This window comes from Vreelandella lionensis (assembly GCF_002087295.1).
GTDB classification, from domain to species: domain Bacteria; phylum Pseudomonadota; class Gammaproteobacteria; order Pseudomonadales; family Halomonadaceae; genus Vreelandella; species Vreelandella lionensis.
Genome location: NZ_MWVI01000013.1, coordinates 1 through 57,671, shown reverse-complemented (window position 1 = coordinate 57,671; position 57,671 = coordinate 1). Strand labels below are relative to the sequence as shown.

Sequence of the window (57,671 nt, the reverse complement as noted above, 5' to 3'; positions counted from 1 at the left end):
TGGATATCGAGGCGCTGGAGGCGGCCATTACCCCGCAAACCCGGCTACTGCTCTGGTGCCACCCTCATAACCCGACCGGGCGCGTGTGGACGCTGAGCGAGCTTGAGCAGTTAGCCGCCTTGGTCGAGCGCCATGATTTATGGGTAGTCTCCGATGAGCTGCACTGTGATTTGCTGCTGGATGAAGGAGCACGCCATCGCCCCCTGGCGGCGCTGTTCCCTGAACTGGCCAAACGCACGATTACTCTATGGGCGCCCTCAAAAACATTTAACGTGGCCGGGTTAACCAGTGCCTGCGCGGTCATTCCCGACGCCACGCTACGAAAGCGCTTTGCCGCAGCCACAAAAGGGTTTTTACCGGATGGTAACGTGCTGGGCTTAGTGGCCGCCGAGGCAGCGTATCAAGAGGGCGAGCCTTGGCGACAAGCACTGCTGGACGTTCTACGCAGCCATCGCGCAGCGTTAGAAGCACGTGTGGCAACGTGGCCTGGGGTGTCGCTGAGTGCGCCAGAATCGACTTATTTGGCGTGGCTAGATATGCGTGAAGCGGGCCTGGGGGCATCTCCCGCACAAACGCTGTTGGAGCAGGCGGGTGTGGCGTTGTCAGACGGCGCGGCTTTTGGCTGCCCAGGGTTTGTGAGGCTTAACTTTGGAACCACCGCTTCCCAATTGGAAGCGGCGTTATCGCGGATGGATACGCTGTTAAAAGCGTAACGTTGCCTTCGTCAGGCGCTATCAATAGAGCAGGGCGAACAGCTTGCGGCGGTAGATGACCGTTAGAGGGTGGTCGGCTCCCAGCGCGTCAAAGACCTGTAGCAGAGTTTTGCGGGCCGCGTCGTCGTTATAGGCGCGGTCCTGATTCATCAGCGCCAGCAGAGCTTCCAGGCCTGCGTCGTACTGGCCATCGGCCACTTGGCGTAGCGCCCGCTGGTACTGCGCTTCGCTGTCAGCGCGATCACCCAGCGCGGCGATCTCTTCTGTTGAGAGTGCCTGCTCGCTGAACTCGATGCTGGCGCGAACGCCACGGGCGGGTGCTGCATCGCGCTCCTCTGGCGGCAGGTTATCCAGCACGCTACGGGCTTCGTCACCACGCCCTTCCGCCACCAGCGCTTTGGCAAGGCCAAATTTGGTAGGCGTAATGTTCCGGGTATTGGCCAATCAGCGTTTGGTAAATCTCCCGCGCGCCTGCGGCATCGCCAGTGCTCAAGGCTTCCTCTGCCTGCTCTTCAGGGCTGGGCGGTGCGTCACTGGGGGAAGGGAAGTAGCGGTTGAGCCACTCGCGCACTTCTTTCTCTGGCAGGGCCCCTTGGAAGCTGTCTACTAAGCCGCCTTGGCTAATGAGCTTCACGTCAGGCACCGAGCGCACGCCCAATATTGCCCAGCGATCTCTGGATTGGCTTCCACATCCAGCGTTGCCAGCAAGAAGGCACCGGCGTACTCCACCGCCAGTTTTTCAAGTACAGGCATCAGGTTCTTGCAAGGCTCACACCAGGGAGCCCAGCAGTCCATCAGCACTGGCACCTGCATAGAGGCTTCCAGTACTTGCTGAATGTTACCTGCGTTGAGCTCAATGATGACCTCTTCGCGAGTCACGCTAGGGCGCTCGCCACTGGTGGGCGCATTATTGCTCGCGACAGGGTCGGCAGTCATCGGGTTGCCGGTACGGGGATCAATAATCGACCTGGGTAAACTCTGCATCGCATTAAAAAGGTTACTCCATGATATGCAGGCAGCCGCCCAGGGATTCAAGGAAGTGAAAGGAAATAAAGCGCTGAGCCGGAAGAGCGCACACAAAAAAGCCGATCCCCTAAAGAATCGGCTTTGCTATGTTTGGTAGCGGGGGCCGGACTTGAACCGTTGACCTTCCTGGGGTGATAAAGAGCTGAGCCCGACGAGCTGCTTCCCCAAGCATTGCTTACCGTACACGCACAAAAAAGCCGATTCCCTAAAGAATCGGCTTTTTCTATGTTTGGTAGCGGGGACCGGACTTGAGCCGTTGACCTTCCTGGGGTGATAAAGAGCTGAGCCCGACGAGCTGCTTCCCCAAGCATTGCTTACCGTACACGCACAAAAAAGCCGATTCCCTAAAGAATCGGCTTTTTCTATGTTTGGCAGCGGGGACCGGATTGTGAACCGATGGCCTGCGGGTTATGAGCCCGACGAGCTACCAGACTGCTCCACCCCGCATCAATGTGTGGCGTATTCTACGCATTTTTGACGCTAAGTCAACCCCTCATATAAATCGCTTTCTTGCTGGCAGTCATCTTCATCGTGCTGCAACATTGAGAGAGTAAAGCTATGCTTTCAATCAGCATAACAAAAAGCTTACTGTCGGTGTGTCGCCCAATAGAACAAGCGGCGTGCTGTGAGTGAAAGAGGCGCGAATGCGCTTATTCAGAGTGGCTTGCGACGCCATAACAGTGATTAAGGTCCAAGCCATTTGTCTTATCAGGGAGGTAGTCAATGGCCAATCAAGCCCCCGTCGCCTGGGTAACTGGTGGAACTGGTGGAATCGGAACGGCAATTTGTCGTTCGTTGGCAGATGCGGGTTATCTGGTGGTGGCGGGGTACCATAACCCCGACAAAGCCAAAACCTGGCTGGAAACCCAGCAAGCCGACGGCTATAACAACATCGTATTATCGGGTGTTGATTTGTCCGACCATAACGCCTGTCTCGAAGGCGCCCGCGAAATCCATGAAAAACATGGGCCGATCAGCGTGCTGGTCAACTGCGCAGGCATTACCCGCGATGGCACCATGAAAAAGATGTCCTATGAGCAGTGGTATCAAGTGATTGATACTAACCTTAATAGCGTCTTCAACACTTGCCGTAGCGTCATTGAGGGAATGCTGGAGAATGGCTATGGGCGCATTATTAACATCTCATCCATCAACGGTCGTAAAGGCCAGTTTGGTCAGGTGAACTACGCAGCGGCCAAAGCGGGGATGCACGGGTTAACCATGTCGTTGGCGCAGGAAACGGCCACGAAGGGTATTACCGTGAATACCGTCTCCCCCGGCTATATCGCCACCGACATGATTATGAAAATTCCGGAGCAGGTTCGTGAAGCGATTCGCGAGACGATTCCGGTAAAACGCTACGGCACCCCAGAAGAGATTGGTCGTTTGGTGACGTTCCTGGCCGACAAAGAGTCCGGCTTTATCACAGGTGCCAACATTGATATTAACGGCGGCCAGTTTATGGGCTAAGCCCTACCATTAAGCACCAGCGATCTTTTCACAAGAAAGAAAGCGAAAAACGGGGGGCGATGCGCCTCCCGTTTGCTTTGTGTGCTAGCGCTATGTGTAAGCGAGTTATGGCTGGGGCGGGCGGGCCAAACGGCTCAGTAGGTTATCCAGCTCATTGACTTCTTGCAGCCATAAGTTGTGAGGCATTGGCCCTAGCGCCAACAGCGCCACCAGTACCTCGTCCAGCTCATCCGCTTTACTGCGCTCAGTATGAATGCCGCTGTTTAAGCGCTCAACTTGAATGGCGAGTCGCAGTGGTTCATCACGCTGTTTGACGCTGCCTAAGGCGAGCAATGAAAGATGGACTCTTAGGCGTGCCAACTGCTCTTCTAACGCACTCTGTTGCTCACTTGAAAGTGGCAGTGGGGTAGAAAGGCGAGCGTGATTGCGCTGCTGGTGTGCTTCGCTGAAGGCCTCTGTTAGCTCAATGGATATCTCGCTGGTAGCCTCCACGGCCTGTGCGCCCTCACCATTGAGCGCTTGCTGGTCAGCATGTAAGTGCGCATTCACTAGCGGTAGTAAGGCATGCCACTGCTGCACCTTGCCAACAATTTCTAGGCGGCTTAAACGCTCTCGTTTGGCTCGCACAATGCCGCTGAGGCGGCGCTGCATCCCTTCGCTACGGCGATTGCGGGGCATAGGCTCTAGCTGGCTGATACTGGCAAGGTAGGTATCTAGCCGCTCCGATTCATCTGCCTGGGTAGGTTGCCAGCCATCCATTTCATCAATAATGGCCTGCAGTTGGTCAAGCGTTTGCTGCTGGCGGTTGGCTTGTTCGTGCTTATGCGCGTCGCGCTGTGCAAACAGCTGGTCGCAGGCGCTGCGGAAGGTCTTCCATAGTGCTTGCTCCTCCCCTTTTTGCGCGCGGCCTAACGAGCGCCATTGCTGCTGTAGCTGCTTGGTGCGCGCAATGCGCGTTGCCAGTGGCTGTTCACTATCGTTTTGCAGTGCTTGCACTTGCTCAATCAGCTCACGCTTTTGTGCGGCGATCTGCTCAGCACGCTGGTCAATGACCGCCTGCAGGCGGTGACGGATTGCCCCAAAACGGCGGCCAATGGCCTCGGAGCGCTCCCGGGGCACCGGAGAGTAGTGGCGCCATTGGTGGCGCGCTTTATCACGAATCTCCCGCAGCATATCGGGGTCGGCATCTTCAGCGGGTTGAGCAAGCAGCGTTTCCAGCTGCTCGCACAGCGCTTCGCGGCCGTGCAGGTTGGCCTCTCGTTCCTGGTCAAGCTGTGCACGCCATGGCGCTAGGCGCTCATGGATCCGGTCAGAGGCCGCTCGAAAGCGGGCTGACTGCTCACGGTTCGCCGCCGCATCACCAAGCGCTTTCCACTCTTTCCCCAGTTGTCGGTGGTGCCGGTCAAGCGCAGACTCCGCCATATGCGGGTCGTCTGCCAATGCCTCAATGCTGGCGCAGAGCTGCTCACGTTTAGGGCCTGCTACAAAGCCGCGCCAGTCGCGCAGTTCGGCAAGCCGCGCACCCAGGTGCTTTAAGCGGCTTTTTAGCGGTTTGGCATCGCCGCTTGTCAGCGCTTCAATGGCGGGCTTTAAACGCTGATGTAAACGGCTGGCACTTTTAAATGCTCCACGCCCTAACAGGGGTTCAAAGTTATCCAACTCAGCGCTAAGCGCATTAAGGGAGAGGCCTGGCTGCTGGGGCGGAGCATGTTGTGTGGCAAGCTGCTTTTGCGCCTGAGCGAGCAACGATGGGGCCGTCAGCGTCGCTGGCCAGCGGCACTGGGCGACGTGCTCTGCTAGCCCATCGTGATCGCTTTTGGCCAAGGCTTGCTCTACTGCAAGGCTCACGGTTTGCCAACGCTGCCAGGCTTCCATGCTCTGCTCATACTGCTTGAGCGCTTGGCTGTAGCGCTGCTGGGTGGCCTCATTCGGCGGGTGAAGGTCCGAGAGCGACTGCCAGCGCTGGCCCAAGAGCTGGCGCTGAGCGCGCAGGCTGTCAATGTCCTGAGCGGTCAGCTCGTTGGCGTGGGTGAGCCCCTCTAGCGTCTCTTCTAGCCCTTCCAACAGCTGATCGCGGGTGTTTTCTGCTTCAGCGCGGCGGCAAGGCTTTGCTGGCGGGCCTGCTCTTGAGTTTCATGGTCGTGGAGCGTTTTGCGGCAGCTCAGCACCGCTTGATGAAAGCGCTGCTCCTGGCTAACGCTGGGCGGATGACTGAGGTGTTGCCACTCTCTGTCTAAATGGCGGAAGCGGCCACCGTCAAGCGGTTCCCAGGGGGCGCGGGCATGCTGCTCTAACTGGGTGAGCAGGTGCTCCCGCTGGGCCTGCTGTTCTGCAAGCCATTCAGCATCGTTACGCAGCTGGGTGAGCTTCTCTTTAGCGAAGCGAACCACCTGGCGGTCACGGCGCGCCTCTTTAAGCAGCCTCTTGAGGTTCTCTTCGTCGTTGACCCGCTCTGCTGCTTGATGACGCACCGCCGCGACGCTGTTATGACACGCCTGCTGCACCCAGTCTTCTTCACTCGTCAGCTGCTTTAGTGCGGTGAGACGTAGCCCCAGGTTATCGCCCTGCATGGCAATCGTATTCAGCACTCGTTGATCGGTCAGGCTCTCCACGTGAGCTTGGCGTTGCTGCAAGTCTACATGGCCCTCAGCCCCGGTGAGCCGCTGGCAAACGGCGTTGAACCATGCTTCGTCCTGGCTGTGCTGCTCATAGGAGACAAGCAGGCCATTGAGATCGTCAAGCGCGAGCAGCGCCGCTAACTGAATAGTGCTGTCGCTATCGTTGGCGAGAGCGTGTAGGGCCTCCCGCTGCTCTGTTTGCTGAGGGTCAAGCTGATGGAGTACCTTGCGGCGCACCTCGGGATCGGGGTGTTGCCACCGAGGAGCGAACAGGCGTCGTAACAGTCCGTGCATGGATCATCCTGCTAAGAGGTGCGTAACGTGAAAAAAATAAGACATCGATGAGCAGGCGGTTGCAGTCCTCGTCGCCGTCCCCTAGCTTTGCCGTAGCGCTGTGGGTTTTCCAGCGATTCACAACGCAAAGCGCGAGATTGCGCTACCCTTATCTTACCTGAACATGACATGGAGTTCGGCCATGAGCCTCAACGCCAACAGCGCCGACGTAGCCTTTACCTTCAAGGGCGGCATGCTGCCGATGACCGTCATGGAGTTAACGAGCGCTGACCCGGAGCGTATCCGGCGGCAGCTTGCTGGCAAACTGTCGCAATCTCCCGCTTTCTTTCAGCATACACCCGTTGTGCTTAGCGTGGAAAAACTCGATGAGCCCCACCTTGCGTTAGAGCGGATTTGCGCCGTATGCCGCGACCACAAGCTGTTACCCGTGGCCGTACGTGGTGGTGCTGAGCCGATTCGCCAATCGGCATGGGCGCTGGGGCTCGGCTGGTTCGCGCCAGTTGAAGAGGGGCGCGCACGAGCGTTGGAAACTGTCGCTCCGTTGAACGAGCCAGAAGATGATGACATTAAGCCCGCTACTGCCGTTTCCGTAACCACTCGGCTTTACCGGGGGACAGTGCGTTCCGGCCAGCAGCTCAGCGCTGCAGGTAGTGACCTGATTGTAATCGGTGCGGTTAATGCCGGTGCTGAAGTGCTCGCCGCTGGCAGTATTCATGTTTATGGTGCCCTGCGCGGGCGCGCACTGGCGGGTATTCATGGCAATACCCAGGCGGGCATTTACTGCCGCGAACTTGAAGCAGAGCTTTTATCTGTAGCGGGTAACTATAAGCGGCTGGAAGATATCGACTCGCAGCTTTTAGGGCGCTCTGCAGAAGTCCATTTCATAAAAGAGCAGCTGGAAATTAAGCCATTGGGGTAAGCCGCTTGGCTGAGAGGCGGTTAATGCTTCATGCCTAGCGACGCCACGGCCGCTATCCGTTAAGTGTGCTGTTTTGATGACATTGATGTTCCCGTTATGCGCGTAGCGCAACGTAATCGTGCTCGCAATGAACGACTTCCAAGAAGGAAGTGACTCTTGGCCAAAATTATTGTTGTGACCTCAGGTAAAGGGGGGGTCGGTAAAACCACTAGCGCCGCAGCGATTTCGACGGGGCTTGCGCTACGTGGCAAAAAGACGGTCGTCATTGATTTCGACGTAGGCCTGCGCAACCTGGATTTGATTATGGGCTGCGAACGCCGGGTGGTGTACGACCTCGTCAACGTGATTCAAGGAGAGGCCGGGCTAAACCAGGCGCGGATCCGTGATAAACGTGTCGAAAATCTGTTTATTCTCCCCGCCTCGCAAACCCGGGATAAAGACGCCTTAACCCAAGAGGGCGTCGAGAAGATTCTTGAACAGCTTAAAGGTGATTTTGACTATATTTTATGCGATTCGCCCGCGGGGATTGAGCGTGGCGCGCAGCTGGCTATGTACTACGCCGACGAAGCGATTGTCGTGACTAACCCGGAAGTCTCTTCCGTGCGTGACTCTGATCGTATTCTGGGGCGGCTAGGTTCGAAAACCCAGCGTGCTGAGCAGGGGCTTGACCCGGTGAAAGAGCACCTGCTGATTACTCGCTACAAACCTGCTCGAGTGACCTCTGGGGATATGCTGACCCTGGACGATATCCGCGAGATTCTGGCGATTGATCTGCTCGGCCTGATCCCCGAATCAGAAGCGGTGTTGCGTGCGTCTAACCAGGGTGTTCCGGTCACTCACGATGCTTCAAGTGACGCGGGCCAAGCCTACACTGATACCGTTTCGCGCCTGCTAGGTGAAGAGATGCCGCTGCGCTTCCATGAAATGCAGCGTAAAAGTCTGCTGAGCAGGATGTTTGGGGGTAGTCGTCGATGAAACTGCTGGAGTTCTTGAAGCGTGAGCGCAAGAAATCCGCCTCGGTGGCCAAAGAACGGTTACAAATCATCGTGGCGCATCAGCGTAGCCAACGTGGTCAGCCTGACTACATGCCGCTGCTTGAGCGCGAACTGCTCGAAGTGATCCGTCGTTATGTGCATGTGGATGACGACGCCATTCAAATTTCGCTGGATAGCGAAGATAACTGTTCGGTGCTGGAGCTTAACGTCACGCTGCCTAAAAGCTAAACGTTAAGGAGCGCTCAGAGGGGCGGCGGGAAGCGTCGCGAGTGTGCTAGGCTTGAGCTTTTGTTCCCATCCAGCGGAAGATGTCACGGCGCATGGGTGGGCTGTCACGCTCAAGGGAGTTTGCATCCATGGCGCCACCGAATGCCGCCCCTGCCAGTTTTCTCTGGCACGATTATGAGACCTTTGGTGCCGATCCGCGTCGCGATCGGCCCGCTCAGTTTGCTGCATTACGCACCGATGCCGACCTCAATGAAATCGGCGACCCTATCGAGCTGTACGTAACCCCGCCGATGATTACCTGCCGCACCCCGCCGCCTGCCTGATTACCGGCATCACGCCTCAAAAAGCGCAGCGTCGTGGGCTTCCCGAAGCCGAGTTTGCCCGTCAGGTGCAGAGCGCCATGAGCGAGCCCGGCACCTGCGTGGCAGGCTACAACAGCCTGCGTTTTGATGATGAAGTCTCCCGCCATCTGTTTTATCGCAACCTGCTTGATCCCTATGCCCGCGAGTGGCAAAACGTCAACTCCCGCTGGGATTTGATCGACGTGGTACGGGCGTTCTATGCGCTGCGCCCAGAGGGTATTGAGTGGCCGCTGCGGGAAGATGGTGCTCCCAGCTTTAAACTGGAACACCTCACCGCTGCGAACGGCATTGCCCATGAGGGCGCCCACGACGCGGTGGCAGATGTGCGCCCTACCATCGCGCTGGCGCGGCTGTTGAAAGCGCGAAACCCTAAACTGTTCGATTCCTGCTTGGCCTGCGCGGCAAGCGCGCGGTGGCCAAGCAGCTGGACCTGCCCAGCGCCAAGCCGCTGCTGCATATTCCCCGCCGCTATCCTGCCAGCCGAGGCTGCAGCGCGCTGGTGATGCCGCTGGCGGAGCACCCCACGAACCCTAACGGGGTGATCGTTTACGATTTAAGCGTCGACCCCGGCGATTTACTGTCGCTCAGCGCCGAGCAGATTCGTGAGCGGGTGTTCGTCAGCCAGCAGGATCTTTCTGAAGGAGAAGCGCGCATTCCGCTCAAAGTCATTCATATCAACCGCTGCCCGGTAATCTTTCCAGCCACGGTGTTGAAAGATGTTGAGGGCGAGCAGAAAGCTGAGTACGGCGCGATTGTCGCGCGTCTGGGCATCGATATTGCCGCCTGCCGAGGGCACTGGAAAACCCTACGTGAGGCTAGCGGTGTAGCGCAGAAGGTGGCCGAGGTGTTCAGTGGCGGCTACGAAGAGTCGCCTCAAGACCCTGACTTAATGCTCTACTCCGGCAGTTTTTTCTCTGCCGCTGACCGTCAGCAGATGGAGCGAGTGCTGGCCATGGACCCCTGGGACTTAGTGGGGCAGCGCTTCGCCTTTCAAGACCCACGCCTGGAAGAGATGCTGTTTCGCTTTCGCGCCCGCAGCTACCCCGACACCTTAGAGGGCGAGGAGCGAGAGCAGTGGGAGGCGTTTCGTTGGATGCGCATGAATGACCCGGCACTATCAGGCTTTACGCTCAAGGCATTTGCTCGGGAAATCGAGCGTTATAATCAGCAAACGCTAACAGACCGAGAGCGCCAGATACTCGAAGAGTTGGTGATGTTTGTTGAGGCTATGATGCCAGCCCAGGCATTTGATGCCTGAGCTGGCGATGGGGCTAGCGCGCGTCGAACGGCGTGCGCGCCTCACGGTAGACGGCGATATCGCTGGGCGAGTCGCCGGGGTTGAAGCGAATATCTAACTGGTGTGAAAGCAGCGCAGGCCACAGCGCCTGCAACTCTTCAACGCTGACATCCAGCGCCAGCTCAGCGATCTGCTCGCGACGGTCAAAGCGTACCTCATCTAGCGCGGTGGCCTGCCAATAGCGGTTGGCCATGCTCGGCAGGCTAGTGTCCCGCTGGTTCAGGCGGTCATGGACTGCTTGGCGATGGGCCGCTAGTTCCTCATCGCTCAGCGCATTAAGACGCGTTTTCGCGTCGTTCATAAAGGCATCTATGCGCTCGGCAATCGTACCGCTGTCCACGTCCGGCGACTGCACGATCAGACCAATACCGGGGGCTTCCAGCAGCGGCGAATAACCCGCATTAACGATGTAGCCAAGCTGCTCTTCGGTGCGTAGCTGCTGGTAAAACGTTGTGTCCAGCCACTGGGCCAGCACGCTCAAGCGAGCTTGCTCCTCAACGCTGGTATCGCGCCCCTGCAGATAACGCAGCACCAGCGACTCTTCGCGGGTACTGTGAGGATGCAGTATTTCTGACTCATCACTGACTTCCAGCGGTGTCAGCGGCGGAATGTCGTTGCGTGTCAAACGTGGCGTAAGCGCACCGCGAATCAGATTGGCCTGTTCCTGCGCCTGCTCGGCGTTCAGGTTGCCCACCGCCATGGCGTCGATGTACAAATCATCCAAGAAGCGCTGACGGAAATTCTCCAAATGGCGCTTCTCTAGCCGCTGGCTCGCTTCCAGTAGTTCAGCAGTGGACCACTGCGGCGTCAGTAGCGCTTCACCTAGTGCGCGGCTTGCCTGACCCGTCAACGACGCTTGAGGGGCGTTGCGCCACTCCCGCTGTAGCTGATAGCGCACCCGCTCAAACGCACCGGTAGAGATATCCGCCTGCTGAAGCTGTTCAAGGGCTTGCTCGATCAGCGGTGTTTGGCCATCACGCCAGCCAGAAAACGACAGCGTCATACCGCGCGCATGGGCGTAAGCGCTAAACGACTGCCCGGCGATCCACGCGGGGTAGAGCGACTCATTAAGGCTGTCGTTTAGCCAGCCTGCCAGCAAGCGCGTGAGTACCGCTTCTTCCACCGAGTAGCTGGCGCTGGGATGCTGCAAGCTCACCCGCCACTCGACGCTGGGCGTATTAAAACGGCTGTCCGGCATGTGCCAAGCGGTAAACGTAGGCGTCTCGATCAAGGCAGTAGGCTGCTCATCCTGGCCTCCCTGAAGGGTGAGGTCGCTGGCAATAAAGGGGTTAGGTTCTGGTAAGGCTAAGCCGCTCAGCGCCTGACCGGTGGTGGTCGGCGACTGCTCTTTCCACTGGGTGTTAAACCACGCGGCGATATGGTGTCGCTTTCGACATCCGGGGCAGAGTAAAAACGTAGCATGTTGTCCTGAGTCAGCGCGTCCAAGTAGCGCTGCTGGCGCTCACTGTCCATGCCGTCCATCCGGTACGCGGCGTACTGCACGTCCTCGACCGGGTAGCGGGAGAGGCTCATGGCTAGGCGGGTGGCCTCTTGCTGAGGAGCGCCGTGCTGCTGAAAGCGAAATGCCTGCTCGCTAAGGCTTTTCTGCTCGTCATAGCGCCATTCGGCTAGGCCTGTGTCGCGTATTTGCTCAATGGCGGCAAACAGCGACGCTTCGATATCGTCCAGGCGTTCGGCGCCCGCCGGAGTGAGGCTGATGGAAATGGTAAACAGCGCTTCGTTACCATCGCCACGGCCCACACCTGCGGAGAGCCCGTCGGCCAAGCCTGACTCACGCAGTACCGACAGCAAGCTGCCATCACCCTCATCGCCCAGTAAATGCGCGATGAGCTGAGTTGGCTTGGTGCGATACTCGTCGGTAGGGTCAGGAACAGGGAAATAGAAACGCAGTGTTGGCGACGATCCTGCAGCGATTGTCGCTCTACGTAGCGCGGCAGCGTGTCGGGGTCGATCAGCGGCGCATCAATGGTGGGGGCGCTTAGGTCATTATCAGGAATGTCGGCAAAGCGCTCGATTACTAGCTCTTCCAAGGTGTCCAGCGGTTGCGGAGCCACAATCGTCAGGTTCATGACGTTGGCATCGTAGTAGCGGTGGTAGAACTCGATCACCCGCTCGCGCAGCGTTGCCTCGCCTTCTGGGTTGGCCAGCGTGTCTCGGCTGCCCACCGCAAACCCTGTAGTGGGATTGTCAGGGTTGAGCAACTGGTTTAGCACATCGTTCTCGCGGCGTGATTCATCGCGAATACGCGCCATATACTCGGAATGAACGATATTGCGCTCGCTCTCTAGGTGATCAGCATTAAACAGCGGCGAGAGGAAAAACTCGCTAAAGCGATCTAATGCGCCAGGCAGCGCTGAAGGCTCAATATCGAAAAAGTAGTTGGTGTCCTGCTGGGCAGTAAAGGCGTTGTGGGAGCCTGCATTGTCGGAAATATATTGCTGGTAAGCATCCGATTGTGGATAGGGCTCGGTGACCAAGAACAGCATATGTTCCAAAAAGTGCGCCAGCCCCTGTAGGTCGTCTGGGTCCTGGGCGCTGCCGACCCGCACGTTCATGGAAGCAGCGGCCTTGTCGGCATCGGGGTCGCTGACCAGCAGCGCCTGTAGGCCATTATCGAGCGTTACCACGCGGTAGTCGCGATCATCGAAGGGGCTGATTGTGGGTGTGATGACCTCGGCAACCGGGCTCTCTTCCGCCCAAAGGCTAGGGGCAGGGGCCAAGAGCAGGCCGATGGTTAGGCCAAAAACGGCGCGCCGCGCCTGAAGGCGAGGCGGAATAGCAGACATGGTTGGCAACATTACGGGCTCCTGTGACACGGTCCAGCGCAGCATTGGCCCTGTGGGGTGCGCGCAAGAGGGTGACTGGTAGGCAGGGTTATTCACATGCTTTGATACCGGAAAAGCGCCCAACAGTTCCAGCGGTGCCGGCATCAATAGTGGTGTTAGCGACGTAAGCTCAGTGCTGGGGTCTAACCATTGATGTAGCGCTTCCGGGGGAATAATCACCGGTAAACGGTCAGTCAGTGGTGACAGGCAGGCATTGGCAGGCACGCTGATCAGCGCCGTCGAATCGGTAAAAGTGGTGAGAGTTGTGTGGTAACGGCACCAGAGCGCGCCGAGCAGCAGCGGGCCGCGATTCACTTGGGTGACTAGAAACGGCTGCTTACTGCGCGCCTGCGGCTTCCAGATATAAAAGCCGCTGACAGGAATTACGCACCGTCGAGCGCTAAACGCCTCATGAAACATGGCCCGCTTGCTAAGCGTTTCCGCTCGCGCGCAGTGAGGAGCGTGGTCGAGCACTTTGAGCCACGGCGGCGTCAGCCCCCAAAAAAGAGGGGTGGTCGTTAATCGCCCCTGCTCAAGGCGGAAGGCCGACACTGGTTGACGCGGGGCTAGATTGGGCGACTCAATTAGTGGCTCGGTGCTCTTTAGGTCTGGCGCAAGGCGGGCGAGCGATAGGCGCTGTACGTGTAGGCGTCCCGTCATGCCGATCTCCTTAATGCGCGATGCCTGCGGCGCTGATACAAAATGGCGAGGGGGAGTAGTAATACGTTAAATGTCGCGTTTTAGTGTCGAAAACAGTGTTCGATGTAAGGTATCCTATCGTATACCTTGCTCACGCTAAAGCGCGATGAGGCAGTCTTCCCTGTTTGCCGTTGACCTGAAGAGATCGCCATGGCCCGTCCTAGACAGCATGCGCCCGATGCCCTCCACGCGCAGGTCATGCACGCTTGTGATGAGTGGTTGGCTAAGCAGCCAGTCTATGGTTTATCACTACGTGCACTGGCCAGAGAGGTGGGCTGTGCGCCCAGTACGCTGCTAAAACTATACGGCAGCTTTAATAATTTATTGCAGCACGTCAACGTCGAAACCCTCGCACGTTTGCAGCATACCATTACCAGCCTGGCTGAGGATGCCCCGGGGCCGTGGCTGCGTTCCCTGGCACACGCCTATTGGCGGTTTGCGGAGGAAGACTGCTACCGGTGGCAGCTGCTGTTTGACTACCCGCTCGCCCAGGAAGGGGAGTTGGACCAGCGCCAGAGCGACCTGATTGAAGCCCTGTTTACCCAGGTGGAGACATCGTTAAAGCAGTATCAACCTGCGCTGGATGACCTAGAAGCACGCCGCCTTGGCCGTACCTTGTGGGGCAGCGTTCACGGCTTGGTGCAGCTTGGCTTGAACGAGCGGCTAGGCTACTGGCAGGGGCAGCAACTCAAAGTCGATGAGCTATTGGATCAACTCATGAGCACCGTGCTGGCCGGGTTGCGACACCGGGGGGCGGTGACGTGACATGGGGGATCAAAACCACCCGCTGCTTGCTGCGCCGCGTGATCTATGTGGCCATGCGCGGTTGCTACCGGCTGTCGGTGCATGGCCAAGGGCACGTACCCAAACGGGGCGCTGCGTTGGTCGTCTGTAACCACGTTAGCTTTATGGATGCACTGGTGCTGGGCGGTGGAAGCCCTAGGCCGCTACGGTTTGTGATGGATCAGCCCATCTTCGGATCCCGCTGGCTGAAGTGGTGGTTTCAACTGGTCGGAGCGATTCCGATCGAATCGGAACGCCATAGCCCGGGAGCGCTGCGGCGCACCCTGGATGAAGTGAGCAAGGCGCTGCGTGAGGGCGATATCGTGATGGTGTTTCCGGAAGGGCGCTTAACCCCAGATGGCGACATTCATACCTTTCGCCGTGGGCTCGAAACCATTCTCGCCCGAGACAACGTGCCGGTAATTCCGGCAGGCTTGGCGGGGCTCTGGGGGTCGCGGACCTCCCACTACGGCGGCAAAGCACTAAAGAAGTGGCCTTCGCGGTTTAGAGCGCCAGTGAGCCTACACTTTGGTCCGCCCATTTTAGTGCATGAAGTCGAGGGTGTGGCGTTAAGGCGCTTCTTGGAGCAGCGGGTTAGGGCATTGAAGGCCGCGGGCGATAGCGAGATCACCCGTTGCCAACCGCGACAGCAGGATTAGCGACGGGCCAGGCGCAGCTTTTGCCAGCAGCGCGCTGAGGTGATCAGGTTATCGCGAATTTCCAGAATCTCCATCCGTGTGTTGCCGATCTGCAGGCAGGCTGGACCTTCTGGGAAAGCTTCTAAGTGCTCAAGAATTAACCCGTTTAACGTCTTTGGGCCGTCGGTCGGCAGTTCCCACCCCAGCATCTTATTGATCTCACGAATGTTAGCCGTGCCTTCAATGACATGGCTACCATCATCCTGCTGGTGAATCTCGTCATCTTCAGAAACGTCGGTGGTCAACTCGCCGACGATCTCTTCGCGAATATCCTCAAGTGTCACCAGCCCCTCTACATCGCCGTACTCATCCACCTCGATGCCTATCCGCCGCTTCTGCTTCTGGAAATTCAGCAGCTGGGTATGCAGCGGTGTGGATTCGGGAATGAAGTAGGGCTCGCGTGCCTCTTGCACAATCGACGCTTTAGTGACTTCGCTGCGGGATAAAAAGCGCGCCGCGTTGCGCAGGTGGAGCATACCAATAATGTGTTGATATCGCCCTTATAGACCGGCAGGCGTGTGTGCTGGCTGGTGCGGATCTGGGTCAGAATATCTTCCAGTGAGTCGTCCAGGTCGATGCCCAACACTTCGTGGCGGGGCACCATGATGTCGTTCACCCGCACGTTCTCAAGATCCAGAATCGACAGCAGCATGGCTCGGTGGCGATAGGGAATCAGCGTACCCGCTTCATGTACCACGGTGCGCAGCTCATCACGGATCAGGCTATCGCCGCCGTTATCCACGCTTTTCACGCCAATCAGTCGCAGCAGCCCGTTAGACATCACATTGACCAGCCACGCCAAGGGGTAAAGCAGCTTTAGCAGCGGCTCCAGGGCGTAGGAGGTGGGGTAAGCAATGCGCTCAGGCTTAATAGCGGCGTAGGTTTTGGGCGTCACTTCCGCAAAAATCAGAATGGTAATGGTGAGCAGCGCGGTGGAAATAGCCGGGCCGGACACATCGCCAAAAAAGTGGATGGCAATAATCGTGGCAATGGAGGCTGCCAAGTTATTGACGAAGTTATTGCCAATCAGAATACGCCAATGAGTCGATCGGGGCGGGTAAGCAAGCGCATCACGCGCTTGGCGCTACGGTCGCCGCTGTTGGCTTGGTGGCTAAGTCGATAGCGGTTGATCGACATCATGCCCGTTTCAGAACTAGAGAAGAAGGCAGACAGCAGGATGAGTAAGGCTAGCAGGCCGAACAGTAACCCCAGGGGGAAGTCGTCGCTCAAGTCGAAAGTTCCTTTATGGCGTATTAAGCTCGATTTTTAGAAGCATGGCAGTGGCGTGTCAAGCGCGCGTTTACTGACGCGATCACCACTAAGCCCGCAGGCTTAGCGGTTAAGCAGAATTTCCAGCACGAATTTACTACCAAAGTAGGCCAACAGAAGAAGGGCGCAGCCACCGAGGGTCCAGCGCACGGCTCGCATGCCGCGCCAGCCAAAACGGTAGCGGCCCACCAGTAGCGTGGTGAAAATGATCCATGCGCCCAGTGAGAGAACAGTTTTATGAACCAAATGCTGAGCAAATAGATTATCGAGGAAAATTAAGCCGCTAATAATTGACAAGGTCAGCAGCACAATACCCGCCCATACCAGCTCAAACAGCACACGCTCCATGGTGGTGAGCGGCGGTAAAGACTGGACGATGCCGCGAATATGGTGATGACGCAGCGCCTGATTCTGTAATCCCACCAGCACCGCCTGCACCGCGGCAATGGCCAGCACGGCAAAGGCCAGCGCTGAGCTCACGGCATGCAGCAAAATACCCGGTGTTAAGCCGCTATGGCTGCCCTGGCTAGGCAGCCAAGTGGCCACAATCAGGGCAATGCCAGCAAGTGGAAACAGCGCGATGCCCGCATTAAGCACTGGCTTGAATAGGCTGGCCACCAGTACCACATTCACCGCCACCGCCATCAATAACGTGGCACTGGTGGTAAAGCCGGGCAGCAGCCCCGGTGATTCCCCCACCAACTGCACGACCACAGGAATATGCAACAGCAGGCCCAGCGCGCCTAGCAGACGTACCATGCCTTGGCGGGGAGGCACCCGGCGAAACAGCGTCATGCCCTGCCAAATAGCAGCGGCGACATAGAGAATAAAAGCGATCGTGGCGAACGGGAGCGCCTGCATGATGCTATCCATGCGCCTTGCAGCGCGTTGTTGAGAAAAATAGGGTCAGAACAGCGCCTGTATCCGAGTGGCAATACCTCCCAGTCAGGACGCCTCAATGTATTTTCCGGTCAATCTAGATCGGCTCGCCTACTATAACCAATCAAGGCGGCGTCGCACAGCCATCGAGCGCCAACGCTGACGCCCATGGAGACTCAGGCCGCGAGCGCGTATAATCGCGGCCACATTCGTCCGGTGAATACGCCCGGCGACAGCGACGGAGGCAGAGGCCCCATGTTTCAGAATCTGAGCGAGCGTCTTTCCCAGACGCTGAAGTCGATCAAAGGCCAAGCACGGCTAACCGACGACAATATCAAAGATACCCTACGTGAAGTACGCAAAGCGCTGCTTGAGGCAGACGTAGCGCTACCGGTAGTTAAAGCCTTTATTGAGCGGGTGCGCGAGCGTGCGGTCGGCCAAGAGGTGTCGAAAAGCCTCTCGCCGGGCCAACAGTTCGTCAAAATCGTCCAGCAAGAGCTGGAAGCGATTATGGGCGAGGCCAATGAAGGCCTTAGCCTAAAAGGCTCTCCCGCTGTCGTGCTGATGGCCGGTTTGCAGGGGGCGGGTAAAACCACCTCCGTCGCCAAGCTGGCCCGCTATCTGCGTGAGCGCGAGAAGAAAAAGGTGCTGGTGGTCTCGGCGGACGTCTACCGTCCGGCGGCCATCGACCAGCTTGAAACCCTGGCGAAAGAGGTTCAGGTCGACTTCTTCCCCTCCCGCTCTGACCAGAAGCCGGTCGACATCGCCAACGCGGCCATCAAGCACGCTAAAATTCAGTTCCACGACGTAGTGCTAGTCGATACTGCAGGCCGCCTTGCCATCGATGAAGCGATGATGGCGGAAATTCAGGCACTGCATAAGGCGGTTTCTCCCCAAGAAACGCTGTTTGTCGTCGATGCCATGACTGGCCAGGATGCGGTAAATACCGCCAAGGCGTTCAATGAAGCGCTGCCCTTGACCGGTGTGATCCTGACCAAGGCTGATGGTGATGCAAGGGGTGGTGCTGCACTGTCTGTCCGTCATGTCACGGGTAAGCCGATCAAGTTTATGGGGGTTGGTGAAAAGGTCGATGCGCTAGAGCCTTTCCACCCCGACCGGGTCGCGTCTCGAATTCTTGGCATGGGCGACATGCTGTCGCTGATCGAAGAGGCCGAGCGCACCGTCGATAAGGACAAAGCTGCCCAGCTTGCCAGCAAGGTGAAGAAAGGTGACGGCTTTGATCTGGAAGACTTTCGCGACCAGCTTCAGCAGCTCAAAAAAATGGGCGGCATGGGCGGCCTGCTCGGCAAGCTGCCGGGTATGGGCCAAATGGCCGAACTGGCGCAAGGCCCCGGCCCTGAGAAGGAGCTAGGCAAGCTAGAAGCGCTGATCAACTCCATGACGCCCAAAGAGCGCCGCAAGCCCGACATCATTAACGGTTCGCGCAAGCGCCGCATAGCAGCGGGGGCGGGCCTGCAGGTGCCTGACTTGAACCGCCTGCTAAAGCAGCACAAGCAGATGCAGAAGATGATGAAGAAAGCGGGCAAGAAAGGTGGCATGCAGAAAATGATGCGCGGTATGTCGGGCATGATGGGTGGCGGCGGCGGCCCGGGTGGTCCCGGTGGTATGGGGCGGCATGGGTGGTCCTGGCGGCTTACCCTGGCGCTAAATGGTACCTGTCGTCGCGTTCTGATGCGCTTGGTAAGGTTGACGGCCTGTGAGTTTTCTGGCTGTCAGGCTTTCCAAGCCGAGCGCATTTGCGTAGAATGCGGCCTCTTCATGCGTGGGTGTTGGCAAAATGTGCGTTAGCACGGCCCCAATACTTGCCAGTGAAGGTCCTGATGGTGTGTCGCCTTGGCTTATATAAGCAGGTGGTGCGCCAAGAAAACAGTATGACGAGTGTTCTGATAGCGGTTTGCGCTATGCCCCACTCTCGTAACCTCAACCGAAGGATAGTTATCGTATGGTTACCATTCGTTTGGCACGTGGTGGCGCCAAAAAGCGTCCCTTTTATCACCTGACTGTTACCGATTCTCGCAACGCCCGTGACGGCCGTTTCATCGAGCGTATCGGCTTCTTCAATCCGGTTGCCCGTGGTCAAGAAGAGCGTCTGCGTGTTGATCTGGATCGCGTTACTCACTGGCAGAGCCAAGGCGCCCAGCTGTCTGGTCGTGTTGCTGAGCTGGTTAAAGAAGCGCGCAAGCAGGCCTAAGCCTGTTGCCCGTCGCAAGTCATAGCAATAGATGCTGTTGTAGCTGGAGTGGTCGTCAATGACGCGTTTTAACACTAGCCATACTGACGACACACATGTGGTGCTTGGTAAGCTAACTAGCCCTCACGGGATTAAAGGTTGGCTGAAGGTGTACTCCTATACCAACCCCATGGACAGCATTCTAGAGTACCCTGAGTGGTGGGTGCGCCAACGGGAAAACCTAACGCGCATGAACGTTGTTCAGGGAAGTCGGCAAGGTAAAGGGCTTGTCGTGCAGCTGAAAGGTGTGGGTGACCGAACGGCAGCCGAAGCGGTGGCGCAAGCGGACATCCTGATGCCGAAAGAAGCACTGCCTGAGCTTTCCGACGATGAGTACTACTGGCATGAGCTTGAGGGCCTTACTGTCTTCACTCAGTCAGGCGAGCGGTTAGGGCAGGTCAGCTACCTGTTTGAACCCGGCGCGAACGATGTCATGGTGGTACGCGGTGATAACGACGCAATCGATAAGCGCGAGCGGCTGTTACCCTTCCTGCCCGATGATGTGATCGTTGAGATCAGCCTGGAATACGGCCGTATGGTGGTTGACTGCGGCCCTGAGTTTTGATGAGCCAAGACGCTTTGAACGAACTTACGGCGACGGATGCAACGGTGGCAGCAGAGGAGTCTGCAGGCAGCCAAACAGACGCACCAGCGATGTGGATTGGTGTGGTATCGCTGTTTCCTGAGATGTTCGATGCGATTACCCAGCAGGGCGTGATCGGTCGGGCGGTAGAGAAACAGCGCATTGCCCTAGAGTTTTGGAATCCGCGGGATTATGCCACCGACCGCCACCGCAGCGTGGACGATCGCCCCTATGGCGGCGGCCCCGGTATGCTAATGAAGGTAGACACCCTCCGGGCGGCTATCTTTGATGCTCGCCAACGTGCCGAGCAGGCAACCGGTCTCACGCCGACGGTGATCTACCTATCGCCCCAAGGGCGCCGGTTAGATCAGCAGGGCGTTCAAGTGCTCGCCTCGGCAGGCCCTCTTGTAGTGGTTGCCGGGCGCTATGAAGGCATCGACGAGCGCGTGGTGGAGAGTGACATCGATGAAGAATGGTCGATTGGCGACTATGTGCTGAGTGGCGGTGAGCTGCCCGCGATGGGGCTGATCGACGCAGCGGCAAGGCTGGTACCCCGCGTGCTGGGCCACCCGGCTTCCGCTATCGAAGACTCGTTTAATGACGGCTTGTTAGACTGCCCGCACTATACCCGTCCTGAAGTCATCGACGGGCGCCAAGTGCCTGAGGTGCTGCTAAGCGGAAATCATGCAGCCATCAAGCGCTGGCGGTTAAAGCAGTCGCTGGGGCGTACCTGGGAGCGTCGTCCCTGTCTGTTAGCAGGGCGAACCCTTAACGCCGAGCAGCAAGGGCTGCTAGACGAGTTTATCGAGGAACACGCTCTGTCCGCTACGTTGGGTAACGCGGAGTAGGCAGAGCGGCGGTGCAGGACGGGTACAGTAGTAAGCTTACGTACCTGCGTCACCCATAACGACTCCCGCGTAGCTCGCTTCGAGCGCCGGGATCACGGTTTGCCCCTTCCACGACTGCGTGGCAAGCCATTACGTTATTTAGGAGTATGAAGATGAGCAGCAAGAACAAGGTGATCCAGGCGATCGAAGCCGAGCAAATGAGCAAAGAGATTACTGATTTTGCACCGGGCGACACCATCGTCGTTCAGGTTAAAGTAAAAGAAGGTACTCGTGAGCGTCTGCAGGCGTTTGAAGGTGTGGTCATCGGTAAGCGTAACCGCGGCCTGAACTCCGCTTTAACCGTACGCAAAATCTCCCACGGTGTTGGCGTTGCGCGTACCTTCCAGACCTACAGCCCGCTGGTTGACTCCGATAGAGTCAAGCGTCGTGGTGACGTTCGTCAAGCCAAACTGTACTACCTGCGTGAGCGCAGCGGTAAGTCGGCGCGTATCAAGGAAAAACTGGCTTAATCGCCACTTTTTTCACGGGCGCACGGCGCTCGGATACGGAAAACCCCGTCACCGCTTTGCGGGGCGGGGTTTTTGTTTGTCGCCTTGCAGTGAGACCGTTAGCCTATGAGCGGGATTGATGCCTATCTGGATGCACTGTGGTTAGAGCAGGGAGCCAGCGACCATACGCTAGCGGCCTATCGGCGCGATTTAACCGCTTGGCAGCAGCAGCTTGAACGCGATGATGAAACGCTGCTCACAGCCTCGCCAACGCGTTTTAGCACTTGGATGGAGCAGCGTCGCGAGCAAGGCTACCAACTGCGCAGCAACGCCAGAATGCTTTCGTCACTGCGCAGTTTTTATCGCTGGGCACGGCTCTATGGACATATAGACAGCGACCCGCTTGCCAATGTATCGCTTCCCAAGGTACGCCCTAGCCTGCCCAATACGCTTGAGGAAGACGAGGTTGAGCGCCTGCTGCTGGCCCCGGATGTGGGCACGCCGCTTGGCGTGCGTGACCGCACCATGCTGGAGCTGCTCTACGCCTGCGGGCTGCGGGTGTCTGAGCTTGTTGGCCTGACCGGCGATGCAGTCAACTTGCGCCAGGGGGTGGTGCGAGTGAGCGGCAAAGGGGATAAAGACCGCCTAGTGCCCATGGGGGAGGAGGCCGCCGAGTGGCTGGCGCAATACTTAAAAACAGCGCGCCCGGGGTTAATGCAGGACCCAACGCGCCCAGCGCTGTTCCCCGGGCGAGGCGATAACTCAATGACGCGGCGACATTTTGGCACCGTATTAAAGCCCACGCCATCACGGCAGGAATATCGCGGCCGCTGTCGCCTCACACGTTGCGCCACGCATTCGCGACTCATTTATTGAATCATGGGGCTAATTTACGGGTCGTACAGCTGCTGTTAGGTCATAGCGACCTATCCACCACACAAATTTATACTCACGTTGCCCAGGCGCGCCTGGAGCAACTGCATGCTGAACACCATCCACGAGGTTAATCAAAGAATGCGCCAACGTATGCCCTCAGCTGCGAAATCCTGTGCCCCCTGGCTGGTGCTGGCGGGCAGTTTACTGCCTGCTTTTGCCTACGCCGTTGATGTTGCCGAGCGCTTGGCTGAAAATTTACAGGTCAATGGGCAGGCGATGCCGGTCGAGCAGGTGAATGCCACGCCGATGGAAGGGGTTTATCACGTTCGCCTGGAGAGCGGTGAATCGTTTTATTCAAATGCGGACGGGCAGCCACTTTTTGGTAGGGGACCTCTACCAAAATGCGGATAATGGGCTGGTAAATTTGACTGAGCAGTCCCGCAACCAAGAACGCGCGTCGGCGCTGGCGGCGATTCCTGAGAGCGAGCGCGTGGTGTTTAGAGGGGTGGATGAGCCGAAGGCTACGGTGGTGGTGTTTACCGACCCCACCTGCCCCTATTGCGAACGCCTCCATGAGACCGTACCCGAGCTCAACGAGCGGGGCATTGCGGTACACTACCTAGCCTTTCCAAGGGCCGGTATGGGCAGCGGTGCAGCCAACACCCTGCAGCAAGTCTGGTGCTCTGATAACCGCAGTGAAGCGATGAATCAGGCCAAAGAGGGACAAACGATTGCCGCAGAGGCCAGCTGCGATAACCCGGTGGCAGATCAGTACGCCCTGGGACAAGCGCTAGGGGTTCAAGGTACGCCAGCCATCATCCTGCCCGACGGGCAAATGGTGCCTGGATTTGTACCCCCCGACCGGCTCGTTGCCATGTTAGGCTTGAAAGATGAATAACATCACTTAAGTAACGAACGAACACGCTGAGACACTGATTTAAGAAGCGGCACCTGCGGGTGCCCAACACGAAAGGGGAAGTATTTTGAAACCGGTAAGAGTAGGCATTTGTGGGTTAGGTACTGTGGGTGGCGGCACCTTCAACGTATTAACGCGCAACGCGGACGATATTAGCCGCCGCGCAGGCCGCCCGATTGTGATTGAACAGGTTGCCCACCGCAGTATTCATCCTGACTGCGATATTACCGGCATTAACGCGACGACCGATGTGTTTGAAGTCGCGAACAACCCCAACGTGGATGTGCTGGTAGAGCTGATCGGCGGCTACGATATTGCCCGCGAGCTGGTGCTCACCGCAATTGCCAACGGCAAGCATGTAGTCACCGCCAACAAGGCGCTGATCGCCGTTCACGGTAACGAGATTTTCCGTGCGGCCCATGAAAAGGGCGTGATCGTTGCCTTTGAAGCCGCCGTCGCGGGGGGGATTCCCGTCATCAAATCGCTGCGTGAAGGCCTGGGGGCCAACCGGATCGAGTGGGTCGCGGGCATTATCAACGGCACCGGTAACTTCATTCTGACCCACATGCGCGACGAAGGCCGTGCCTTTGAAGACGTATTGGCCGAGGCCCAGGCGCTTGGCTATGCCGAAGCCGACCCGACGTTCGACGTGGAAGGCATCGATGCCGCCCACAAGCTGACCATTCTGGCTTCCATTGCTTACGGCGTGCCGCTGCAGTTTGAAAAAGCCTTCACCGAAGGCATTTCGCGTATCACCGCCGAAGACGTGGAACAGGCCGACAACCTCGGTTACGTCATCAAGCATCTGGGTATCTCCAAGCGCACCGATCAAGGGCTGGAGCTGCGGGTTCATCCCACGCTGATCCCCAAAGAGCGCCTGCTGGCCAATGTGCATGGTGTGAAAAACGCCATTGCGGTGATGGGTGATGCGGTTGGTCCCACGCTGTACTACGGAGCGGGTGCCGGTGCCGAGCCAACGGCGTCAGCCGTGGTGGCGGATCTGCTGGACGTGGCGCGCGACATCGCCACCGACCACCACTACCGCGTGCCTTACCCGGCGTTTAGCGGCATCGATGAAGATGTTAGCCAACTGCCGATTATGCCGATGGAAGAGATCACCACGGCTTACTACCTGCGCCTGCTGGCGGTGGACCGCCCCGGCGTACTGGCCCGTGTAGCGACCATTCTGGCCGACAGGGCATCTCCATTGAAGCGCTGATTCAGAAAGAGGCCACCGAAGGCGAGCTGGTACCGATCATTCTGCTGACGCATCGCACCAAAGAGAAGCAGATGAACGAAGCGATCCGCGAGATCGAAGCCATGGCCGATATCGCAGGCCCAGTCACGCGTATTCGCGTGGAAAGCCTGGACGAAGGAGAGTAACCGATGCGCTATATCAGCACGCGTGGGCAAGCGCCCGCCCTCTCGTTTGAAGAGGTGGTGCTCACCGGTATGGCCAGCGATGGCGGTCTTTACGTCCCGGAAACGCTGCCTGAGTTCTCCAAAGAGGAGCTGGCCGACATGGCCGGGCTCTCCTACGCCGAGATCGCTTTTCGGGTGATGAAGCCGTTCGTCAACGGCGAGATCGACGACGAGACCTTCCGCCGTTTGGTGACCGAGGCGTACGCCACGTTCAACCACGACGCGGTGGTGCCGTTAAAACAGTTGGATGCCAGCCACTTCCTGTTAGAGCAATTCCACGGCCCGACGCTGGCGTTTAAAGACGTGGCGCTGCAGTTGCTGGGGCGACTGCTGGATACTTCCTGAAAAAGCGCAACGAGCGTGCGGTGATCATGGGCGCCACCTCTGGTGACACCGGCTCGGCGGCCATCGAAGGCTGCCGCCACTGCGACAACCTCGATATTTTCATACTGCACCCCCACAACCGCGTCTCCGAAGTGCAGCGCCGTCAGATGACCTCGGTGCTCGCCGACAACGTCTTCAACATCGCCATCGAGGGCAACTTCGATGATGCCCAGGCGATGGTGAAAGCCAGCTTTGCCAATCAAGACTTCTTGAACGGTACGCGGCTCGTGGCGGTGAACTCGATCAACTGGGCGCGTATCATGGCCCAGATCGTCTACTACGTGGCCGCAGGCGTGGCGTTGGGCGCTCCCCAGCGGGAAGTAAGCTTCTGCGTGCCATCGGCTAACTTCGGCAATGTCTTTGCGGGCTACATGGCTTACAAGATGGGCCTGCCGGTGAAGCAGTTCACATCGCCACCAATGCCAACGATATTCTGCACCGCACGTTGGCGGCTAACGACTTCTCCAAGAAAGAGCTGGCGGCCACGTTAGCGCCCTCGATGGATATCGTCGTGTCGTCCAATTTCGAGCGCCTGCTGTTCGATGCCTACGACCGTGACGGTGCCGCCGTGGCTGCCCTGCTGGAACGCTTCCAGCAAGAGCCTACTGCGCTTGCCGGTGCGCCGCTGGCTAAGCTGCGCGAGAAGTTCGCCAGCTACAGCGTCGATGACGAGACGATTCTGGAAGTGATTCGGGAAGCGCATCATCGTACCGGCGAGATTCTCGATCCGCATACGGCGACCGGCTACCGAGCGGCCGAGCGGGCACGTGTAGACACCTCCACGCCGATGATCACCCTGGCCACCGCCCACCCGGCGAAGTTCGCCGAAGCCGTGGTAAAAGCGGGCTTCCAGGGCGTGCCGCTGCCGACCCACATGGACGACCTGCTGGAGCGTAAAGAGCGCTATACGGTGTTGCCCGCAGAATTGAGCGCGGTACAGCAGTTCGTCGCTGACAACGGTCGCTGAGGTGATATGACCCAGGTGTCACCCCTTTCTCAGCAGAGTAACCAGCCCCGCCTAGAGCCTCGTCCCCTGGACGAGGCTGTTTATTTGCGTGCGCAATCCGAAGGGCTGAGCGAGCTTCAGGCAAGGCTTTTGGCATCGCGGCTGCCCGGCTATACCGGGGAGCTTGCGCCGCTGGTGTCGCCCAGCCTGCGCTATCTCGTGCATCCTGAAAAACCTCGCCGATGGTCGCCGCGCGGCGGAGCGAATTGCCCAGGCAGTCGCTGAAGGCGAGTCCATTGGTATTCTGACCGACTACGATGTGGACGGCATCTCCTCACACGTGGTCATTCGGCGCACGGTGGTGGAGCTGTTTGGTGTGCCTGAGCACAAGCTGCACAGTCTGATTGGACACCGTATTCACGACGGCTACGCCATCAGCCTGCCGTTAGTGGAGCGAACGCTCAGTTTAAAGCCGCTGCCCACACTGGTGATTACCGCCGACTGCGGCAGTTCTGACGAGCCGCGCATTGCGCGGCTGAAAGCAGCCGGTATCGATGTGGTGGTCAGCGATCACCACGCGCTGCCCCTGGAAGGTCCGCCGCCCTCCGCGTATGCCTGTGTGAACCCGACTCGTAGCGATTGCGACTATCCGGATAAAACCATTGCGGGCTGTATGGTGGCCTGGCTGCTGATGTCGCTCGCCCACGGCGTACTGGTGGAGTGGGGAGCGTTGCTGGAGGCCACGCCGAAGCTCTCGCCGTGGCTCTCCTATGTGGCGTTAGGCACCGTGGCGGACTGCGTCTCGCTGGGTGGAAGCCCGCCAACCGTGCGGTGGTGAGCTACGGCTTAACGCTGATCAATCGTATGGATGCCGCCTGCTGGCGGGCCATGGCAGCGCGGTTAGGGGCTGACAGCGTGCCCTTCAACGCCGAAACACTGGCGTTTCAGATGGGCCCGAGGATCAACGCCCGTTCGCGGCTAGATGACCCCTACGCGGCGCTGCACTTTATGCTGGCAGAGAGCGACGGTGTCGCGAACCGTCAGCTTGAAGTGCTTGACCAGGATAACCAGTCCCGCAAGGCGATTGAGGCGGATATGACCGAGGAGGCGCGGGCGCTAGCCGTTCCCGCCTTGGAGGCCAACGAGCCTGCCGTCGTGGTGCTGTTGGAAGATGGTCACCCCGGCGGGCAGGGCATCGTCGCCTCGCGGCTGGTGCAGGCCTACGGACGTCCAGCCGTAGTGCTTACGCGGGCAGCCGCGCCCAATATGCTCACCGGCTCTGGCCGCTCCATTGAGGGGCTGCACCTAAGAGATGCCCTGCAGCGTACTTTTGAGCTTGCTCCTGAGTCGCTGCCGCGCTTTGGGGGGCACAGTGGTGCCGCAGGTGTAGGCGTGCCACGGGAGCAGCTAGCGGCCTTTAAAGCCGCGTTTTTGCAAGCGGTTGGCGAGCAACTTGGCGATACACCGCTCTACCCGCGTCTATGGACCGATGGCGAGCTCTCGACCGCCCAGCTCTCGCTGGCGACGCTGGTGGAAATCGAGACGTTAGGCCCCTATGGGGGGGAGTCGACCCGCCGCTATTTGAAGGGCGCTTTATTGTGGAAGCGCTGCGCCCGGTGGGTGCAGAAGGTTCGCACTTGATGATGGAGCTCTCCATGGGGGCCGTCACCAGCAAAGCGATTTGGTTTCGCGCGCTCACACCGGGGGAACTGCCCTCGTTTAGCGTGGGCGATACGCTGCACTGCGCTTACAAGCTCAATCGCAACCGCTGGCGCGGTCGCGAGTCATTGCAGCTTATGGTGCACCACGCTAGCCCCGTTTAATACTCTCCGCTATCCTCGCGTCCTTGGCCGCTTAAGCGGCCGCTCTAATAATCCTAAAAAGGACGCACTCATGCGCATGGAAGACCTGCCTAAAGACCCTCACAAGCCCTATGAAGACATCATGGCGATGCTGTTGGGCACGCTGTTTGTGGCGCTGGGGGTGACGTTTTACCCCCACGCGGTGCTGCTCACCGGCAGTACTGCAGGGCTTGCACTGTTGCTGAACGATGTAACGGGGTGGGGGTTTGGCATCTGGTTTTTTGCTATCAACCTGCCGTTTTACTATCTGGCGATCAAACGCATGGGGTGGAGCTTTACGCTGCGCACTTTTGCGGCCATCGGCCTGGTATCGCTGTTCTCCGAACTCACCCAAGGGTGGGTCGAGTTTGCCAACGTGCCTTCGCTCTACGCGGCGCTGATGGGCGGCGCATTAATGGGAATTGGCATGCTGATGCTGTTTCGCCACCGCACCAGCCTCGGCGGTATCAACATTCTCGCCCTCTACCTCCAGGATAAGCACGGCCTGCGGGCGGGCTATGTGCAGCTCGGCATCGATGGCGTGATCCTGCTGGTGGCACTCACCCAGCTAGCCCTAGACCGCGTAGGCTACTCGGTGCTGGGGGCGCTGACGCTCAACTTGATTATCGCCCTAAACCACAAGCCAGGGCGTTATATCGGGGTTAGCTAAACGGTTGCTAGTTAAGCCAAAACCACCAGACGACCAAGCCAATGACTGCGATACCCGCAAGATTGATCAGTAAACTCATACGGCCTCCTGCTGGGTGGGCTTCCATAACCGCAGGCGGTTGGCGTTGCTGACCACGGTGATGGAGGAGAGCGACATGGCCGCGCCGGCAATGATCGGTGACAGCAACATGCCGGTTACGGGGTAGAGCACGCCGGCGGCAATCGGGATACAAAGTACGTTATAGCCAAATGCGCCTACTAGATTCTGCTTGATGTTGGTGAGCGTGGCCCGGCTAAGCTCAATCGCCGTGGCCACGCCGTGTAGTGAGCCGCGCATCAGCGTAATACCGGCGCTCTCCATGGCGATATCGGTACCCTGGCCAATGGCAAAACCCACGTTGGCGCGGGCCAGCGCGGGGGCGTCGTTAATACCGTCGCCCACCATGCCGACCACTTCGCCTGCCGCTTGGCGGCGCTCAATTTCTGCGTGCTTGTCGTCGGGCGTCATGCCTGCCTTGAACTCGCTAATGCCTACCTCGCGGGCCACCGCAGCGGCGGTATGTTCGTTATCGCCCGTCAACATCACCACGGTTAATCCGTCATCCTGCAAGCGCTTCACGGCGGCGGCGGCATCTTTGCGCAGCGGGTCGCTAACGCCGAAGAGGGCGGCCAGCTTGCCATTCACCGCTAAATAAACCAGCGAGGGCGCCTTGGGTTCCAGCTGGCGAATGCTCTCGTCTGCTGGGGAAAGGGTCGACGCCAGACGCTTCCAATAAGCGCGCATTGCCTAGCAGCAGCGTGTCATTAGCTTGGCTGGTGCCTTTAACACCGCCGCCGGTCACGCTATCAAAGCTAGCCAGCGCATCGGGGCGGGCGTTGTGCTCTTCGGCGTAGGCCGTCAGCGCTTTGGCAAGGGGGTGCTCCGAGCGGCTCTCTAGGGCGGCCACCCAGGCCAGCACTTGGGCGCTATCATCGTGCAGCACCGTTGCCTCGGTGACGCGCGGTTTGCCTTCGGTCAGCGTTCCCGTTTTATCGACGACCAGCGTGTTCAGGCGGCTCGCGGTTTGCAGCGCTTCGCCGCTACGCACCAGCACGCCATGCTCGGCGGCTTTGCCCACGCCAATCATGGTGGAAATGGGAGTGGCCAAGCCCAGCGCGCAGGGGCAGGCGATAGTCAGTACGGTGGTGGCAGTGACCAGCATATGAATAACCACTGGAGCGGGTCCGAGGTTGTACCAGGCAAGGGCCGTTAGCACCGCAATAATCATCACGGCGGGTACAAATATGCCTGAGATCGTATCGGCCAGCTCGCCAATCGGTGGGCGGGAGTTTTGTGCGCTGGCCACCTGCTCGGTGATACGTCCCAGGCGGGTATCGGGGCCGATTCGGGTGGCGCGGTACACCAAGCTGCCGCTGCCATTCACCGTGCCTGCGCCTACCTCTTCATCCGCTGCTTTGTGCACCGGCACGGGTTCGCCGGTGAGCATCGACTCATCGATATAGCTCTGGCCGTCGAGCACTACGCCATCTACCGGCAGCCGCTCACCGGGGCGCACGCGAATATGGTCATCCAGCGCTACATCCTCCACCGCGACCTCCTGCTCCACACCGTTGCGTATTACTCGGGCAGTTTTTTCCTGTAGGTCGAGCAGCCGTTTAGGGGCGCTGCTGGTGCGGCCTCGGGCGCGTAGCTCCATGGCGTTGCCGAGCAGGATTAACCCCACCACCATCGCAGAGGCTTCAAAGTAGCTGCCCTGGGCCACTTCGGGTAGCCAGGGGGCGAAGAGCACTACCATCATCGAGTAGAGCCAGGCGGTGCCGGTGCCCATGGCCACCAGGGTGTCCATGTTGGCTTGGTGGTGCTTGAGTTGTTTCCAAGCGTTGGTGAAAAAGTGCCGCCCAGGAAAGGCCAAAATAGCCAGGGTCAGCAGGCCTATTACTAGCCAATAGAGGCGGCCCAGGCCCATTGGGTGCGGATGGTAAACGAACATGCTCAGCATCAGTGGAATCGCAAGGGCAAGCGATAGAATGCTGCCCTTGAGGCGCTGACGGTAGGTTGCCGCTTCCTGGGCTTCACGGGTGCGCTCCGCTTCGCGCATATCCACGATGGGTTCAGCGTGGTAGCCCGCTGCGGCGACGGCTTCAATCAGCGCATCGCGCTTGGCACTGCCCGTTACCTGGGCGGTGTGGGTGCCAAAGTTCACAGACGCGGCACTCACCCCGGGGGTATTCGCCAGCGCTTTCTCAACGCTTTTCGCACAGCCCGCACAGGTCATACCGCTAATCAATAGCCGCTGTTGGGGGGCGTCAGTGGGCACATTTTGGCCTTCGGCCACCTCGGAAGTTGGGGCCGACTCGGCAGGTAAAGGATCTTCACTCGGCGCTTCATCGGGTGGGTAGCCTGCCTCGCTAAGCGCACTATCTAGCGCGTTGCCATCTAGCGAGCTTGTGACCTCTAGGCGCTTCTCGGCGGGAAATCCCTCCACACTGGCCGACGGATCTTTGGTGTGAATAGCCTCGCGCATACGCTTGACGCAGCCCTGGCAGTTCATGCCGGGCACGGTGCGCGTTAGCGTTTGTGACTGCAGGGTGTGTGACTGCATGGTGCCTCCTCGGGAAAACTTTCGATTAAGCGGCACAGGCTATGGCCATCGGGGGTGCCGTCAGGCATGTCGCGCCAGCTCTCCAGTGCCTGCTCCATTCGCTGGGCAAGTGCCTCTAGCTCGGCAATCCCGCGCGCGTATTTGCGGCAGCCGGTGGGCAAGCAGATCGCGCACTAGCGGGCAGGGGGAGTCGCCCTGGTCGGCATGGGCTAGGATGTCGCGGATTTCCGCCACGCTAAACCCCAGCTTGCGCGCCCGCTGAATAAAGTGCAGACGCTCCAAGTCGGTGGCGGAGTAGAGCTGGTAACCGTTGTCGGGATGGCGTTGGGGAGATAGCAACCCTTCTCGGGTGTAATGGCGGACGGTTTCAGCAGTGACGTGACCGAGTTTGGCAAGCTCGCCAACTTTTAAATCGCTTAACGACATAACCTCCCCCCGATTGGTGGTAAATGTTCAAACTGTAGTGTAAAACCTTTGGGTAACCCATAGGTCAAGCAGGCGTGATCGACTCAGTCGAAATACTAAAACACTGATTTAAAACGAGCGTGCGACTAATGTATAAGCGGAAAATAAAATAAAACGCTCGTTTGCACTTGAACCGGACCAAGCATTGGGCGAAAACTGAGGTGTAGGAACAACGCGGATGGATGGCACAGTCCGCCGGATCATCGGGAGAGAGGCCCACAATGCATAATAACTTCAAGAAATTAACCCTAGCGGCCGCGGTTGCAGCAGTTACCTTTGCAAGCCAAGCCAACGCAGGCGGATATCAGATTAACGAGCAGAGCGTCAGTGGGCAGGGGTATGGCCATGCGGGACGTAGCTCAAACGTACACGATGCTACCATTGTGTATGGCAACCCGGCGGGTATGTCGTTCCTCGACCGCGCTCAGATTACGGCGGGTGGTACTTTTTTTTGCGTCGATACGGATATTAGTAATGTCACGGCGAACCGCACCTTGGATGCCGGTGTTGCCCAAGGCGGCGCTCCGGCGGGTGTTCAGGTGCCGGTAGGCACGATTCCTGGCACTAACGATGGCGATATGGTGCCGGGTACGCTGATACCTTTTGCGTTTTATGCCCAACCCGTGAATGAACGTCTGGCATTTGGTTTCGGTGTTTATGCACCTTTCGGTTCTCAGACAGAGTATGAAGATACCTTCCAAGGCCGCTATTTCGGTGACTATACCGAGCTGCGAGTAGTGAGTGCCCAGCCAACCGTGTCTTACCGCTTTAACGACCAATGGTCAGCCGGTATCGGTGTCACGTACAACCAAGTGGAAGGCGAGCTACGTCGTCAACTGCCTACTAGCGCTGCCTTTAATGCGGCCGGAGATGTGGATTCACGGGTAGAGGGTGACGACGACGGCTGGGGCTATAACTTGGGCGTGATTTATCAGCCGGTGCCAGAAACAATGCTGGGCCTGACCTATCGTTCTGCAGTGGATTATGAGTTGGAAGGCACCTTCAAAGCCACAGACCCGCTGGGCAACGTGGTGCGTGCGGATACCGCTAACCTGGATTTGACCACCCCTGAAACGGTTAACTTCTCGCTGACCCAGCAGATGACTGACCGTTTGAAGTTGATGTTTGGCGCCTCCTGGGTTCGTTGGAGCCAGTTTGAGGAAATTTCGATCTTAGGTAGCCAGGGCAACGAGATTACCAACGAGCAGCAAAACTACTCAAACGCCTGGGCCTTTGCCTCTGGTGGTGAGTATCAGCTAACGCCGACCTTAGCACTGCGCGCAGGCGTGACGTTAGACTTCACCCCCACCAATGACCAAGACCGCAGCGTGCGTATTCCGTCCGATGAGCGTCGTATCTTCTCTATCGGCGCTGGCTGGAGCCCGACTCCGGACCTAACGCTGGACTTCGCTTACTCCTATCTCTCCGAGCGCAGCACCTTTATTGAGCAGGATCGCCAAGACCTGCTCGCTAGTGCTCAAACAGGAGGAGTACCCGTCGGTGGTGCTACTTACGCCGCTGACTACAAAAACCAAGCCCACGGCTTCGGTGCCCAGCTGACCTATCGGTTCTGATCGACTGCTCGCGCTTACTGATCGGTCTTCGACCTACTGACCCGGCTTCGGCCGGGTTTTTTACGTTAGCAACGAAGGGGGGGGTGGATGCGGTATGCGCTGGGTTTCGTTACAATGCGTGCCAGAATGCCGCCGCTGGGGTGGCTCGCGAAGGTGTTAAACGCCAAGCGGTGAGTCACCTCAGCGGCGCCGGTCTCTTTTAAGCCGCGTTTTAGCGCGCATGAGACCCCGCTATTTACTGACCAAGGCTAGGGCGATCCATGTTGGAAACCAACCCGATTCATAACCAGATCAAGGACCTGTCTGAGCGGACAGACGTTCTTAGGGGGTATCTTTGACTATGCCGAGCGTAAAGATCGGCTAGAAGAAGTATCCCGCGAACTCGAAGACCCCAACGTCTGGAATGATCCAGACTACGCTCAAAAGCTAGGCAAAGAGCGTGCCTCCCTCGAAGCCATTGTGGCCACCATTGACGAGTTGGATCAGGGCCTGGCCGATAGCCGCGACCTGTTGGAACTCGCCGAGATGGAAGAGGATGAAGGCACCGTCGAGGAAGTACGCAAAGAACTCGATGGCCTGCAGGGCGCCCTGGAAAAACTCGAGTTTCGCCGCATGTTCTCGGGAGAAATGGACGAAAACAACGCCTACCTGGATATTCAATCGGGTTCCGGGGGCACCGAAGCACAGGATTGGGGCAACATTTTGCTGCGCATGTACCTACGCTGGGCCGAGAGCCACGGTTTTAAAACCGAGATCATCGAGATTTCTGCTGGGGAAGTAGCGGGCATTAAATCGGCGTCGCTGCATATCCAGGGCGACCACGCTTTTGGCTGGCTGCGCACGGAAACCGGTGTTCACCGCTTAGTGCGCAAAAGCCCGTTCGACTCCGGTGGCCGCCGTCACACCTCGTTTGCGTCGGTGTTCTTGTCTCCTGAAATCGACGATAGCTTCGAGGTTGAGATTAACCCATCCGACCTGCGTGTCGATACGTACCGCTCCAGCGGCGCCGGTGGTCAGCACGTTAACACCACCGACTCGGCGGTGCGGATCACTCACGAGCCGACCGGCATTGTGGTGGCGTGCCAGAGCCAGCGTAGCCAGCATGCCAACCGCGACTTCGCCATGAAGCAGTTGAAGGCGAAGCTGTGGGAACACGAAATGCAAAAGCGCAATGCGGCCAAGCAGGAAGCGGAAGACTCCAAAGCCGATATCGGTTGGGGCAGCCAAATTCGCTCTTACGTACTGGATGATCAGCGCATTAAAGACCTGCGTACCGGCGTTCAGTCCAGCAACTGCGACAAGGTGCTCGACGGGGATTTAGATCAGTTTATCGTCGCCAGCCTGAAGCAGGGTTTGTAATCTTTTTAGCGTTTGAACATGAATAGGGTGCCCGATGGCTAACCAAGACGCGTCTTCTCTCGATAACGAAAATCACCTGACCTCCGAGCGCCGTGCCAAGCTGGCGGCCCGCCGTGAGCGGGCGGCCGAGCAGGGCAAAAGCGCTTTCCCGAACGATTTCCGCCGCGACAGCCTCACCGTTGAGCTACATAACCTGCTGGGCGAGAAACACAAAGCCGAGCTGGAAGCGCTGGACCACCAAGCGTCGGTGGCCGGGCGCGTGATGCGCAAACGCGGCCCTTTTATCGTGATTCAGGACGTGGCGGGCCAGATCCAGCTCTACGTGGATAAAAAGGGGCTGCCGGAAGACGTTCTGGAAGACATCAAGGGCTGGGATATCGGCGATATCGTCGCCGCCCGTGGCCCGGTGCACAAGTCTGGCAAAGGCGACCTGTACGTGATGATGGTCGAGGCGCAGCTGCTGACCAAGAGCTTGCGCCCGCTGCCGGATAAGTTCCACGGCCTGACCGATCAAGAAGCCCGCTATCGTCAGCGTTACGTGGATCTGATCATGAACCCGCAGTCGCGTAAGGTGTTCGAGACCCGCGCGGCGGTGATCAGCTCCATGCGCCGTTTCTTCGAAGCCCGTGGCTTTATGGAAGTGGAAACGCCGATGCTGCAGCCGATCCCCGGCGGCGCGGCGGCGCGCCCCTTTATCACTCACCACAATGCGCTGGATATCGATATGTACCTGCGTATTGCGCCGGAGCTTTACCTGAAGCGCCTGGTGGTGGGTGGTTTCGAGAAAGTGTTCGAGATCAACCGCAATTTCCGTAACGAAGGGCTGTCCACTCGGCACAACCCGGAGTTCACCATGGTGGAGTTCTACTGGGCCTACGCGGATTACCGCGACCTTTTAGACATGAGCGAAGCCATGCTGCGCACGGCAGCTCAGGAAGTGCTGGGCACCACCACGATTACTTACCAGGGGGCCAGCTACGATTTTGGTCAGCCCTTCAAGCGTCTCACCCTGCGCCAAGCGATTCTGGATCACGGCGACGGCATCACCGATGCCGACCTGGATACCCTAGATGCTGCCCGCGCTGCGGCGGAAAAACTGGGCATCAAGGTCAAAGAGAGCTGGGGCCTGGGTAAAGTTCAAACCGAGATCTTTGAAGAAGTGGCGGAACACAAACTGGACCAGCCCACGTTCATCACTGAATACCCGGCAGAAGTTAGCCCGCTGGCGCGTCGTAACGATGCCAACCCCTTCGTGACCGACCGCTTTGAGTTCTTCGTCGGTGGTCGCGAGATCGCCAACGGCTTCTCGGAGCTGAACGACGCCGAAGATCAGGCAGAGCGTTTCCGTGAACAGGCCGCCGCGAAAGACGCCGGTGATCTGGAAGCCATGTACTATGACGCCGACTACGTGCGCGCGCTGGAGTACGGCCTGCCGCCCACGGCGGGCGAGGGCCTCGGCATTGACCGCTTGGTGATGCTGTTCACCGACAGCCCCTCCATTCGGGATGGGCTGCTATTTCCGGCCATGCGCCCCGAGGTGGATTAACGCTCAACCAGGCGGTAGCGGACGAAAAGTTGGTAAGGGCGCGATTTAGCGCCCATAATGGTCAACGTTTCGACGGCGAGGAGAATCCCATGTAACTGCTAAATCGCTCTGCCCTGAGCGTCAGGCCGACCCAGACCTTCGTGGACTGGATCAATGCGCTCGAACCCACCATGGGAGACGACGACCTGACCCTGGACGACGTCGAACGTGAAAGTACGGTATACCTGATCCCCGAGATGGATACCCCTGAGGCGTTAGAGACGTTTGTCCGCGAGCGTCACGTAGAAATCCTGGAGACCGAGCTACGCGCCTGGGAAGAGGATGAGCGCCAGTGGCCAGAAAAATTAGATTGGTCGCTGGTTCAGGAATTCCTGCGCGTTGAGCACAGCTACTTAGCCATTGACCTGGACGACGAAACCGCCCTGGAAATCTCGGATGTTGACGACGCGCTGCTGCTCGACAACGAACAAGATTAGCGTGCTACTATTTTAGCGTAAGCGCACAGTGAAACCGGCTTCGGCCGGTTTCGCCGTTTGTAAGGGGTCTGTTTAGGAATTCACTACCATGCGACTGTTTGAAACTCGCCCTGGCGACGATGGGCTGCCGGGGCCTGAGCGCCTGCTCGCCGTGCTGGCGCTGGTCACCGGTACGTTGATGGCGGTGGTCGATACCACCATGATCAACCTCGCCCTGCCCACCATTGCTGCCGATCTGAATGTGCCGGCCTCCAGGGCAGTATGGATTACTAACCTGTTCCAGGTCGTGTGTGCTGCGTTCTTACTGGTATTTGCGGGCATCAGCGAGCTCATTACTCGCAGGCGGCTCTACTTGTTTGGCCTTGGGACGTTTGTGGTAGCAGCACTAGGGGCGGCACTGTCGCGTAATTTAGAAACATTGCTAGTGTTTCGCGCCTTCCAAGGCCTTGGGGCAGCCGCGACCCTTTCTATTGGGCCGGCCCTCTATCGAGCTATTTTTCCATCCCGCTTGTTAGGCAGCGCGCTCGGTCTAAGTGCTCTAGTGGTAGCGGGTGGTTATGCCGCAGGCCCCACGCTCAGCGGGGTTATTCTCTCGTTTGTGGATTGGCCGTGGTTGTTTGCGCTCAACGTGCCCCTCGGGGTGTGCTCGCTCTGGCTAGCCAGCCGGGCGTTGCCGCGGGATACGCCTCGCCAGGGTAGTTTTGATACGCTGGGGGCACTCTACTCGATGTTGATGCTGGCGAGCTTCTTTGTCGCTATGGACGCCGTTGGTCACGCTGCGCCTATCTGGCAAAGCGGCGGTTGGGCCATGTTGGCAGGGGCCGCGTGTACTCTATTTATCCGGCGCCAGCAGCGCGCTCCTTATCCACTGCTGCCGCTGAGCGTGTTTGCTGAAAAGCGCTTCACGCTGGCGGTTTCCGCCTCGGGATTAGCGTTTATTGGGCAGGGACTCACCTTTGTAGCGCTATCGTTTTTCTATCAAGAACAGATGGGCTTTTCGCCACTAGAAACCGCTTGGCTATTCACGCCGTGGCCCCTGGCGATCATGCTAGTGGGGCCGTTGGCGGGGCGGTTGGCGGATCGAGTTAATCCCAGCCTGCTATCTAGTGCCGGGCTGGTGCTACTGATTATTGGCCTAGTCGCGCTGGCGCTGGTGGATGAGAGCACCGGCGTGGCGGGAGCCTGTGGCGCACGGCGCTGTGTGGTATTGGGTTTGGACTTTTCCAGCCGCCGAATAACCGTGAAATGATGGGCAGCCTGCCACCTGAGCGCAGTGCCAACGTTTCAGGGGTGATGAGCACCACGCGTACGGTGGGGCAGTCATTCGGAGTGGCTCTCGTTGGGGCAGCGCTGGCGCTGGGGTCGCCAATTCAGGTCACGCTCTGGTTGGGAGCGGGGACCACCCTGTTAGCGTTGCTGGCGAGCCTTTCGCGGGTGTCGCTTGCCCAGAGGGCGCTGGTTGAGCGGCGGGCATCGTCTGTTGGAAAGTAAGGGCGTACAATAAACCAGTTGCTGACTGAAGGAGAGTCCCATGGCGATACAGACACAAATTGAGCAGAAGTTGGCGGCCTTAACCCCTGACGTGCTGCAGGTCGAAAACGAAAGCCATATGCATAACGTGCCGGCCAACTCTGAAACTCACTTCAAAGTGACGCTGGTAAGCGATAGCTTCGATGGCATGATGCCGGTCAAGCGCCACCAACAAATATTGCCCTGTTGGCGGATGAGCTCTCTGGTCCGGTGCACGCCCTGGCGCTGCACCTCTACACACCCAAAGAGTGGCAGGCACGGGGCAGCGAGCGCCCGAACTCCCCCAATGCCGTGGCGGCGGCCAGTGACCCCGGAGGTTGTTCGTCGGCACTACCTGGATGCTATGGGTATTACCGCCTGGGCATGCCGCTACCAGCTGCCCAACGCCCGCCCGACGGAAGCCTGCGAGTGGGAAGAAACACCGACCAAAACACCACCACGGGAGCGGTTGCATGCGCTGCTGGATGATGCACCAGCACCGCGAACACGTAGCCAGCCTGCCGCTGTCGAGCAAGGAAACACTTCCCCAGTGGCATCGCCCTCGGCGGTCAAGGCGCTCTTAGGTCATTCGCCTGCTGCGGCACCCACCTCGGAGGCGAGCCCGGTACCAGAACCCAGAGTACCGCCTGCGCAACCCGCCAAGCCGCTGAACTTTAGTCTCTCCTGTGCTTGTGTGGGAGGACGCTGGCTTAGCGTATGTGAAGGGGAAATGTCTCCGGTTGAACAGCAGTTGCTTGCCAATATGCTGCGGGCGGCTGGTGTGTTGCGCGGCGAACTGCCAACAGTGACCCACTTCAAATGGCCGCCCATGGCCACAGCCTTTGCGCCGGAAGAGCCGCTTGAGGAAGCTCAGGAGGGTGTGGCAGCGTTTGTTGCTGGGGCCGCGAGCCGACAAGGCTGGCAGTTAGAGCAAGTGCTCTGGTGGGGCGCAGAGGAGACGGCTACTGACCTTGCTCGAGTCATGGCGCTTACCGACGGGCAGAGCCAAACGCTCGCACTTCCTGTGTGGCAAGGCCCGTCGCTGGCCGCGCTCACTCAGCAGGCCAGTGCTAAACGCGCGCTATGGCCGCGTTTGGTGGCCTTAGGACAGCAGTGGAGTGCTGAGTGATCTGCCGGTTAAACGCTGCGCATCGAGTGCCGCTACATACTTTAGAAGCCGCCGCACACAGCGGGGCAAGCCCCCAGCAGTTAGATGAAGCGCTGGCCGATGAGCAGGCCTGGGTAGTGGGCTATTGGCAGGACGACGTGCTAATGGGTTATGCGTTGTTGGCGAAGTTGCCGTTTGACGCTGAGCTACAGGCGATTGGTGTACTGCCCGCTTGCCAAGGGCAAGGCATAGGCCAGCGGCTGCTTAACAAAGTGGTCGCGGTGGCGAAGCAGTGGCAAGCTGAGCGGCTGCTGTTGGAAGGGCGGGCTGGAAACCAGCGAGCGATTGCGCTGTATCAGCAGGCGGGGTTTGGCGAAGATGGTCGTCGGAAGGAGTACTACCCGGCCGTGAAAGGCACGACCGGGCGGGAGGATGCGCTGTTAATGTCGCTGCCGTTGGCTTAGGACGCGTTGCTATCACTCATGCCATCGAATTTGCTAAGCACACCTTGTAAGCGGCTTTCCCACTCTTCACGCTCTTGTTTTAACTGAGCATTTTCGTTACGCAGCTCTTCGTTTTCCAGCTTCATCATCTCCAACGCCTCAACAGTGTCGGTGATTTTCTGTTCTAACTGATTAAAAAGCTCAAGGCTCATGCCTACCTCCAGTAACGGACGACAGGCGGCTGCCTATCGTCATGAAATAAAATGGGCCATCAATGTGTGACTCAATCGAGCGAGCGTAACGCTGCTGTCAGTTGGCGGCAAGCGCTTTACGAGGGCAAGCGTTGATAGAGCCTGGCAATACTCTCACCTGCCTGAGTTTCACGGTGTAAATGCCAGTTAGCCGGTACCGCTGGCGTTAGGCTCTGTTCGGTTTCCAGGTAGATCATCGCATCGCTTGCCAGCCATCCGCCCGCTTCCAGCGCGGCACAGCAAGACGCGGCTAACCCTTGGTGGAACGGCGGGTCGAGAAACACCAGATCAGCAGGTTGGCTAGGCTTTTCAAGAAACGCCTGGGCATCAGCAGTCACTACCTGCCCCTGCGTTGCACCGAGGGTGGCAAGATTGTCGCGAATCAGCGCGGCAACGTGTGTATCGCGCTCGACAAAGGTGACCTGCGCAGCCCCCCGAGAGAGCGACTCGATGCCAAGCGCGCCGGTACCGGCAAATAGGTCCAGCACCTGCTTGCCATGCAGCGCTTGGCCCAGCCAGTTAAACAGCGTTTCACGTACGCGATCCGGCGTAGGGCGTAGGCCCGGGTGGTCGAGCACAGGCAGCATGCGGCGGCGAAAATCGCCGCCGATAATGCGCAGTTTCCCCGGCGGATTGGCAGTTCCGCGGCGGGGAGTCGACATGCGAGATGATGAGCGAGAGGAGCGTTGTCGTTTCATAACGCGGATTGTAGCGGGCTACTTATCCAAAGTCTTGGTCTGCGGTGGTAGGATAATGGCAATGTTCACCTATTTAGTCGGATGACACCTATGTTCGGTTTTTTCAAACGTAAGAAAAAGCACGACTCCCAGCAGGAGCCTCAAGACGCCCAAGAGCAGCCAGCGCTGCCAGACGAGCCCGAAGGCGCACCTGATAAGGAGCCTGCTGCTGATGTATCAGCGCCTTCGGAGACGCCGGCTGAGCCCAAAGAGCCGCCTTCCGAATCGCTGGCAGAAGAGCCGCCCAAGCCCGCGCCGGAGCGCGAAAACGAACCCACTGAGGTGCTCGCTCAGGAGCAGTCGCCTGAGCCGGTGACCAAAGAGGACGTTCAGCCAACGGGCGTTGACGAGGAAGTCACCCCCGCGCCAATCATGGACACTGTGCCAGAGCCAGAGCCAGAGCCAGAGCCAGAGCCAGCCGCGAAGCCCGCTCTGCAAGAGAAGCCAGTATCCGAAAAAGGCGAGAAGAAAGGCTGGTTTGCGCGCATCAAATCTGGCCTGGGGAAAACCCGCGCCAATCTTACTGACGGCTTGGCCGACCTGTTCCTTGGCAAAAAGCATATCGATGACGAGCTGCTGGAGGATCTGGAAACTCAGCTGCTCATGGCCGATGTGGGCATCGAAGCGACGAGCGAAATCATCGAGCGCCTTGAGGCACGGGTCTCCCGCAAAGAGCTGAACAACCCCGAGGCACTCTACCGAGGCCTACAGGAGGAGCTGGCCGCGCTGCTGGCACCCGTATCTGAGCCGCTCAGCTTCGAGAAAGAGAGCGACGGCCCCTTCGTTATTCTGGTGGTGGGGGTCAACGGCGTGGGTAAAACCACCACCATCGGCAAGCTCACCCAGCGTTTCCAGCGCGAAGGCAAGAGCGTCATGCTGGCAGCCGGGGATACCTTCCGTGCGGCGGCGGTGGAACAGCTTAAAGTGTGGGGCGAACGCAACAGTGTACCGGTGATTGCTCGCACACCGGGGCTGACAGCGCCTCGGTGATTTACGACGCAGTGGCGGCTGCCAAAGCCCGCGGCGTGGGCGCGCTGATCGCCGACACCGCCGGGCGGTTGCACAACAAGAGCCACCTGATGGAAGAGCTGAAAAAGGTGCACCGTGTGATGCAGAAGCTCGATGACACGGCGCCCCATGAGGTCATGCTCGTGCTGGCTGCAGGCACGGGGCAGAACGCAATTTCCCAGGCCACTACTTTTAATGAGGCGGTGCCGATTAGCGGCATTACTTTAACCAAGCTGGATGGCACCGCCAAAGGCGGGATTATCTTTGCCCTGGCGAAACAGCTAGAAACGCCGATTCGCTTTATCGGGGTGGGTGAGGGCCTGGACGGCTTGCGCCCCTTCAACGCTAACGACTTCGTCAACGCGCTGTTTGACCGACAAGGGGATGATGGTCGCGCATGATTGCTTTTGAGCATGTGGGGAAGCGCTATGGAGGGCGCTTTGACGCGCTGGCGCACCTGAACTTTCGCGTGGCGAGAGGCGAAATGGTGTTTCTGACTGGCCACTCCGGGGCGGGAAAAAGCTCGCTACTGCGGCTGATTATGCGCCTAGAAAAGCCCAGCCGTGGGCGAGTGGTGGTAGCCGGGCATGACATTGCCCAGCTCCACGCCAGCCCGGTGCCGTTTTATCGTCGCCAGATTGGCGTGGTATTTCAGGACCACCAGCTGCTATTTGATCGCAGCGTGTTCCATAACGTTTCGCTGCCGCTAGAAATTCAGGGTGTAGAGCCCCGAGAGGCGGCGAGGCGGGTGCGGGCAGCACTGGATAAAGTCGGCCTGTTGCACCGCGAAAAAGCCCTGCCCATCGAGCTTTCCGGCGGTGAGCAGCAGCGGGTGGGCATCGCCCCCGCCGTGGTCAATAAGCCCGCGCTGCTGCTTGCCGATGAGCCCACCGGTAACCTAGACCCACAGCTCTCTGCCGATATCATGGCCCTGTTCGAAGACTTCAACCGTATCGGCACTACGGTCTTGATCGCTAGCCACGATTTGGCGCTGATTGCCCGCCTGCCCCACCGCATCCTGCGTCTGCAGGACGGTCGTTTAGTCGCCGATGAGGGGGCTGCATGAAGCGCTCAGCCAATACTCGCCAAAGCGGTGCCGCCCCTCGGGGTAGGCGCCAACCACCCAAGCCCGCCGCGCCTGCCTCGGAAACAGCCCCTCGCAGTGGGGCGCGCGCTCAGCAAACGCGTTTTAGCAGCCGCTTGCGTGCCTGGGGGCGGCACCACCGCGCCATGGCGCTGGATAGCCTCTACCGGCTGGTGCGCCATCCGCTGGGTAACTTGCTCACGATGCTGGCGATTGCCATTGCCCTAGTGCTCCCCGCCGCGCTGTGGCTTACCCTGGATAGCGCCAAACTGCTGGATGCGGAGCTGGATGAAAGCGCCACGCTTACCGTTTATTTGGAAATGAGTATTGATGAGGCACAGGCGGCTCGGATTGAGGAAGCCGTTGCCGCTGATGACGGCGTTGCCAAGACGCGATTGATTAGCCCGGCGCAGGGCATGCCGGATTTTCAACAGGCGCTGAGTGTCGATGATACTCTCGCAGGACTGGACGATAACCCTCTTCCTACGAGCATCGTCATTTCCCCGCAAAATGTGGACCCCGCCGCCATGGCTGGGCTAGCCCAGCGGTTAGAGGGTTTGTCCGGTATTGACGAAGTGCGCGTTGATTTAGCCTGGGTAGAGCGGCTGCGCCATTTAGCGGATCTAGGTCGCCGCATGGCGCTTGCCCTGGGCGTGCTGTTCGGTTTTGGCGTGCTGCTGGTGGTGGGAAACACCCTTTGCTTGGCGGTGGAGAGCCGTCGCCGCGAAATTGAGGTGGTAATGCTGATTGGCGCCACTCACGCCTTCGTGCGTCGGCCTTTCCTGTATAGCGGTGCCTGGTACGGCGTTGGCGGCGGGCTGCTGGCCTTGGGCCTGTTAGGGTTGGGTAATCACTGGCTCTCACTGCCGGTAGCGGCGCTGGCGGCCAGCTACGGTGCCATCTTCACCTTGCCGCAGCTAGATGTGACAGGCTCTACAATTCTGCTATCTTGCAGTACACTACTTGGCTGGCTGGGCGCATGGCTTGCCGTAACACGCCATCTCTCCAGCATTCGCCCGCGTTAACGCATGTAGGCAGCATTTATGTCATCATAGGTTTACATGTGAGTCATATATTTAGCAGTATGCTGTGTTATGCGGTCGATAACGGGAATTTCTACCCCCGTTTTGCGACTTATGCAGTGAATGCATCGGTCGTTTGAACCTTAAGCTTCTACTAAGGTCTTATAAGTTAATTCAGGACGTTTGGCAGCACGTTTTATAATGTTAGGCCGACACGTCAACCACGATAGGTTTTAAGGGAGACCACCTGCACATGAGCACTAGTCTTCTACCGGTGGGACAGCTTTCACCAGGCAACGACCTGGGGGGCTATATTCAAGCGGTGAATGGCATCGCCTAGCTGAGCGTCGAGGAAGAGCGCGAGCTGGCGTTTCGTCTTTATGATGAAGGCGACCTGGAAGCGGCGCGCCGCTTGGTGCTTTCGCACCTGCGTTTTGTGGTGCATATTGCCCGTAGCTATTCAGGCTACGGCCTGCCGCAGGCAGATCTGATTCAGGAAGGTAATGTTGGCCTGATGAAGGCGGTCAAGCGTTTCGACCCTAACCAGGGCGTGCGCCTAGTGTCGTTTGCCGTGCATTGGATCAAGGCAGAGATTCATGAGTTTGGCTGCGTAACTGGCGCATTGTTAAAATCGCCACCACCAAAGCCCAGCGCAAGCTGTTCTTCAACCTGCGCAGCGCGAAAAAGCGTTTGGCATGGCTGAATAATGACGAAGTGGATGCCATCGCCAAAGACCTTGATGTGAAGCCTGAAATCGTGCGCGATATGGAAGGCCGCCTCTCAGCGTTTGATGCAGGTTATGATGCCTCGCCAAGCGACGATGAAGAGAGCACCTACCAAGCGCCGGCTTACTTCCTCGACGATGCGTCCGCCGACCCTGCGACGCAGCTCGAAGACAGCGATTTTGAAGAAGACTCTACTCCGTCGCTTGCAGCTGGCGCTGAAGGGATTGGATGATCGTTCGCGGGATATCCTGCAGCGCCGTTGGCTCACCGATGATAAAGCAACGCTGCACGATTTGGCCGATGTGTACGGCGTCAGCGCCGAGCGTATTCGCCAGCTCGAGAAGAACGCCATGAAGAAACTGCGCCAGAAAATGGGCGACGCCGCTATCGCTGCGTAATGCTATTTTGTCGCGCAACAAAACGCCCCGAAGGTGCCGTACCTTCGGGGCGTTTTCGTTTTTCTCTATTAAGCTGGCTGTACAGTGGTTCTTAACAGCTGGCCAGAGAGTAGTGTCCACTGGTCGTCCCAATATTCGGTGGGCAAGCGTTTGAAGTCGCTACGTACATATTGAGAAATACGCCCCTCGGCTTGGGCGATCAGTAAGTTGGCTGCGGCCGAGGCGGAAATGTTGGTGCGTAGCCCTTCGCGCAGCTCGGCTTCCCGCAGCACCTGCTTGAGCTGGGTTTCCAGGCGCTCGAAGAGCTGGTGTACCCGCTGGCGCAGCCGTGCGGTTTCACCGGTGAGCACATCGCCCCCTAGCACCCTGGCAAGCCCGGGGTTCTTCTCGGCAAACCCGAGCAGGAGCGAGAGAATCGTCCCGCAGCGGGTCGTGGCGTCGGGGATGTCATCCAGAATGCGGGTAATGCGTGCGAAAATGCTCTCTTCGATGAAGTCGATCAGTCCCTCGAACATGCGCGCCTTGCTGGGGAAGTGGCGATACAGCGCCGCTTCGGAAACGCCCACTTGGCGCGCCAGTGCGGCCGTGGTGATCCGCTTGCCACTGTCCTCTTCCAGCATGATGGCTAACGCCTGCAGAATTTGCTCGCGGCGGCGAGGTTTGCGATCGTCACTCATGACTCTTGCCCTCCGTCGCGATTAACCTGCGTCAGTGATCAGGGTGCCTACCCCGGCGTTGGTAAAGATTTCCAGTAGCACCGCATGAGGAACGCGGCCATCAATAATATGGGCGCTGTTCACACCGCCTTTCACGGCATCCAGCGCGCAGCGGATTTTGGGTAGCATCCCGCCGTAAATGGTGCCATCGGCAATCAGGCCGTCTACCGGGGCGGTGGTGAGCCCCGTTAGCACCTTGCCTTCGCTGTTCATCAAGCCCGCCACGTTGGTCAGCAGCATCAGCTTCTCGGCGTTCAGCGCTTCGGCCAGCTTGCCTGCTACCAGATCGGCATTGATGTTGTAGCTGTTACCTTTGTCATCCACGCCGATGGGAGCGATGACCGGAATAAAGTCCCGGGCGGCCAGCATCTCGATCAGGTCAGTGGAGATCGACTCCACTTCGCCGACATGGCCGATATCGATGATTTCCGGCGCGGTCATCTCCGGGCTCTGGTGCTCCACCTTCAGCTGCCGGGCGCGAATCTGGGCGCCATCTTTGCCGGTCAGGCCAATCGCCTTGCCGCCGCTTTGATTGATCAGGTTGACGATGCTCTTGTTCACCAAGCCGCCCAGCACCATCTCCACGACATCCATGGTTTGCGAGTCAGTGACTCGCATGCCATTCACGAAGCGGGATTCGATATTGAGCTTCTCCAACAGGCTGCCAATTTGCGGGCCCCCGCCGTGAACCACCACCGGATTAATGCCAACTTCCTTCATCAGCACGATGTTGCGAGCAAATGAGTCGATCAGCGTGTCTTCGGTCATGGCATTGCCGCCATATTTCACGACGACAGTTTTGCCGGAAAATTGCTGAATATAGGGAAGCGCTTCTGACAGCACCTCCACAACGACCTGGGGGTCGCGGCTAGCTGAACTCATGACGTTGTCCCTTTGCTCTTTTTAATGTCTGTTGCGTTGCTAGGCGCTTACGCGCCTGGATGACAGCATTTTTTAACACGTCGCGCGTTCTAAGGGCGCGATCATGCTGTTGTTGTGGCTGGTATGGTCAGTGTAGGCGCGACGCCGTGTAGCGCTTTTTCAAAGCGCTCGCGGATTCGAGCGAGCGCGGCGCTATCTTTTCCCTCAAAACGAAGCACCAGTGCGGGCGTCGTATTAGAGGCGCGACATAATCCCCAGCCGTCGGTGTAATCAACGCGAATGCCATCCAGCGTGGTTTTGATACCTTCGCCGAAGTCGCTCTCTCTGGCAAGTGGCTCGATAATGGCAAATTTTTCTTCATCGGCAACGCTGACGTTAATTTCTGGCGTACTGACATCTTGGGGGAATTGGTCAAAGAAAGCGTCCGCGTCGCCGGGGAACTGGGCAAGAATCTCCAGCAGTCGGGCGGCTGCGTAGAGGCCGTCATCAAAGCCGTACCAGCGCTCTTTAAAGAAGATATGTCCGCTCATTTCGCCGCCCAGCAGCGCCTCGGTCTCTTTCATACGCGCTTTGATCAGTGAGTGGCCGGTGCGCCACATCTCAGGCTCGCCGCCAGCCTCGCTAATCACCCGGGCAAGATTGCCGGTGCACTTGATATCGAAGACCACTTTCGCTCCAGGATTGCGCGACAGCATATCGGTGGCAAACAGCATCAGCAGGTGGTCAGGGTAAATCATACGCCCACGGGGCGTGACGACGCCTAGCCGGTCACCGTCGCCGTCGAAGGCAAGGCCGATGTCGGCACCGCTCTGCTGGACGTGGTGGATCAGATCCTGCAGGTTTTCCGGCTTGCCGGGGTCGGGGTGATGGTTGGGGAAACGGCCATCGATCTCGTCAAACAGTGGTGTGGTGGTGACCCCAAGCCGCTGAATAAGCTGCGGGCCAAGCTCTCCGGCCACACCGTTGCCGCAATCCACCACGGCGCTGAGCGGGCGTTCCACCTTTACATCGCTCAAGATGCGCTCCAGGTAGCTGGCGCGCAGATCTTGGCTGCTCACGCTGCCTTGGCCCTGGGTGAAATTGCCCGCTTGAATGCGCTCAAAGAGCGCAGTAATCGCGTCCCCCGATAATGTTTCGCCCGCCAGGACGATTTTAAAGCCATTGTAGTCCGGCGGGTTGTGGCTGCCGGTGAGCATCACCCCTGAGCGACTCTCTGGCAGCGTGTGGGTGGCGAAGTAGAGCACCGGCGTGGGCACCATGCCGATATCGATAACGTCCCGCCCGGCGGCCTGCAGGCCGCGTATGAGCGCCGCCTGCAGGCGCGGCCCAGAGGTGCGGCCGTCTCGCGCCACAATACCGTCTGCTCGCCACGAGCGGCGGCTTCAGAGCCGACGGCGCGGCCAATCAGCTCGGGGGTGGTTTCGCTAAACGTGTCATCCACGATGCCGCGAATATCGTAAGCGCGAAATATCGAGCGGGTACGGTCATCATCGATCCTTGAAAAACGCTGAAAGGGAGTGGGCTGGCGAACGGGGTTACTGACGGCCGGTGCTGCCGAACCCGCCGCTGCCGCGAGTAGAGTCGGTAAAGCTATCGACGATATCGAGTTCAGCTTGCACCACGGGGACCAGAACGTACTGGGCGAGCCGCTCGAAGGGCGCAATCGTGAAGCTGTCCTGGCCGCGATTCCATACCGAGATCATTAGCTCGCCCTGGTAGTCGGAGTCGATGAGCCCAACCAGGTTACCCAGCACGATGCCGTGTTTATGGCCGAGGCCAGAGCGCGGCAGAATCATGCCCGCCAAGCCTGGATCTTCAATATAGATGGCAAGGCCGGTGCGTACGAGTTGGCATTCGCCGGGGGCAAGGGTGAGGGGGGCATCCAGCAGGGCCCGTAAATCCATGCCCGCAGAGCCTGCCGTGGCGTAGGAGGGGAGGTAATCGTGCAGGCGCTCATCCAACACATTGCACTGCAGGCGAGGGCGGGGGCTGCTCATGGTCAGGCTCCAGAAGAGATCAAAGAGAGTTGCTTGAGTGCATGCTGAATAATCAGCGCTGCCAGTTGAGTTTTGGGTTGCGGCGGGGCAACAAGCTGCTCGGTATGGGTAGGCGTTCGCCATAGCAGCAGCGCCGCGTTGTCGTCGCTGCCAAAGCCTAGGCCCTGCTGGGAAAAATCGTTGGCGACGATCATATCCAGCCCTTTTCGGGCCAGTTTGTCCTGGGCGTAGCGCTCGATGTCCTGGGTCTCGGCGGCAAAGCCCACCACAAAGGGGCGCTGACCTTTAGGCAGCGCCGCTACGTCGGCAATGATGTCTGGATTTTTCACCAGCGTGAGCGTCAGCGTATCCCGGTCATCGCTTTTTTTAAGCTTGTGCTCGGCAGCGCTTTCCGCGCGGTAGTCGGCTACCGCCGCGCAGCCGATAAACAGCGCCGCTTGGGGGGCCTGCTTAAGCGATGCTTCGTGCATCTGTACGGCGGTTTTACGTTGAGCCGCTCGACTCCTTGGGGAGTAGGCAGGTTCACCGGGCCGCTGATCAGCGTTACCCGCGCCCCTTGGGCGGCCGCTTCCGCGGCCAGGGCGTAGCCCATTTTCCCCGAGCTGTGATTTGACAGGTAGCGCACCGGGTCCAGCGCCTCGCGGGTGGGGCCAGCGGTGACCACCACGTGGGGAGCGCTGGCGGAAGCGGAGCCGGGCGACGCAAAGTTCTTTGTCACAAAGCTCTGGGTCACTGCTTCCAGGATCTCTGCAGGCTCGCTCATGCGCCCTGGGCCGACGTCGCCGCAGGCCTGATCGCCCGCCGCCGGGCCAATCAGCTGCCAGCCATCGGTGGCCAGCTGTTTCACATTGCGCTGAGTGGCTGGGTGGCGCCACATGGCCTGATTCATCGCTGGGGCGATGAGGCGCGGTGCTTCAGAAGCAAGGCATAGAGTGGTCAGTAAGTCATCCGCCATGCCATGGACCAGCCGCGCGATCAAGTCGGCGGTGGCCGGGGCGATGACGATGGCATCCGCCCAGCGGGCCAGCTCGATATGCCCCATGCCAGCTTCCGCTTCAGGGTCGAGTAGCGAGGTACGCACCGGTTCGCCGGAAAGAGCCTGCAGGGTAAGAGGGGTAATAAACGCTTGGGCTCCCTCGGTCATCACTACACGAACCTCGCAGCCAGCCTGTTTTAGCAGCCGCACGATAAGGGCGCTTTTGTAGGCTGCGATGCCGGCGCTAACGCCCAGCAGTAGGCGCTTACCCGCTAGCGACGATAAGGGAGAGTGCGAAAGTGGGGCCATGGTGGGCAGTCCAGTGTGACGATCAACAAGGGGCTTACCATACCATTTGGCTGATTATTTTGGCATGCTCGGCAGATTCGCCATAATGCTAGGTATAGTGAGGCTGGCGGTCATGGCAGTGCGTTAAAAGAACCATTAGGGAGGCGTGGATGGGGATTAATCATTGGCCCGAAGGTGAGCGGCCACGGGGAAAGCTGTTGAATATGGGCGCGCAGGCACTTTCGGATGCCGAGCTGTTAGCGATTTTTCTGCGAGTAGGCGTGCAGGGGCGCTCGGCGGCAGACTTGGTCGCGGGACTTGCTGGCGAATTTTGGGGGGTTTAAGGCAGTTGCTTGAGGCGGACCAAACCCAGTTCTGCTCCGCCCGTGGTCTGGGAAGTGCTAAATTTGCCCAGTTGCAGGCCACCCTAGAGCTCTCTCGACGGCATTTGGCCAGCCAACTGGCTCGTGGCAATGCCCTAACGTCGCCTGCGTTGGTTCGCCACTATTTAAGCTCACAGCTGCGTCACTTGGGGCATGAAGAGTTCGCCGGACTTTTTTTGGATACACAGCATCGAATTATTCGCTATGAATCCCTATTTCGCGGTACCCTAGACAGCGCATCCGTTTATCCCCGCGAAGTTGCCAAGCGTGCGCTGGAATTACACGCTGGTGCTGTCATCCTGGCCCACAATCACCCATCGGGTGTGGCTGAGCCCAGCGATGCTGATCGACGTATCACTGAACGCTTAAAAGATGCCCTTGCACTCTTTGACGTGCGGGTACTCGATCATTTTGTGGTGGGGGACGGAGAAGTGGTGTCATTTGCCGAGCGTGGCTGGCTATAAGCAATAATCTTAGCAATAAAAGACGCGTGGCTGGTCGTCAGGCCGCTGCCCCTTTTCTAAGTAAATTGTCCAAAAATGCGCTTTTTTGGCCTTTTTTGGCGGTTTCGCTTGCTGGTAGCTAGGTGCTCTGGTATAAAGTGCAACCTTTGAACTTGGGTTGAATAACGGATTTGGGTACAGCTAGGCGGTTAACTGCGTCGACTCCCTCCCTGCTCCGGTTTGCCCGACAGTTTTGACCAACTCGCCAAGCGGTTGGAGGCTCTCATCTCCAAAGTATGTCAGGTTACCGGCAAGCGTCCGGTAACTGGTAATAACGTTTCTCACTCCCAGCGTAAGACACGTCGTCGTTTCTTGCCGAACCTGCACACCCATCGTTTTTGGGTTGAGTCTGAAAACCGCTTCGTCAAGCTGCGCGTTTCCTCTAAAGGTATGCGTATCATCGACAAGAAAGGTATCGAGACGGTTCTGGCCGATATCCGCAAACGCGGCGACGCTATCTAAGCCAGCTTTTTGCTAAGCACTTTTGGGAGAGTTAAACCATGCGCGATAAGATCAATCTGGTGTCTAGTGCCGGTACAGGCCACTTCTACACCACTGATAAGAACAAGCGGAACACCCCGGATAAGTTCGAATTCAAGAAATACGACCCGGTGGTCCGTAAGCACGTTATCTACAAGGAAGCCAAGATCAAGTAATCGCGATTACGATGATCGGCTTTCACCGCAGGCGAGCGCCTGTTGAAAAACCCGGCCTAAAGCCGGGTTTTTGCATGTCTGTCGTTAGCGCCTTGGCCGTTAATCGCTGTCACTGTGCTGTCATCATAGGCTTTCATCATGCCCGAACTGCCTGAAGTTGAAACCACGCGACGTGGCATCGCCCCCTATATAGAGGGGCAAGAAATTACCGAAGTGCGGGTGCGCCAGCCGCGCCTGCGGGTACCAGTGCCGGACGACCTGGCCGAACGCTTAATCGGCGCGCGAGTGGGCGAGTTGGCCCGACGAGCTAAATACCTGCAGATTCCGCTAGCCACCGCTGATGGCAGTGCCACGCTGCTGTGGCACTTAGGCATGTCGGGAAGCCTGCGTATTGCCCGCCTGGGGGATTTGCCGAAAAAGCACGACCATGTGGATGTGGTGACCGCCAGCGGCTACGTGCTGCGCTACCATGACCCGCGTCGGTTTGGGTTTGTCGACTGGCAGCAGGGGGCCGGCAGCCGCGATACCCGCCTTGCCCACCTTGGCCCTGAACCGCTTAGCGATGCCTTCAACGGCCAGTGGCTCTACCGCCTGTCCCGTGACAAGCGGGTGGCAGTAAAGCCCTTTTTGATGGACAACCGTGTGGTGTGGGTGCGGGCAATATTTATGCCGCCGAAGCGCTGTTTATGGCAAGCATCGACCCGCGCCGTGCGGCGGGGCGAATTTCCCAAGCGTGCTACGACGCGCTAGCGGCGGCGGTGAAAGAGGTGTTGGCGGCGGCCATTACCCCAAGTGGCACCACGCTGCGTGATTTTGTCAGCGGGCAGGGCGAGCCGGGCTACTTTGCCCAGCAGCCCAATGTGTATGGCCGCCACGGCCAGCCCTGCTTACGCTGTGGCAGCGAGCTGCGACGCATAACGCTTGGCCAGCGAGCGAGCGTGTTTTGCCCTAGCTGCCAGCGTTAATGACCGCCTTAGGCGGTGAATTGTTTTGCTTACCCTTACTGGGCCTATGTGCTTGGTAAATCGGCTCTTTTGGAGATTGTTGTGACCCAACGCCTGCGCATGAATAAAAACGCTGATCGCCGCTTGAAAGCTGGCCATCTGTGGATCTACTCCAACGAAGTGGACATCAAAGAAACGCCCCTGAAAAATTTCGCAGCGGGTGAACCTGTGCTGGTAGAGGCGTCCAACGGTAAAACGTTAGGCGTTGCTTATGTTAATCCTCATTCGCTGATTTGCGGCCGCATCATGTCTCGCGACCCGGAGATGCGTCTGGATCGCTCGCTGTTTGTTCACCGTTTTAATCAGGCGCTGGCGCTGCGTCAGCGTATGTTTGATCAGCCGTTTTACCGCCTGATTCATGGCGAGGGTGACCTGCTGCCTGGGCTGGTGATTGACCGCTTTGGCGATGTGCTGGTGGTGCAGCTCAACACTGCCGGTATGCAGGCACTGGCGGAAGATATCGGTGACGCCCTGGAGAAAGTGGTTAAGCCGAGTGCTATCGTCTTCCGTAACGATACCGGTGGCCGCCGCCAGGAGGGCCTGGAAGCCCACGTAGAAGTCGTCAAAGGTACGCTGCCCGATGAAGTGCTGATGGTCGAAAATGGCGTCACCTTTGCCGTGCCGGTGCTAAACGGCCAGAAAACCGGCTGGTTCTACGATCATCGTGTGAACCGTGCTTGGCTCAACAGCCAAGTGGCCGGTAAGCGCGTGCTGGACGTATTCAGCTCGTGGGTGGTTGGGGCGTTCAGGCGGCGGCCCGCGGTGCATCAGAAGTGCTCTGCGTGGATGCATCCGGCGCGGCGCTGGAGCAAGTGGCGCGCAACGCCGAGCTGAACGGCGTTCAAGAGCAAGTGGCGATCGGCGCAGGCGATGCTTTTGAAGCCCTGGCGGCGCTAAAGGCAGATGGCGAGCAGTTCGCTGTGGTGATTCTCGATCCGCCTGCGTTTATCAAAAAGCGTAAGGATATCCCCAACGGCGAGCGCGCCTACTCGCGCCTGAACCGTGAGGCGATGCGTTTGCTGGGCCGCGATGGCCTGCTGCTGTCGGCATCCTGCTCCATGCACCTTGCCCCTGATCGTTTGGTCGATGTGGTGCGCGGTGCAGTGCGCCACCAGGACCGCCAAGGTCAGGTGATCTTCCAGGGCCACCAAGGGCCGGATCACCCGGTACACCCGGCCATACCGGAGACGTCGTACTTGAAGGCGCTAGGCGTGCGCGTGTTCCGCGACTAAGCACGGTCATTAGTGGTGAACTGATAGAGGTCTTCAAAGAGAGGAGATAGCCACATGGAGTGGGCACTGCCAGATCCGTTTGTCATTGACTTAAACGTGCTGCCAGAGGCGATTGACGCCTACCAGCACGTTAATAACAGCGAGTACTTGCGCTGGGTTGAGCAAATTAGCTGGGCGCACTCCGAAGCGTTGGGGCTATCCCTTGAGCGCTATCAAGCTCTGGATAGGGCAATGGTGGTGCACCGCCATGAGCTGGACTATCTCGCGCCCGCCTTTGCGGGTGACGCGCTGCAGCTGGCGACGTGGATCGTGGCGTGCGACGGCCGCTTTAGCCTAACGCGCCGCTTTCAGCTCAAGCGCGTTGTGGATGGCAAAACGCTGCTGAACGCCCGTACTCGGTTTGCCTGTGTCGCGCTCTCAAGCGGCCGCCCGAAACGCCTGCCTGAAGAGTACCAGCGTATTTATGGTGGTGCGGTGGTGAACGAAGAGTGACGTTTAATAGGGGCGTTGATTTTTTCGCCTAGCGCCCTTAACCGCTAGATTCTTCTGCTAAAAAACGCCTTAACCGGCGTTTTTTTTGTTTTTCTGTCCAGGGGTGGTGGTTCTTGTTTGCTGTGCTGTAATGCACTTAGCAACGTACGACATGTGCCTGAATCAGGAGAGCCAACCATGAAAATTGCCGTCCCAAAAGAGATCAAAAACCATGAATACCGCGTCGCACTGACGCCCACCGGCGCGCGCGAGCTAACTGGGCGGGGCCATACAGTGAGCGTGCAGGCTGGCGCGGGTGAAGGCGCTGGCTTTCAAGATGGCGATTACCAGCAGGCTGGCGCTACTATCGAGCCAAATGTTGATGCGCTGTGGCAAAACGCCGAGCTGATCTTGAAAGTCAAAGAGCCGCAGCCAGAGGAAGTCGCGCGTCTCACCCCTGCGCATACGCTGTTTACCTGCCTGCACTTAGCCGCTGAAAAGTCTCTCACCCAAGGGCTAATGAAGAGCGGTGCTACCTGTATTGCCTACGAAACCATCACCGATGCTAAAGGCGCCCTGCCGCTGTTAGCCCCCATGAGCACCGTGGCGGGCCGCATGGCGGTGCAGGCAGGGGCGCATAGCCTGGAAAAGGCGCAGGGCGGCTCTGGCGTGTGTTGCCGGGCGTGCCGGGGGTGGCGCCAGGGAGTGTGACCGTGATTGGCGGCGGCGTGGTAGGTGAGAACGCGGCACGCATGGCGCTGGGCTTAGGGGCGGATGTCACGATTTTAGATAAATCGATCGCCCGCCTGGAAGTGCTGGATGACCGCTACCAGGGGCGCATCAAAACCGTCTACTCCACGGCGGATGCGCTGGATCACGCGGTAAGAACGGCGGATATGATTGTCGGTGCCGTGCTGATTCCAGGCGCCGCTGCGCCGAAGCTGATTACTCGCGCCATGCTGGCAGATATGAAGCCGGGCAGCGTGCTGGTGGATGTGGCGATTGACCAAGGCGGCTGCTTTGAAACCAGCAAGCCCACCACCCACGCTGGGCCTACCTATATCGTGGATGGTATTGTGCACTACTGCGTGGAATATGCCCGGTGCTGTGGCGCGTACCTCTACCTTAGGACTGACCAACGCCACGCTGCCCTTCGTGCTGGCGCTGGCGGATAAAGGCTGGCAGAAAGCATTAGCCGATGATGCGCACTTCCTGCCCGGCCTTAACGTTCACAACGGCAAGGTGACCTATCGTGCCGTTGCCGATGCATTTGGGCTGGAAAGCGTTGACCCGGCCAGCATGGTGAAGTAATCCCACCGCTTTTGGGCGGGCAAGAAGCCGCGAGCCGTGGCTTAATAGTGGGGTGGGATATCGTCTTCTGGACGAAAACGGCCTTGGGAGTCGCCCGCCTGGAGCGCCTGATGCTGCTCGCGTAGCCGTTCGCGCATCAAGGCGCTTAGCTGCTCCAGTTTTTCCAAGCGGCGCTCCTGCTGGGCGACCGCTTGATCCAGAGTGTCCAGCCAGTGCTCCTGATAGGCCAGCCGACTCTCCAACGATTCAAGACGTTGAGCGAGCTCAGCAGGCGATAATTCGTTTGTCATGATAACATCGTCACCTTGTGTAGTATGCTCGGTACTGTTAGGAATGGGCCTGGTAGTTCGAGTATTGTCCTTCGTCTGTTACCCATACAACAAGAGAGCTTTTATCATCTATGAACCCAAAAGTTGTTTTTCGCTGTTTCTTTATCAGTGTCTTACTCGCCGCCCCCACGCCGCTTCTTCTGGCAGGGATTGTTCATTTAACCAATGCACCTCTGGCTGAGCAGTGGTTAGCCGAAGCTGCTTTTAGCGTATATGCAGCGGTAGCCTTTGGCTGCTTTATTATGTTGTTTATCGGCACGTTAGCGGCGGCTGCCCTGGCGCCACCAATGGTTGTGAAGGCAGATGTGGCTCGGGTTAAGCCTGCGCCGCGCCAGCCCCAAGCACCTGCTCCTACGGTGGAAGATGATGAAGAGGAAGATATCATCGACCCCAACGAGGCCGTGAAGAGGGTGAAGTAAAGTGGTTTAACACCAACAAAGGCTACGGCTTTATTACTCGCGATAACGGAGAAGATGTGTTTGTTCACTTCCGTGCCATTCGTGGTCGTGGCCCGCGTATGCTGGCCGAAGGCCAGATTGTTCGCTATCACGTGATTAAAAATGATCGCGGCCTGCAGGCCGATGACGTCAGCATTATCGAGTAAGCGCCCAGGCGCTGTAGTGATAAATTAGTGCTGAGTTAGTTCTAAAATAGTGCTGAATTAGCGCTGAAAGAGAAAACCCCCGCGCTTGCGGGGGTTTCAGACTGCTGACAAAGCCCTGGCCCTTCGGCCAGGGTTTTGCTTTGATAAGCGTATCGTTTTTAGTGGTGGCCGATATGCTCAAAGACCCTTCCCCCCAACAGCACGAACTGGAGATGGTCACGCTCGAAGAACTCGTACCCTCCAACCATTTGTTGCGTCAGATTGAGGCCGCCCTCGACTTCAGCTTTATCCGCGAGCGCGTCCGTCATCTTTACTGTGCGGATAATGGTCGGCCCGCGCTGGATCCCGTGCTGCTCTTCAAGGCCTTGTTGATCGGCTATCTGTTTGGCATTCGTAGCGAGCGCCAGTTGATGCGCGAGATCCAGGTGAACGTCGCCTACCGGCTGGTTCCTCGGCTTGCGCTTGACCGACAAGGTGCCCGACGCCTCAACGATCAGCCAGAACCGGCGCCGCCGCTTCTCCGACAGCACGATCCACCAAAAGATCTTCGATACCATTGTCGAGCAGGCCATCGCACAAGGCTTGGTGGGCGGCGACGTGCTCTACACCGACAGCACGCATCTCAAGGCCAATGCCAACAAGCATCGTTTTGAGCGCCAAGCGGTCGAGACGACGGCACGGGACTATCTGGACGCCCTGGACGTGGCGGTTTGAGGAGGACCGCGCTCAACACGGAAAAAAGCCCTGACGCCGCGTGCTAAGGCACCGGCCACTGTCGAAAAGAAAATCAGCCTTACCGACCCGGATAGCGGCTATATGGTGCGCGATGGCAAACCGACCGGCTTCTTCTATCTGGATCACCGCACGGTGGACGGCAAGCACGCCATTATTACCGATACCCATGTCACCCCGGCCAGTGTGCACGATAGCGTGCCTTACTTGCCGCGACTGGATCATCAGTGCCAGCGCTTCGGGCTGGACCCCGTCGGTGTCGGCCTCGACGCGGGTTACTTTACAGCGGCTATCTGTCATGGGCTGGAAGAGCGCGGTCTGTATGGTGTCATTGGCTACCGCCGCCCCAGTAAACTCAAGGGGTATCTTCCCAAGCGCGCCTTTACGATGACGCGGCAACCAACACCTATCAGTGCCCAGAGGCCCAGTCGCTGATCTACGCCACCACGGACCGACATGGCTACCGCCACTATCGCAGTGATCCTGAGATCTGCCGGGGCTGTCCTCGGCTGGCGACCTGTACCCGCAACGCCAAGCAGACAAAAACGGTCACACGGCACGTCTGGCAGGACGACAAGGATCGGGTGGATGCCCGACGGCTGACAGAACCAGGCAAGAAGCTCTATCAACGACGCAAGGAGACGGTGGAGCGCAGCTTCGCCGACGCCAAGCAGTTGCACGGGCACCGCTATGCGCGAATGCGAGGCCTAGCGCGCGTCAAAGAGCAGTGTCTGCTGGCCGCGGCCTGTCAGAACCTCAAGAAAATCGCGCAGGCGCGTTGGCGCCGGCTTTTTGGCGCGTTTTTACGTCATCTGAGAGCTGATAGGGCTCTTCAGAGGGGGTTATACCCGACGATGGGCAGAAGCCGTGCGATGAGGGTGGTGAGTCAGGCCGCGAGTGTACGCCTGCTCTAAACGCAACGAACCCACCAAAACAGGTGGGTTCGTCAGCAGTCTGAA

General features: G+C 58.6%; 34 protein-coding genes, 1 tRNA gene and 24 pseudogenes (1 of these 59 running past the window's edge). 40 read left to right on the top strand and 19 right to left on the bottom strand.

Going from position 1 to position 57,671, the window contains the following annotated elements; translation table 11 throughout:
* On the top strand, positions 1-713 hold the 3' portion of the coding sequence (locus B4967_RS01905) for a MalY/PatB family protein (RefSeq protein ID WP_083023228.1). 451 nt of this gene lie to the left of the window's left edge; 713 of the gene's 1,164 nt are visible here — the last part of the coding sequence; its start codon lies beyond the left edge, outside the window; its stop codon occupies positions 711-713.
* A 21-nt stretch (positions 714-734) separates the two neighbouring features.
* Here B4967_RS01905 and B4967_RS01900 read toward each other — a convergent pair.
* Both B4967_RS01900 and B4967_RS01895 read right to left on the bottom strand, forming a co-directional pair.
* Positions 735-1,697: pseudogene (locus tag B4967_RS01900) on the bottom strand (tetratricopeptide repeat protein).
* Positions 1,698-2,108: 411 nt separating this feature from the next.
* Positions 2,109-2,186 (bottom strand) — tRNA-Met (locus B4967_RS01895).
* Positions 2,187-2,462: 276 nt separating this feature from the next.
* Between B4967_RS01895 and phbB the strand changes: the two genes are divergently transcribed.
* Entirely contained in the window at positions 2,463-3,209 is a 747-nt protein-coding gene (phbB, locus tag B4967_RS01890) for an acetoacetyl-CoA reductase (protein WP_083023226.1), read from the top strand.
* 105 nt (positions 3,210-3,314) lie between these two features.
* Here phbB and B4967_RS01885 read toward each other — a convergent pair whose 3' ends face one another.
* Positions 3,315-5,273, bottom strand: a complete 1,959-nt coding sequence (locus tag B4967_RS01885; RefSeq protein WP_340638668.1) for a DUF349 domain-containing protein — start codon at positions 5,271-5,273, stop codon at positions 3,315-3,317.
* Complete coding sequence (locus tag B4967_RS20625; RefSeq protein WP_340638667.1) at positions 5,261-6,121, bottom strand: hypothetical protein; 861 nt, start codon at positions 6,119-6,121, stop codon at positions 5,261-5,263. Before B4967_RS20625 ends, B4967_RS01885 begins: the two co-directional genes overlap by 13 nt.
* A gap of 181 nt (positions 6,122-6,302) precedes the next feature.
* Between B4967_RS20625 and minC the strand changes: the two genes are divergently transcribed.
* The 4 genes and pseudogenes from minC (at position 6,303) to sbcB (ending at position 9,883) form a co-directional block, all read left to right on the top strand.
* The gene (gene minC / locus B4967_RS01880; protein ID WP_083023224.1) at positions 6,303-7,040 is read left to right on the top strand and encodes a septum site-determining protein MinC; all 738 of its coding nucleotides are present in this window, start codon (positions 6,303-6,305) and stop codon (positions 7,038-7,040) included.
* A gap of 156 nt (positions 7,041-7,196) precedes the next feature.
* Complete coding sequence (minD, locus tag B4967_RS01875) at positions 7,197-8,015, top strand: septum site-determining protein MinD (RefSeq protein ID WP_083023222.1); 819 nt, start codon at positions 7,197-7,199, stop codon at positions 8,013-8,015.
* Positions 8,012-8,263 carry a cell division topological specificity factor MinE gene (gene minE, locus B4967_RS01870; RefSeq protein WP_016915987.1) on the top strand — a complete coding sequence of 84 codons (252 nt, stop codon included), beginning with the start codon at positions 8,012-8,014 and terminating at the stop codon, positions 8,261-8,263. Before minD ends, minE begins: the two co-directional genes overlap by 4 nt.
* Before the next feature lie 128 nt (positions 8,264-8,391).
* A pseudogene (sbcB, locus tag B4967_RS01865) lies at positions 8,392-9,883 on the top strand (exodeoxyribonuclease I).
* Between the two features lie 13 nt (positions 9,884-9,896).
* On the opposite strand, the pseudogene B4967_RS01860 reads toward sbcB, so the two are convergent.
* Positions 9,897-12,741: pseudogene (locus B4967_RS01860) on the bottom strand (insulinase family protein).
* 6 nt (positions 12,742-12,747) lie between these two features.
* Positions 12,748-13,428: pseudogene (locus B4967_RS01855) on the bottom strand (SOS response-associated peptidase); the annotation flags it as partial.
* A 189-nt stretch (positions 13,429-13,617) separates the two neighbouring features.
* Here B4967_RS01855 and B4967_RS01850 point away from each other — a divergent pair.
* Positions 13,618-14,232 carry a TetR/AcrR family transcriptional regulator gene (locus B4967_RS01850; RefSeq protein ID WP_083023220.1) on the top strand — a complete coding sequence of 205 codons (615 nt, stop codon included), beginning with the start codon at positions 13,618-13,620 and terminating at the stop codon, positions 14,230-14,232.
* Positions 14,229-14,909 carry a 1-acyl-sn-glycerol-3-phosphate acyltransferase gene (locus tag B4967_RS01845; protein WP_083023219.1) on the top strand — a complete coding sequence of 227 codons (681 nt, stop codon included), beginning with the start codon at positions 14,229-14,231 and terminating at the stop codon, positions 14,907-14,909. Before B4967_RS01850 ends, B4967_RS01845 begins: the two co-directional genes overlap by 4 nt.
* On the opposite strand, the pseudogene B4967_RS01840 reads toward B4967_RS01845, so the two are convergent.
* Positions 14,906-16,178 (bottom strand): annotated as a pseudogene (locus B4967_RS01840) (HlyC/CorC family transporter). The gene B4967_RS01845 and the pseudogene B4967_RS01840 overlap by 4 nt on opposite strands.
* A gap of 102 nt (positions 16,179-16,280) precedes the next feature.
* A complete protein-coding gene (locus B4967_RS01835; protein ID WP_062374909.1) occupies positions 16,281-17,078 on the bottom strand; it encodes a cytochrome C assembly family protein in 798 nt (265 codons plus the stop codon).
* Positions 17,079-17,351: 273 nt separating this feature from the next.
* Between B4967_RS01835 and ffh the strand changes: the two are divergent.
* The 11 genes and pseudogenes from ffh to B4967_RS01780 all read left to right on the top strand — a co-directional run bounded on the left by ffh (position 17,352) and on the right by B4967_RS01780 (position 28,321).
* Positions 17,352-18,765: pseudogene (gene ffh, locus B4967_RS01830) on the top strand (signal recognition particle protein).
* Positions 18,766-19,059: 294 nt separating this feature from the next.
* Positions 19,060-19,308 (top strand): 30S ribosomal protein S16, encoded by a 249-nt coding sequence (gene rpsP, locus B4967_RS01825; protein WP_009098555.1) that lies wholly within the window; start codon positions 19,060-19,062, stop codon positions 19,306-19,308.
* A 58-nt stretch (positions 19,309-19,366) separates the two neighbouring features.
* Positions 19,367-19,912, top strand: coding sequence for a ribosome maturation factor RimM (gene rimM / locus B4967_RS01820; RefSeq protein WP_083023217.1), 546 nt, complete (start codon positions 19,367-19,369; stop codon positions 19,910-19,912).
* Between the two features lie 89 nt (positions 19,913-20,001).
* Positions 20,002-20,778: a tRNA (guanosine(37)-N1)-methyltransferase TrmD gene (gene trmD, locus B4967_RS01815; RefSeq protein WP_083023245.1), complete on the top strand. Its 777-nt coding sequence runs from the start codon at positions 20,002-20,004 to the stop codon at positions 20,776-20,778.
* A gap of 152 nt (positions 20,779-20,930) precedes the next feature.
* Entirely contained in the window at positions 20,931-21,287 is a 357-nt protein-coding gene (gene rplS, locus B4967_RS01810) for a 50S ribosomal protein L19 (protein ID WP_083023215.1), read from the top strand.
* Positions 21,288-21,392: 105 nt separating this feature from the next.
* A pseudogene (gene xerD, locus B4967_RS01805) lies at positions 21,393-22,273 on the top strand (site-specific tyrosine recombinase XerD).
* A pseudogene (locus tag B4967_RS01800) lies at positions 22,248-23,040 on the top strand (DsbC family protein). Before xerD ends, B4967_RS01800 begins: the two co-directional pseudogenes overlap by 26 nt.
* An 85-nt stretch (positions 23,041-23,125) precedes the next feature.
* Positions 23,126-24,441 (top strand): annotated as a pseudogene (locus tag B4967_RS01795) (homoserine dehydrogenase).
* 3 nt (positions 24,442-24,444) lie between these two features.
* Positions 24,445-25,831: pseudogene (gene thrC / locus B4967_RS01790) on the top strand (threonine synthase).
* Between the two features lie 6 nt (positions 25,832-25,837).
* Positions 25,838-27,633, top strand: a pseudogene (locus tag B4967_RS01785) (single-stranded-DNA-specific exonuclease RecJ).
* Positions 27,634-27,703: 70 nt separating this feature from the next.
* Complete coding sequence (locus B4967_RS01780; protein ID WP_083023214.1) at positions 27,704-28,321, top strand: YitT family protein; 618 nt, start codon at positions 27,704-27,706, stop codon at positions 28,319-28,321.
* Between the two features lie 75 nt (positions 28,322-28,396).
* Here the strand turns inward: B4967_RS01780 and B4967_RS21160 are convergent, their stop codons facing one another.
* The 3 genes and pseudogenes from B4967_RS21160 to B4967_RS01770 all read right to left on the bottom strand — a co-directional run bounded on the left by B4967_RS21160 (position 28,397) and on the right by B4967_RS01770 (position 31,349).
* Positions 28,397-29,020 carry an HAD-IC family P-type ATPase gene (locus B4967_RS21160; RefSeq protein ID WP_422821834.1) on the bottom strand — a complete coding sequence of 208 codons (624 nt, stop codon included), beginning with the start codon at positions 29,018-29,020 and terminating at the stop codon, positions 28,397-28,399.
* Positions 28,971-30,923, bottom strand: coding sequence for a heavy metal translocating P-type ATPase (locus B4967_RS01775; protein WP_422821833.1), 1,953 nt, complete (start codon positions 30,921-30,923; stop codon positions 28,971-28,973). The genes B4967_RS21160 and B4967_RS01775 overlap by 50 nt, the downstream gene beginning before the upstream one ends.
* A pseudogene (locus B4967_RS01770) lies at positions 30,890-31,349 on the bottom strand (MerR family transcriptional regulator). The gene B4967_RS01775 and the pseudogene B4967_RS01770 overlap by 34 nt, the downstream one beginning before the upstream one ends.
* Positions 31,350-31,609: 260 nt before the next feature.
* On the opposite strand from B4967_RS01770, the gene B4967_RS01765 reads away from it, so the two are divergent.
* From B4967_RS01765 to rimI, 8 genes and pseudogenes are all read left to right on the top strand, one after another.
* Positions 31,610-32,962 carry an OmpP1/FadL family transporter gene (locus B4967_RS01765; protein ID WP_083023212.1) on the top strand — a complete coding sequence of 451 codons (1,353 nt, stop codon included), beginning with the start codon at positions 31,610-31,612 and terminating at the stop codon, positions 32,960-32,962.
* A 260-nt stretch (positions 32,963-33,222) separates the two neighbouring features.
* Positions 33,223-34,321, top strand: a protein-coding gene (gene prfB / locus B4967_RS01760; protein ID WP_139794385.1) for a peptide chain release factor 2 whose coding sequence is annotated in 2 segments (ribosomal slippage) — positions 33,223-33,297 and positions 33,299-34,321 — 1,098 coding nt in all. Because the reading frame shifts where the segments join, the coding sequence is not laid out codon by codon here.
* A 34-nt stretch (positions 34,322-34,355) separates the two neighbouring features.
* Positions 34,356-35,867 (top strand): lysine--tRNA ligase, encoded by a 1,512-nt coding sequence (gene lysS / locus B4967_RS01755; RefSeq protein ID WP_083023209.1) that lies wholly within the window; start codon positions 34,356-34,358, stop codon positions 35,865-35,867.
* A 140-nt stretch (positions 35,868-36,007) separates the two neighbouring features.
* Positions 36,008-36,343 carry a hypothetical protein gene (locus B4967_RS01750; RefSeq protein WP_422821832.1) on the top strand — a complete coding sequence of 112 codons (336 nt, stop codon included), beginning with the start codon at positions 36,008-36,010 and terminating at the stop codon, positions 36,341-36,343.
* An 88-nt stretch (positions 36,344-36,431) separates the two neighbouring features.
* Positions 36,432-37,834 (top strand): annotated as a pseudogene (locus B4967_RS01745) (MFS transporter).
* A 40-nt stretch (positions 37,835-37,874) separates the two neighbouring features.
* Positions 37,875-38,181, top strand: a pseudogene (locus B4967_RS01740) (BolA family protein).
* Positions 38,178-38,981, top strand: coding sequence for a hypothetical protein (locus tag B4967_RS01735; RefSeq protein WP_083023207.1), 804 nt, complete (start codon positions 38,178-38,180; stop codon positions 38,979-38,981). Before B4967_RS01740 ends, B4967_RS01735 begins: the two are co-directional and overlap by 4 nt.
* Positions 38,978-39,424 carry a ribosomal protein S18-alanine N-acetyltransferase gene (rimI, locus tag B4967_RS01730; RefSeq protein WP_083023205.1) on the top strand — a complete coding sequence of 149 codons (447 nt, stop codon included), beginning with the start codon at positions 38,978-38,980 and terminating at the stop codon, positions 39,422-39,424. The genes B4967_RS01735 and rimI overlap by 4 nt, the downstream gene beginning before the upstream one ends.
* On the opposite strand, the gene B4967_RS01725 is transcribed toward rimI, so the two are convergent.
* A complete protein-coding gene (locus tag B4967_RS01725) occupies positions 39,421-39,615 on the bottom strand; it encodes a cell division protein ZapB (RefSeq protein WP_044629605.1) in 195 nt (64 codons plus the stop codon). The genes rimI and B4967_RS01725 overlap by 4 nt on opposite strands.
* A gap of 116 nt (positions 39,616-39,731) precedes the next feature.
* Positions 39,732-40,316 carry a 16S rRNA (guanine(966)-N(2))-methyltransferase RsmD gene (rsmD, locus tag B4967_RS01720; protein ID WP_243470271.1) on the bottom strand — a complete coding sequence of 195 codons (585 nt, stop codon included), beginning with the start codon at positions 40,314-40,316 and terminating at the stop codon, positions 39,732-39,734.
* Between the two features lie 126 nt (positions 40,317-40,442).
* Between rsmD and ftsY the strand changes: the two are divergent.
* The 4 genes and pseudogenes from ftsY (at position 40,443) to rpoH (ending at position 44,628) form a co-directional block, all read left to right on the top strand.
* Positions 40,443-41,800 (top strand): annotated as a pseudogene (gene ftsY, locus B4967_RS01715) (signal recognition particle-docking protein FtsY).
* Positions 41,797-42,465, top strand: coding sequence for a cell division ATP-binding protein FtsE (gene ftsE / locus B4967_RS01710; RefSeq protein WP_083023200.1), 669 nt, complete (start codon positions 41,797-41,799; stop codon positions 42,463-42,465). The pseudogene ftsY and the gene ftsE overlap by 4 nt, the downstream one beginning before the upstream one ends.
* Positions 42,462-43,508, top strand: a complete 1,047-nt coding sequence (gene ftsX / locus B4967_RS01705) for a permease-like cell division protein FtsX (protein WP_083023198.1) — start codon at positions 42,462-42,464, stop codon at positions 43,506-43,508. Before ftsE ends, ftsX begins: the two co-directional genes overlap by 4 nt.
* Before the next feature lie 250 nt (positions 43,509-43,758).
* Positions 43,759-44,628 (top strand): annotated as a pseudogene (rpoH, locus tag B4967_RS01700) (RNA polymerase sigma factor RpoH).
* Positions 44,629-44,696: 68 nt separating this feature from the next.
* Here rpoH and slmA read toward each other — a convergent pair.
* From slmA to coaBC, 5 genes and pseudogenes are all read right to left on the bottom strand, one after another.
* Positions 44,697-45,305, bottom strand: a complete 609-nt coding sequence (gene slmA, locus B4967_RS01695; protein WP_083023197.1) for a nucleoid occlusion factor SlmA — start codon at positions 45,303-45,305, stop codon at positions 44,697-44,699.
* A 21-nt stretch (positions 45,306-45,326) separates the two neighbouring features.
* The gene (gene argB, locus B4967_RS01690; protein ID WP_083023195.1) at positions 45,327-46,226 is read right to left on the bottom strand and encodes an acetylglutamate kinase; all 900 of its coding nucleotides are present in this window, start codon (positions 46,224-46,226) and stop codon (positions 45,327-45,329) included.
* A 101-nt stretch (positions 46,227-46,327) separates the two neighbouring features.
* Positions 46,328-47,721 (bottom strand): annotated as a pseudogene (locus B4967_RS01685) (phosphomannomutase/phosphoglucomutase).
* Positions 47,722-47,761: 40 nt separating this feature from the next.
* Complete coding sequence (dut, locus tag B4967_RS01680; RefSeq protein ID WP_083023243.1) at positions 47,762-48,223, bottom strand: dUTP diphosphatase; 462 nt, start codon at positions 48,221-48,223, stop codon at positions 47,762-47,764.
* 2 nt (positions 48,224-48,225) lie between these two features.
* A pseudogene (coaBC, locus tag B4967_RS01675) lies at positions 48,226-49,508 on the bottom strand (bifunctional phosphopantothenoylcysteine decarboxylase/phosphopantothenate--cysteine ligase CoaBC).
* Between the two features lie 149 nt (positions 49,509-49,657).
* On the opposite strand from coaBC, the pseudogene radC reads away from it, so the two are divergent.
* The 7 genes and pseudogenes from radC (at position 49,658) to ald (ending at position 55,047) form a co-directional block, all read left to right on the top strand.
* Positions 49,658-50,334 (top strand): annotated as a pseudogene (radC, locus tag B4967_RS01670) (RadC family protein).
* A gap of 264 nt (positions 50,335-50,598) precedes the next feature.
* Positions 50,599-50,835, top strand: coding sequence for a 50S ribosomal protein L28 (rpmB, locus tag B4967_RS01665; RefSeq protein WP_038481085.1), 237 nt, complete (start codon positions 50,599-50,601; stop codon positions 50,833-50,835).
* 38 nt (positions 50,836-50,873) lie between these two features.
* Positions 50,874-51,029, top strand: coding sequence for a 50S ribosomal protein L33 (gene rpmG / locus B4967_RS01660; RefSeq protein ID WP_083023193.1), 156 nt, complete (start codon positions 50,874-50,876; stop codon positions 51,027-51,029).
* A gap of 138 nt (positions 51,030-51,167) precedes the next feature.
* Positions 51,168-51,994: pseudogene (gene mutM / locus B4967_RS01655) on the top strand (bifunctional DNA-formamidopyrimidine glycosylase/DNA-(apurinic or apyrimidinic site) lyase).
* An 81-nt stretch (positions 51,995-52,075) separates the two neighbouring features.
* A pseudogene (locus B4967_RS01650) lies at positions 52,076-53,265 on the top strand (class I SAM-dependent rRNA methyltransferase).
* Between the two features lie 54 nt (positions 53,266-53,319).
* A complete protein-coding gene (locus tag B4967_RS01645; protein WP_083023192.1) occupies positions 53,320-53,757 on the top strand; it encodes an acyl-CoA thioesterase in 438 nt (145 codons plus the stop codon).
* Between the two features lie 177 nt (positions 53,758-53,934).
* Positions 53,935-55,047, top strand: a pseudogene (ald, locus tag B4967_RS01640) (alanine dehydrogenase).
* A 41-nt stretch (positions 55,048-55,088) separates the two neighbouring features.
* On the opposite strand, the gene B4967_RS01635 reads toward ald, so the two are convergent.
* Positions 55,089-55,337: a SlyX family protein gene (locus B4967_RS01635; protein WP_083023190.1), complete on the bottom strand. Its 249-nt coding sequence runs from the start codon at positions 55,335-55,337 to the stop codon at positions 55,089-55,091.
* Between the two features lie 110 nt (positions 55,338-55,447).
* Here B4967_RS01635 and B4967_RS01630 point away from each other — a divergent pair.
* A pseudogene (locus B4967_RS01630) lies at positions 55,448-55,980 on the top strand (cold-shock protein).
* A gap of 173 nt (positions 55,981-56,153) precedes the next feature.
* A pseudogene (locus B4967_RS01625) lies at positions 56,154-57,626 on the top strand (IS1182 family transposase).
* The last annotated feature ends 45 nt before the right edge of the window (positions 57,627-57,671 follow it).

Excerpts from the sequence above, each read along its gene's own strand:
- slmA (WP_083023197.1), bottom strand. The coding sequence starts at position 45,305 with ATGAGTGACGATCGCAAACCTCGCCGCCGCGAGCAAATTCTGCAGGCG.
- B4967_RS01775 (WP_422821833.1), bottom strand. The coding sequence starts at position 30,923 with ATGCAGTCACACACCCTGCAGTCACAAACGCTAACGCGCACCGTGCCC.
- rpmG (WP_083023193.1), top strand. The coding sequence starts at position 50,874 with ATGCGCGATAAGATCAATCTGGTGTCTAGTGCCGGTACAGGCCACTTC.
- B4967_RS01635 (WP_083023190.1), bottom strand. The coding sequence starts at position 55,337 with ATGACAAACGAATTATCGCCTGCTGAGCTCGCTCAACGTCTTGAATCG.
- trmD (WP_083023245.1), top strand. The coding sequence starts at position 20,002 with ATGTGGATTGGTGTGGTATCGCTGTTTCCTGAGATGTTCGATGCGATT.
- rsmD (WP_243470271.1), bottom strand. The coding sequence starts at position 40,316 with ATGTCGACTCCCCGCCGCGGAACTGCCAATCCGCCGGGGAAACTGCGC.
- B4967_RS01645 (WP_083023192.1), top strand. The coding sequence starts at position 53,320 with ATGGAGTGGGCACTGCCAGATCCGTTTGTCATTGACTTAAACGTGCTG.
- argB (WP_083023195.1), bottom strand. The coding sequence starts at position 46,226 with ATGAGTTCAGCTAGCCGCGACCCCCAGGTCGTTGTGGAGGTGCTGTCA.
- B4967_RS01725 (WP_044629605.1), bottom strand. The coding sequence starts at position 39,615 with ATGAGCCTTGAGCTTTTTAATCAGTTAGAACAGAAAATCACCGACACT.
- lysS (WP_083023209.1), top strand. The coding sequence starts at position 34,356 with ATGGCTAACCAAGACGCGTCTTCTCTCGATAACGAAAATCACCTGACC.
- ftsX (WP_083023198.1), top strand. The coding sequence starts at position 42,462 with ATGAAGCGCTCAGCCAATACTCGCCAAAGCGGTGCCGCCCCTCGGGGT.
- phbB (WP_083023226.1), top strand. The coding sequence starts at position 2,463 with ATGGCCAATCAAGCCCCCGTCGCCTGGGTAACTGGTGGAACTGGTGGA.
- B4967_RS01835 (WP_062374909.1), bottom strand. The coding sequence starts at position 17,078 with ATGCAGGCGCTCCCGTTCGCCACGATCGCTTTTATTCTCTATGTCGCC.
- B4967_RS01780 (WP_083023214.1), top strand. The coding sequence starts at position 27,704 with ATGCGCATGGAAGACCTGCCTAAAGACCCTCACAAGCCCTATGAAGAC.
- B4967_RS20625 (WP_340638667.1), bottom strand. The coding sequence starts at position 6,121 with ATGCACGGACTGTTACGACGCCTGTTCGCTCCTCGGTGGCAACACCCC.
- B4967_RS01850 (WP_083023220.1), top strand. The coding sequence starts at position 13,618 with ATGGCCCGTCCTAGACAGCATGCGCCCGATGCCCTCCACGCGCAGGTC.
- ftsE (WP_083023200.1), top strand. The coding sequence starts at position 41,797 with ATGATTGCTTTTGAGCATGTGGGGAAGCGCTATGGAGGGCGCTTTGAC.
- rplS (WP_083023215.1), top strand. The coding sequence starts at position 20,931 with ATGAGCAGCAAGAACAAGGTGATCCAGGCGATCGAAGCCGAGCAAATG.
- B4967_RS01765 (WP_083023212.1), top strand. The coding sequence starts at position 31,610 with ATGCATAATAACTTCAAGAAATTAACCCTAGCGGCCGCGGTTGCAGCA.
- rpsP (WP_009098555.1), top strand. The coding sequence starts at position 19,060 with ATGGTTACCATTCGTTTGGCACGTGGTGGCGCCAAAAAGCGTCCCTTT.
- minE (WP_016915987.1), top strand. The coding sequence starts at position 8,012 with ATGAAACTGCTGGAGTTCTTGAAGCGTGAGCGCAAGAAATCCGCCTCG.
- rimM (WP_083023217.1), top strand. The coding sequence starts at position 19,367 with ATGACGCGTTTTAACACTAGCCATACTGACGACACACATGTGGTGCTT.
- minC (WP_083023224.1), top strand. The coding sequence starts at position 6,303 with ATGAGCCTCAACGCCAACAGCGCCGACGTAGCCTTTACCTTCAAGGGC.
- dut (WP_083023243.1), bottom strand. The coding sequence starts at position 48,223 with ATGAGCAGCCCCCGCCCTCGCCTGCAGTGCAATGTGTTGGATGAGCGC.